General features: G+C 42.0%; 53 protein-coding genes and 1 tRNA gene (1 of these 54 running past the window's edge). 25 read left to right on the top strand and 29 right to left on the bottom strand.

Annotated elements, in window-relative coordinates; genetic code table 11:
- From J4E06_RS16390 to J4E06_RS16355, 8 genes are all read left to right on the top strand, one after another.
- A protein-coding gene (locus tag J4E06_RS16390; protein ID WP_349525076.1) for an FtsW/RodA/SpoVE family cell cycle protein crosses the window boundary here: on the top strand, window positions 1-683 show its 3' portion. The gene continues 523 nt to the left of window position 1, outside the view; only the last 683 of its 1,206 coding nucleotides appear in the window; its start codon lies off the left edge, out of view; its stop codon occupies window positions 681-683.
- On the top strand, window positions 670-1,758 hold the full coding sequence (gene murG, locus J4E06_RS16385) for an undecaprenyldiphospho-muramoylpentapeptide beta-N-acetylglucosaminyltransferase (RefSeq protein WP_349525075.1): 1,089 nt from the start codon (window positions 670-672) through the stop codon (window positions 1,756-1,758). The genes J4E06_RS16390 and murG overlap by 14 nt, the downstream gene beginning before the upstream one ends.
- Entirely contained in the window at window positions 1,755-3,104 is a 1,350-nt protein-coding gene (gene murC / locus J4E06_RS16380; RefSeq protein ID WP_349525074.1) for a UDP-N-acetylmuramate--L-alanine ligase, read from the top strand. The genes murG and murC overlap by 4 nt, the downstream gene beginning before the upstream one ends.
- On the top strand, window positions 3,094-3,813 hold the full coding sequence (locus J4E06_RS16375; protein WP_349525073.1) for a cell division protein FtsQ/DivIB: 720 nt from the start codon (window positions 3,094-3,096) through the stop codon (window positions 3,811-3,813). The genes murC and J4E06_RS16375 overlap by 11 nt, the downstream gene beginning before the upstream one ends.
- A gap of 3 nt (window positions 3,814-3,816) precedes the next feature.
- Window positions 3,817-5,145 carry a cell division protein FtsA gene (gene ftsA, locus J4E06_RS16370; protein WP_349525072.1) on the top strand — a complete coding sequence of 443 codons (1,329 nt, stop codon included), beginning with the start codon at window positions 3,817-3,819 and terminating at the stop codon, window positions 5,143-5,145.
- Window positions 5,146-5,172: 27 nt separating this feature from the next.
- Window positions 5,173-7,173, top strand: a complete 2,001-nt coding sequence (gene ftsZ, locus J4E06_RS16365) for a cell division protein FtsZ (protein ID WP_349525071.1) — start codon at window positions 5,173-5,175, stop codon at window positions 7,171-7,173.
- Between the two features lie 99 nt (window positions 7,174-7,272).
- Entirely contained in the window at window positions 7,273-7,725 is a 453-nt protein-coding gene (locus J4E06_RS16360) for a GatB/YqeY domain-containing protein (RefSeq protein WP_349525070.1), read from the top strand.
- An 11-nt stretch (window positions 7,726-7,736) separates the two neighbouring features.
- A tRNA-Arg gene (locus J4E06_RS16355) sits at window positions 7,737-7,810 on the top strand.
- A gap of 327 nt (window positions 7,811-8,137) precedes the next feature.
- Here the strand turns inward: J4E06_RS16355 and J4E06_RS16350 are convergent.
- Together J4E06_RS16350 and J4E06_RS16345 are read right to left on the bottom strand one after the other, a co-directional pair.
- Complete coding sequence (locus tag J4E06_RS16350; protein WP_349525069.1) at window positions 8,138-8,719, bottom strand: hypothetical protein; 582 nt, start codon at window positions 8,717-8,719, stop codon at window positions 8,138-8,140.
- 858 nt (window positions 8,720-9,577) lie between these two features.
- A complete protein-coding gene (locus tag J4E06_RS16345; protein WP_349525068.1) occupies window positions 9,578-11,971 on the bottom strand; it encodes a hybrid sensor histidine kinase/response regulator in 2,394 nt (797 codons plus the stop codon).
- 238 nt (window positions 11,972-12,209) lie between these two features.
- On the opposite strand from J4E06_RS16345, the gene J4E06_RS16340 reads away from it, so the two are divergent.
- From J4E06_RS16340 to J4E06_RS16325, 4 genes are all read left to right on the top strand, one after another.
- Complete coding sequence (locus J4E06_RS16340; RefSeq protein ID WP_349525067.1) at window positions 12,210-12,653, top strand: YHS domain-containing (seleno)protein; 444 nt, start codon at window positions 12,210-12,212, stop codon at window positions 12,651-12,653.
- Window positions 12,654-12,716: 63 nt separating this feature from the next.
- On the top strand, window positions 12,717-13,202 hold the full coding sequence (locus tag J4E06_RS16335) for a DinB family protein (RefSeq protein ID WP_349525066.1): 486 nt from the start codon (window positions 12,717-12,719) through the stop codon (window positions 13,200-13,202).
- Entirely contained in the window at window positions 13,190-13,906 is a 717-nt protein-coding gene (locus J4E06_RS16330; RefSeq protein ID WP_349525065.1) for an NRDE family protein, read from the top strand. The genes J4E06_RS16335 and J4E06_RS16330 overlap by 13 nt, the downstream gene beginning before the upstream one ends.
- 5 nt (window positions 13,907-13,911) lie before the next feature.
- Window positions 13,912-14,952, top strand: a complete 1,041-nt coding sequence (locus tag J4E06_RS16325; protein WP_349525064.1) for an ATP-grasp domain-containing protein — start codon at window positions 13,912-13,914, stop codon at window positions 14,950-14,952.
- 7 nt (window positions 14,953-14,959) lie between these two features.
- Here the strand turns inward: J4E06_RS16325 and J4E06_RS16320 are convergent, their stop codons facing one another.
- From J4E06_RS16320 to tamL, 10 genes are all read right to left on the bottom strand, one after another.
- The gene (locus J4E06_RS16320) at window positions 14,960-15,433 is read right to left on the bottom strand and encodes a glutathione peroxidase (RefSeq protein WP_349525063.1); all 474 of its coding nucleotides are present in this window, start codon (window positions 15,431-15,433) and stop codon (window positions 14,960-14,962) included.
- Window positions 15,434-15,435: 2 nt separating this feature from the next.
- On the bottom strand, window positions 15,436-15,864 hold the full coding sequence (locus J4E06_RS16315) for a DoxX family protein (protein WP_349525062.1): 429 nt from the start codon (window positions 15,862-15,864) through the stop codon (window positions 15,436-15,438).
- An 81-nt stretch (window positions 15,865-15,945) separates the two neighbouring features.
- The gene (locus tag J4E06_RS16310; protein ID WP_349525061.1) at window positions 15,946-16,932 is read right to left on the bottom strand and encodes a YpdA family putative bacillithiol disulfide reductase; all 987 of its coding nucleotides are present in this window, start codon (window positions 16,930-16,932) and stop codon (window positions 15,946-15,948) included.
- Window positions 16,932-17,591: a ribulose-phosphate 3-epimerase gene (gene rpe / locus J4E06_RS16305; RefSeq protein WP_349525060.1), complete on the bottom strand. Its 660-nt coding sequence runs from the start codon at window positions 17,589-17,591 to the stop codon at window positions 16,932-16,934. Before rpe ends, J4E06_RS16310 begins: the two co-directional genes overlap by 1 nt.
- A 187-nt stretch (window positions 17,592-17,778) precedes the next feature.
- Window positions 17,779-18,642 (bottom strand): sigma-70 family RNA polymerase sigma factor, encoded by an 864-nt coding sequence (locus tag J4E06_RS16300; RefSeq protein ID WP_100817395.1) that lies wholly within the window; start codon window positions 18,640-18,642, stop codon window positions 17,779-17,781.
- 148 nt (window positions 18,643-18,790) lie between these two features.
- Complete coding sequence (locus J4E06_RS16295; protein ID WP_349525059.1) at window positions 18,791-21,022, bottom strand: polyribonucleotide nucleotidyltransferase; 2,232 nt, start codon at window positions 21,020-21,022, stop codon at window positions 18,791-18,793.
- 220 nt (window positions 21,023-21,242) lie between these two features.
- Window positions 21,243-21,512, bottom strand: coding sequence for a 30S ribosomal protein S15 (rpsO, locus tag J4E06_RS16290; RefSeq protein ID WP_349525058.1), 270 nt, complete (start codon window positions 21,510-21,512; stop codon window positions 21,243-21,245).
- A 407-nt stretch (window positions 21,513-21,919) separates the two neighbouring features.
- Window positions 21,920-22,780, bottom strand: coding sequence for an acetyl-CoA carboxylase, carboxyltransferase subunit beta (gene accD / locus J4E06_RS16285; RefSeq protein ID WP_349525057.1), 861 nt, complete (start codon window positions 22,778-22,780; stop codon window positions 21,920-21,922).
- A 28-nt stretch (window positions 22,781-22,808) separates the two neighbouring features.
- A complete protein-coding gene (gene fbaA, locus J4E06_RS16280) occupies window positions 22,809-23,876 on the bottom strand; it encodes a class II fructose-bisphosphate aldolase (RefSeq protein WP_349525056.1) in 1,068 nt (355 codons plus the stop codon).
- A 52-nt stretch (window positions 23,877-23,928) separates the two neighbouring features.
- Window positions 23,929-26,511 (bottom strand): translocation and assembly module lipoprotein TamL, encoded by a 2,583-nt coding sequence (gene tamL, locus J4E06_RS16275; RefSeq protein WP_349525110.1) that lies wholly within the window; start codon window positions 26,509-26,511, stop codon window positions 23,929-23,931.
- A 24-nt stretch (window positions 26,512-26,535) separates the two neighbouring features.
- Here tamL and J4E06_RS16270 point away from each other — a divergent pair, with 24 nt between their 5' ends.
- Window positions 26,536-27,252: a TrmH family RNA methyltransferase gene (locus J4E06_RS16270; RefSeq protein ID WP_349525055.1), complete on the top strand. Its 717-nt coding sequence runs from the start codon at window positions 26,536-26,538 to the stop codon at window positions 27,250-27,252.
- 224 nt (window positions 27,253-27,476) lie between these two features.
- Here the strand turns inward: J4E06_RS16270 and porT are convergent, their stop codons facing one another.
- Together porT and ubiE are read right to left on the bottom strand one after the other, a co-directional pair.
- Entirely contained in the window at window positions 27,477-28,175 is a 699-nt protein-coding gene (gene porT, locus J4E06_RS16265) for a type IX secretion/gliding motility protein PorT/SprT (protein ID WP_349525054.1), read from the bottom strand.
- Window positions 28,176-28,179: 4 nt separating this feature from the next.
- The gene (ubiE, locus tag J4E06_RS16260; RefSeq protein ID WP_349525053.1) at window positions 28,180-28,908 is read right to left on the bottom strand and encodes a bifunctional demethylmenaquinone methyltransferase/2-methoxy-6-polyprenyl-1,4-benzoquinol methylase UbiE; all 729 of its coding nucleotides are present in this window, start codon (window positions 28,906-28,908) and stop codon (window positions 28,180-28,182) included.
- 194 nt (window positions 28,909-29,102) lie between these two features.
- Here ubiE and trkA point away from each other — a divergent pair, with 194 nt between their 5' ends.
- Entirely contained in the window at window positions 29,103-30,452 is a 1,350-nt protein-coding gene (gene trkA / locus J4E06_RS16255) for a Trk system potassium transporter TrkA (protein WP_349525052.1), read from the top strand.
- The gene (locus tag J4E06_RS16250; RefSeq protein WP_349525051.1) at window positions 30,452-31,942 is read left to right on the top strand and encodes a TrkH family potassium uptake protein; all 1,491 of its coding nucleotides are present in this window, start codon (window positions 30,452-30,454) and stop codon (window positions 31,940-31,942) included. Before trkA ends, J4E06_RS16250 begins: the two co-directional genes overlap by 1 nt.
- 95 nt (window positions 31,943-32,037) lie before the next feature.
- On the opposite strand, the gene J4E06_RS16245 is transcribed toward J4E06_RS16250, so the two are convergent.
- Together J4E06_RS16245 and J4E06_RS16240 are read right to left on the bottom strand one after the other, a co-directional pair.
- Complete coding sequence (locus J4E06_RS16245) at window positions 32,038-33,225, bottom strand: pyridoxal phosphate-dependent aminotransferase (RefSeq protein WP_349525050.1); 1,188 nt, start codon at window positions 33,223-33,225, stop codon at window positions 32,038-32,040.
- A gap of 13 nt (window positions 33,226-33,238) precedes the next feature.
- On the bottom strand, window positions 33,239-34,342 hold the full coding sequence (locus J4E06_RS16240) for a fatty acid desaturase family protein (RefSeq protein ID WP_349525049.1): 1,104 nt from the start codon (window positions 34,340-34,342) through the stop codon (window positions 33,239-33,241).
- A gap of 115 nt (window positions 34,343-34,457) precedes the next feature.
- On the opposite strand from J4E06_RS16240, the gene rsmG reads away from it, so the two are divergent.
- Window positions 34,458-35,093: a 16S rRNA (guanine(527)-N(7))-methyltransferase RsmG gene (gene rsmG, locus J4E06_RS16235; protein ID WP_349525048.1), complete on the top strand. Its 636-nt coding sequence runs from the start codon at window positions 34,458-34,460 to the stop codon at window positions 35,091-35,093.
- 260 nt (window positions 35,094-35,353) lie between these two features.
- Here rsmG and J4E06_RS16230 read toward each other — a convergent pair whose 3' ends face one another.
- From J4E06_RS16230 to J4E06_RS16210, 5 genes are all read right to left on the bottom strand, one after another.
- Window positions 35,354-36,118 (bottom strand): creatininase family protein, encoded by a 765-nt coding sequence (locus J4E06_RS16230; protein WP_349525047.1) that lies wholly within the window; start codon window positions 36,116-36,118, stop codon window positions 35,354-35,356.
- Window positions 36,119-36,190: 72 nt separating this feature from the next.
- Window positions 36,191-37,819, bottom strand: coding sequence for an L-glutamate gamma-semialdehyde dehydrogenase (pruA, locus tag J4E06_RS16225; RefSeq protein WP_349525046.1), 1,629 nt, complete (start codon window positions 37,817-37,819; stop codon window positions 36,191-36,193).
- Between the two features lie 73 nt (window positions 37,820-37,892).
- Window positions 37,893-38,279, bottom strand: a complete 387-nt coding sequence (gene apaG / locus J4E06_RS16220) for a Co2+/Mg2+ efflux facilitator ApaG/CorD (RefSeq protein WP_349525045.1) — start codon at window positions 38,277-38,279, stop codon at window positions 37,893-37,895.
- Between the two features lie 5 nt (window positions 38,280-38,284).
- Complete coding sequence (locus J4E06_RS16215; RefSeq protein ID WP_349525044.1) at window positions 38,285-39,538, bottom strand: DUF3667 domain-containing protein; 1,254 nt, start codon at window positions 39,536-39,538, stop codon at window positions 38,285-38,287.
- Between the two features lie 30 nt (window positions 39,539-39,568).
- Window positions 39,569-40,813 (bottom strand): type IX secretion system plug protein, encoded by a 1,245-nt coding sequence (locus tag J4E06_RS16210; protein WP_349525043.1) that lies wholly within the window; start codon window positions 40,811-40,813, stop codon window positions 39,569-39,571.
- Between the two features lie 152 nt (window positions 40,814-40,965).
- On the opposite strand from J4E06_RS16210, the gene J4E06_RS16205 reads away from it, so the two are divergent.
- From J4E06_RS16205 to J4E06_RS16170, 8 genes are all read left to right on the top strand, one after another.
- Window positions 40,966-42,318 (top strand): Na(+)-translocating NADH-quinone reductase subunit A, encoded by a 1,353-nt coding sequence (locus tag J4E06_RS16205; RefSeq protein WP_349525042.1) that lies wholly within the window; start codon window positions 40,966-40,968, stop codon window positions 42,316-42,318.
- A 1-nt stretch (window position 42,319) separates the two neighbouring features.
- Complete coding sequence (locus J4E06_RS16200) at window positions 42,320-43,570, top strand: NADH:ubiquinone reductase (Na(+)-transporting) subunit B (protein ID WP_349525041.1); 1,251 nt, start codon at window positions 42,320-42,322, stop codon at window positions 43,568-43,570.
- A 4-nt stretch (window positions 43,571-43,574) separates the two neighbouring features.
- Window positions 43,575-44,324, top strand: a complete 750-nt coding sequence (locus J4E06_RS16195; protein ID WP_349525040.1) for a Na(+)-translocating NADH-quinone reductase subunit C — start codon at window positions 43,575-43,577, stop codon at window positions 44,322-44,324.
- Window position 44,325: 1 nt separating this feature from the next.
- Window positions 44,326-44,973: an NADH:ubiquinone reductase (Na(+)-transporting) subunit D gene (locus tag J4E06_RS16190; protein ID WP_349525039.1), complete on the top strand. Its 648-nt coding sequence runs from the start codon at window positions 44,326-44,328 to the stop codon at window positions 44,971-44,973.
- An 11-nt stretch (window positions 44,974-44,984) separates the two neighbouring features.
- Window positions 44,985-45,734 (top strand): NADH:ubiquinone reductase (Na(+)-transporting) subunit E, encoded by a 750-nt coding sequence (gene nqrE / locus J4E06_RS16185; protein ID WP_349525038.1) that lies wholly within the window; start codon window positions 44,985-44,987, stop codon window positions 45,732-45,734.
- Window positions 45,735-45,736: 2 nt separating this feature from the next.
- On the top strand, window positions 45,737-47,044 hold the full coding sequence (gene nqrF, locus J4E06_RS16180; protein ID WP_349525037.1) for an NADH:ubiquinone reductase (Na(+)-transporting) subunit F: 1,308 nt from the start codon (window positions 45,737-45,739) through the stop codon (window positions 47,042-47,044).
- A gap of 88 nt (window positions 47,045-47,132) precedes the next feature.
- Complete coding sequence (locus tag J4E06_RS16175; protein ID WP_349525036.1) at window positions 47,133-47,492, top strand: DUF8840 domain-containing protein; 360 nt, start codon at window positions 47,133-47,135, stop codon at window positions 47,490-47,492.
- Window positions 47,493-48,686 carry an FAD:protein FMN transferase gene (locus tag J4E06_RS16170; RefSeq protein ID WP_349525035.1) on the top strand — a complete coding sequence of 398 codons (1,194 nt, stop codon included), beginning with the start codon at window positions 47,493-47,495 and terminating at the stop codon, window positions 48,684-48,686.
- 173 nt (window positions 48,687-48,859) lie between these two features.
- Here J4E06_RS16170 and J4E06_RS16165 read toward each other — a convergent pair whose 3' ends face one another.
- The 3 genes from J4E06_RS16165 to gpmI form a co-directional block, all read right to left on the bottom strand.
- Window positions 48,860-49,624 carry a class I SAM-dependent methyltransferase gene (locus J4E06_RS16165; protein WP_349525034.1) on the bottom strand — a complete coding sequence of 255 codons (765 nt, stop codon included), beginning with the start codon at window positions 49,622-49,624 and terminating at the stop codon, window positions 48,860-48,862.
- 195 nt (window positions 49,625-49,819) lie between these two features.
- Window positions 49,820-50,638 carry a type I methionyl aminopeptidase gene (gene map / locus J4E06_RS16160; protein ID WP_349525033.1) on the bottom strand — a complete coding sequence of 273 codons (819 nt, stop codon included), beginning with the start codon at window positions 50,636-50,638 and terminating at the stop codon, window positions 49,820-49,822.
- 45 nt (window positions 50,639-50,683) lie between these two features.
- Window positions 50,684-52,201 (bottom strand): 2,3-bisphosphoglycerate-independent phosphoglycerate mutase, encoded by a 1,518-nt coding sequence (gene gpmI, locus J4E06_RS16155; protein ID WP_349525032.1) that lies wholly within the window; start codon window positions 52,199-52,201, stop codon window positions 50,684-50,686.
- Window positions 52,202-52,409: 208 nt separating this feature from the next.
- Here gpmI and J4E06_RS16150 point away from each other — a divergent pair, with 208 nt between their 5' ends.
- Complete coding sequence (locus tag J4E06_RS16150; protein WP_349525031.1) at window positions 52,410-52,802, top strand: ankyrin repeat domain-containing protein; 393 nt, start codon at window positions 52,410-52,412, stop codon at window positions 52,800-52,802.
- A gap of 105 nt (window positions 52,803-52,907) precedes the next feature.
- Here the strand turns inward: J4E06_RS16150 and J4E06_RS16145 are convergent, their stop codons facing one another.
- The 5 genes from J4E06_RS16145 to J4E06_RS16125 all read right to left on the bottom strand — a co-directional run.
- Window positions 52,908-53,075 carry a DUF6747 family protein gene (locus tag J4E06_RS16145; RefSeq protein WP_349525030.1) on the bottom strand — a complete coding sequence of 56 codons (168 nt, stop codon included), beginning with the start codon at window positions 53,073-53,075 and terminating at the stop codon, window positions 52,908-52,910.
- A 114-nt stretch (window positions 53,076-53,189) separates the two neighbouring features.
- The gene (locus J4E06_RS16140; RefSeq protein WP_349525029.1) at window positions 53,190-53,960 is read right to left on the bottom strand and encodes a M48 family metalloprotease; all 771 of its coding nucleotides are present in this window, start codon (window positions 53,958-53,960) and stop codon (window positions 53,190-53,192) included.
- A 39-nt stretch (window positions 53,961-53,999) separates the two neighbouring features.
- A complete protein-coding gene (locus tag J4E06_RS16135; RefSeq protein ID WP_349525028.1) occupies window positions 54,000-54,731 on the bottom strand; it encodes a M15 family metallopeptidase in 732 nt (243 codons plus the stop codon).
- A gap of 604 nt (window positions 54,732-55,335) precedes the next feature.
- On the bottom strand, window positions 55,336-56,496 hold the full coding sequence (locus J4E06_RS16130; protein WP_349525027.1) for a T9SS type B sorting domain-containing protein: 1,161 nt from the start codon (window positions 56,494-56,496) through the stop codon (window positions 55,336-55,338).
- Window positions 56,493-57,671 (bottom strand): prefoldin domain-containing protein (locus J4E06_RS16125; RefSeq protein ID WP_349525026.1); only part of this gene is annotated, 1,179 nt, incomplete at its 5' end. The genes J4E06_RS16130 and J4E06_RS16125, both read right to left, overlap by 4 nt.

Below are 57,671 nucleotides of genomic sequence, written 5' to 3'. Positions count from 1 at the left end.
GTTTGATGGTGTTGGTGCTGTGTTTTTTAGGCGGGTACCCTTTGAAATATTTGTTTGCTATGGTGACAACGGGAATCGTGTTCGCTGGAATGTTCCTTTTTGTACTGTTCAAAGCGCCGGAAGTATTGCCGCAACGAGCGGGAACATGGAAATCAAGGATAGAAACTTTTATTCATCCAGAACAAGCCGATAAAGATGACTTGCACCAATTGACCTTGGCTCAAATAGCTGTAGCCGAAGGCGGTGTAGTTGGTAAAGGAGCAGGGAAGAGTGTGATGAAGAATATGTTGTCTCAAAGCACATCTGATTTCATTTTTGCCATAATCATTGAAGAATATGGATTGCTGGGAGGGGGAGCTTTGTTGTTTTTCTATCTGTTGCTTCTATTTCGGATTGTCGTGGTAGCGCACTCGTCAAAAACGGTTTTTTCAAAATTACTGGTAATAGGGGTTGGATTGCCCATTGTTTTCCAGGCCTTTATCAATATGGCGGTTGTGGTGCAGTTGTTTCCGGTTACGGGGCAACCGTTGCCCTTGATCAGTATGGGTGGAACCTCTATTTGGATGACCTGTATGGCTATCGGAATTGTGTTGAGTGCGAGCAACAAAAAGGAAAATTTAGAGGAGCAATCCGATGGAATAGATGAAACAAATCCTTTAGAAGTATTAAGTGGACAGATATAGGTTTATACTTTCTGGAGGAGGAACGGGAGGACACATTTATCCCGCAGTGGCCATAGCGAACGAGTTGAAGAGGAGATATCCTGATGCAGAATTTTTGTTTGTCGGGGCCAAGGATAAAATGGAAATGGAAAAAGTGCCACAAGCGGGATACGAAATAAAAGGTTTGTGGATTAGTGGAATACAACGGAAACTGACATTGAAAAATTTCATGTTTCCATTTAAACTGATAAGTAGTTTGTTAGAAGCGCGCAAAATAGTGAAACAGTTCAAACCCCATGTGGCCATTGGCACGGGTGGTTTTGCGAGCGGACCATTGTTGCGTATGGCCGAAAGTTCTGGTGTTCCCTGTGTGTTGCAAGAGCAGAATTCCTTTGCTGGAATCACAAACAAACTATTGGCGGGAAAAGCAGAAAAGATATGTGTGGCCTATGATGGCATGGAGCGCTTTTTTCCAAAGGAAAAGATCGTAAAAACAGGAAACCCCATCCGTACCGATTTGGTAGATGTGAAAGTAGGAGCGCAAGAGTCGACTACATTTTTTGGTTTAGATGGTGATAAGAAAACCGTACTGGTTTTAGGTGGAAGTCTCGGAGCTCGAAGAATCAATCAATTGATTGAAAAGGAACTTGGGTTTTTTGAAGAAAAAGGATTGCAGGTGCTTTGGCAATGTGGCAAACTGTATCACGAAGAATACAAAAAATACGAATCGGATACGGTAAAGGTTTTGGCTTTTGTCAACCGAATGGATTTGGCCTATGCAGCAGCTGATATCATCATTTCCAGAGCGGGAGCTGGTTCGGTTTCTGAACTCTGTTTGGTGGGTAAACCAGTGATTTTTATTCCATCGCCCAACGTTGCGGAGGACCATCAAACCCAAAATGCAAAAGCTTTGGTCGCTAAAGATGCAGCCATAATGTTGCGGGAGAGTGAGCTAGATGCTGCTTTTGAAAAAAAATTTACGGATGTAATGGATTCGGAAGAGGTTCGAGAAAAATTAGGAAAAAACATCAAAAAAATGGCCATGCCCAAGGCCACGGAACATATTGTGGATGAAATTGAAAAGTTGTTGAAGTGAATTTGAAAGATATACATAGCGTTTATTTTATTGGTATCGGAGGCATAGGTATGTCTGCCTTGGCGCGCTATTTCAAATTTGTGGGCAAGGAGGTTGGAGGATATGACCGAACACCGACCCCCATCACCGATGGCTTGATGGAGAAAGGTATATCGGTACATTTTGAGGATAATGTCGATTTGATTTCCGATACCTTCAAGCATCCAAATACCTTGGTGGTGTACACGCCGGCCGTACCTGCTTCGCATTCTGAATATCAATTTTACAAGAATAACGGATTCAGTCTAAAAAAACGTTCCGAAGTGCTGGGGATCATAACCAAAGATTCATTCTGTTTGGCAGTAGCGGGCACGCATGGAAAAACCACAACCACTTGCATCTTGGCTCACTTACTTAGCGAATGTGAGTTGCCTATGACTGCTTTCTTGGGTGGGGTTTCTGAAGATTTCAACAGCAATTTTGTGTTGGAAGGTACCGAATATTCCGTAGTCGAAGCGGATGAGTTCGATCGCTCGTTCTTGCGTTTAACCCCCACCGTTGCTTGTGTAACATCGATGGATGCCGATCACTTGGATATTTATGGTACCAAAGAGGCATTGGAACATTCATTCCATGAATTTATTGAACGAATCAAGCCTGATGGAAAGTTGTTTGTGCGCAAAGGACTTCCTTTGGAAGGCATCACTTTTGGTATTGAAGACGGAGCCGATTACTGCATACAAAATATTGAAATTGAACATGGAGCCTACATATTTGATCTGGTAACGCCTTTGGAGGTCATTAAGAACGTAAAGTTCAGTAAACCAGGAAGACACAATTTGCTCAATGGATTAGCTGCTTTTGCGATGGCGGTGCAAACGGGATGCCCACCACACCGCCTTGCCAAAGCTTTGGGGACTTTTAAGGGCGTTCAGCGGAGGTTCTCGTACCAGATAAGGGAAAAGGATTTTGTGTTTATCGATGATTACGCCCATCATCCCACAGAGATTGGTGCAGTGCATCAGGCGATTCGGGAAATGCATCCAGGAGAGAAAGTTACCGTAATCTTTCAGCCCCATCTTTTTTCACGAACACAAGATTTTGTGGATGATTTTGCCACAAGTCTTTCAGATTTTGATGAGATCATCCTGCTGGATATTTACCCAGCAAGGGAAGAACCGATTGAGGGAGTCACTTCTCAATGGCTATTGGATAAAATTGAGAACCCTAATAAAAGGCTGATATCAAAATCGGCTTTATTGGAAGAAGTAAAAAACTGCAAAGCAGGGGTATTGGTTGCTCTTGGTGCAGGTGATATTGGACTGGAAGTACCAAAAATCAAAAAAGAATTGAGTTATGCGCATTAATTGGGATTACATAAAGCTGACATTTTTGTTGGTCGCCGTGGTTGCGCTTTACGGTTTTGCCGAGCAAAGAAATCAAAAAAGATTGGTGAGTAATGTCACCGTAAAATTTGTTGGTGACAACAATTTGTATTTAACTGAGGATGCGGTTAATAAATTGTTAATACAAAATTACGGAGCCCTAGAGAATACGCCCAAAGAACAGTTAGTTTTGAATACTATAGAGGAGGTTGTGCTATCCAATGATATGGTCAAAAATGCCCAGGTGTATCTTACTGTAAACGGGGAACTTGTATCCAAGATTGTTCAGCGAAAGCCCATTGGAAGGATTGAGGGTGTCTCCAAATTTTATTTGGATGATCAGGGCGAACGTATGCCTTTGTCAAAATATCATTCGGCAAGGGTTCCCATTATCACAGGAAAAATTACGGGCAAAACCCTAGAGGATGCCTATGTGATTTTGGACTATATCAATAAGGATGATTTTCTGAGGAAAAATGTCATAGGGATACATATTGAAGAAGAAGAGAAGTATCAGCTCAGGTTCCGTATGGAGAATTTTGTAGTGAATTTGGGCGGAGTGGATAACCTGAACAAGAAGTTCAGCAATTTTATGGCCTTTTATGCAAAGGCAGCCAAGGACAATTCCTTGGAGGATTATGCAACAGTTAGTTTGGAATTCAACAATCAAGTGGTTTGCACCAAAATTTAAAGTATGGAACAAGGTAATTATTCAGTTGGGTTGGATATTGGAACTACCAAGATCGTAGCGATCATCGGTAGGGAAAATGAGTATGGAAAAATTGAGGTTTTGGGCACCGGACGATCTAAAAGTTTGGGGGTGCACCGTGGAGTGGTCAACAATATCACCCAGACCATTTCGTCCATTCAACAAGCGGTGGAGCAAGCCGAGTTGAATTCGGGTCTAAAAATAGGTTCCGTGGTGGTGGGTATTGCGGGTCAGCATATCCGAAGCTTGCACCACAGCGATTACATTACCCGACCCAATTCAGAAGAGGTAATAGACAATGAGGATTTGGACAAATTGTGCAACCAAGTGTATAAATTGGTGATGCTTCCCGGTGAAGAAATCATCCATGTGTTGCCACAAGAGTACAAAGTGGATGGTCAATCCGAGATCAAAGAACCCGTTGGAATGTACGGAGGTCGATTGGAAGCCAACTTTCATGTGGTTGTCGGTCAGGTATCGTCCATAAAAAATATTGGTAGATGTATCAAAAGTGCCGGATTGGACCTGGGGAATATCACCTTGGAACCGCTGGCATCTGCAGATGCAGTGTTGAGTCAAGAAGAAAAAGAAGCCGGTGTGGCTTTGATCGATATAGGTGGCGGAACCACGGACCTTGCTATTTTCAAAGACGGAATCATCCGTCACACCTCTGTTATCCCATTTGGAGGTAACGTGATTACAGAAGATATCAAAGAAGGCTGCTCCATTATCGAGAAGCAAGCTGAACTATTGAAGATAAAATTTGGTTCTGCTTGGCCGGGAGAGAACAAGGACAACGAAATCGTGTCCATTCCTGGTTTAAGAGGCCGTGAGCCCAAAGAAATCACATTAAAAAACCTTTCCAAGATCATTCACGCACGTGTTGTGGAGATTGTGGAGCAGGTGTATGTGGAGATCAAGAACTATGGCCACGAGGAACAAAAGAAAAAATTGATCGCAGGAATTGTACTTACTGGTGGAGGAAGCCAATTGAATCATTTAAAGCAATTGGTGGAATACATTACCGGGATGGATACAAGAATCGGTTACCCCAACGAGCATCTTGCAGGCGACTCTGACGAAGAAGTTGCCAGCCCATTGTACGCAACGGCCGTTGGATTATTGATGAATTCCCTGGAGGCCAAAAAGAAAAACCATATCGTGGATGAAGAAGAGATACACGAAGAAGAGGTTTTGGTGGGCCAAGAAAACGATATGGGAGCTAAGGCAAATGTGGCTTCACATACGGAGAGAAAATCCATTTTTGACAAATGGTCAGAAAAGTTGAAGGACTTTTTGGACAACGCAGAATAATAACCCCATAAGAGAAACACAACTGTCATGAGTAAGAACACTGAATTTGACAACATCGCTTTTGATTTGCCCAAGAACAAGAGCAACGTAATTAAAGTTATCGGCGTAGGCGGTGGCGGTAGTAACGCCATCAATCACATGTTTCAAGCCGGAATCAACGGAGTGGATTTTGTAATCTGCAATACCGATGCGCAGGCTTTACAAAACAGTTCCGTACCCAACAAAATCCAATTAGGGGTTTCCCTTACCGAAGGATTGGGTGCTGGAGCCAACCCCGATGTTGGTGAACAGGCAGCTTTGGAGAGCATGGAAGACCTTAAGGCCATGTTGGACAACAATACAAAAATGGCATTCATTACGGCAGGAATGGGTGGTGGAACCGGTACAGGTGCAGCTCCTGTCTTGGCCAAACTCGCTAAGGAAATGGATGTTCTTACGGTAGGTATTGTTACCATGCCGTTCCAGTTCGAAGGCGCCATGCGTAACAAACAGGCTCAGATTGGGATTGAGAAACTTCGTGCCAATGTGGATTCCTTGATTGTAATCAATAACAATAAGCTTAGAGAAGTATACGGTAATCTTGGGTTTAAGGCCGGTTTCTCAAAAGCGGATGAGGTTTTGGCCACTGCGGCAAGGGGTATCGCAGAGGTAATTACCCACCATTACACACAAAACATTGACCTTAGGGATGCCAAGACGGTGCTTTCCAATAGTGGCACGGCCATTATGGGCTCCGCAGCAGCATCTGGTTCTGCAAGGGCTACCGAGGCTATCATGAAAGCTTTGGACTCCCCATTGTTGAACGATAACAAAATCAACGGGGCCAAAAATGTATTGTTGCTCATTGTTTCCGGTTCTCAAGAAATAACCATTGATGAAATCGGTGAGATCAATGATCATATTCAAATCGAAGCAGGTCATGGAGCCAACATTATTATGGGTGTAGGTGAAGATGAAAGCTTGGGTGAAGCCATAGCGGTAACAGTAATTGCCACTGGTTTCAATGTGGATCAGCAAGACAATATTGTGAATACCGAATCCAAAAAGGTGTTTTATACCTTGGAAGATGAACAAACAGCAGAACAAGATTTAACTCCCGAAACTACATCGGTACAAGAAGTGAAGGTTGAAAAAACACCGACTCCTGAACCCGAGCCGGAGCCAACACCAGAACCAACTGTGGTGAAACACACCTTGGAGATGGAAGAGGAACAAGAGGAGGTGGCCCCAAAAATTGAGGCAAAAGACCCAGATTTGATTCCTACCACCAATTATATCAGAAACTTTAATGTGTTTTACGAGGAAGTGGTAGCCGAGAATGTAGATGATGATTTTGTAATTATTGAGGCTAAGAATGTAATCAATAATATAGATGTGGTTGATGCCGAAGAAGTGTCGGCAAAGAACAATGAGGACCAGTTTACACTAAGTTTTGATATGCCATTGAACAGTCAGCCTGAAGAAGAAGATGAAAAAGAGCACACGGTGACCTTTAACTTAGACGATGATGGTTTGGGGGATGTGGAAGTGAACGATTATGTGGAGGTAAAACCTGTTTTGGAGTACAAAAAGGAGGGGGAGACCCGATACGACCTCCAGGAATACATGGAGCTGGAGGAAAAATTGACCGGAGCAAAGTCCAAAGCGGAAACCCATGAACCAAAAATGGTGGAAAATGAACTTGTTTTTGAGAAGAAGACCGTAAAGGTTGAAGAAAAAAGTGAAGGTTCAGGGCAAAACGAAGAAACTACGAATAGTCTTGATCCAATGAACAGCTCCATCAGCGATATTTTAAAGAATCGTGCCGATGAGCGCAGGAGAAAGCTGAAAAACTTCAACTATAAGTTCCAGAACAACCGCAATAGCATAGACGATATTGAAAAAGAGCCCGCGTATAAACGCCAAGGGGTGGATTTAAACGATGTTCCAAAGGAACAGAAAGTATCCAGGACCTCGTTGGGAGAGGATAGCAACGACGATTTACAATTGCGTTCCAATAACTCTTTTTTGCATGATAATGTTGATTAGTAGTGTTTAAATTAACATCCATTTTAGTGGATAGCACAAGCCCGGAGGTAGCGTAACTTTCGGGTTTATTTTTTATCTTCGCGAACTAAATTGGAATATATGGGGTTGCAAGAAAAGGTAATGACAGAGATGAAGGCCGCAATGAAGGCAAAGGATACCGTTGCCTTGGAGTCCTTGCGAGCAGTTAAGTCTTCTATCTTGTTGGCAAAGACCGATAAGGGCGGTGGCAATGAATTGTCTGAGGAAGAAGAGGTTAGATTGGTTCAAAAATTGGTGAAGCAACGTAAGGATAGTGCTGCGATTTACCAAGAACAAGGTCGTGAAGACTTGGCCGAACCGGAATTGGCGCAAGTAGCTGTAATCGAAAAGTTTTTGCCCGAACAGCTTACGCAAGAAGAAATTGAAAAAGTGGTCGCTATGACCATTGATTCTGTAGGAGCTTCGGGAATGCAAGATATGGGCAAGGTAATGGGAATTGTTTCCAAAGAATTGGCCGGACAAGCCGATGGAAAAACCATTTCCGCCATAGTAAAGGCTAAATTGAGTTCGTAAGTAAAATAAATGGCCCAGTAGTTCAACTGGATAGAATATCAGATTTCGGCTCTGAGGGTTGGGGGTTCGAATCCTCCCTGGGTCACGGATAAGCCAAAAAGCTTCGCGTCAAATCAAGTTTAATTGAATTTGAAAGTGAAGCTTTTTGGTTTTCAGAATACAAGGTTTCGGGAAATTCAATTCCCAGGCAATAAAAAAGAGGGTGTCTAAAAGTCTTCATAACTTGATTTGTCAGGTTGAGCCTGTCGAAACCGATATTGATTATCAGTAGTTGAAAATATTTCGACAAGCTCAATATGACATCGCCTTACTTTTTTGACACCCTTTTTTTTACTCATCTCATAGGGTTACCCCCAATAACTTTATCGACTTGTATAAGTGACCAATTTATTGGGTTGTCCACATCTTAAAATTAGTGATCTAGCCCCAGTAAGGCGGCAGCCTCTCCAAAACTTTGAGGCATTTTGTCCGCTATTCCACTGGTCTCGGCCACGTTGGCGGGTATCAATATATATCGTAGCATAAAAGTTTCATCGTTTTGAATATTCAGTACATTTAATCCTGGGTCTGCCATTCGCACGACTATACCGTTTTCGGTAGGAGTATCCTTAATGTAGAAATCAAAAAATGCGGTTTCAAGTGAGAATGGTAACATGTGAATGTAATTATAAGTATCCACCTTGTATTTTAGATAAACCAAAACAACGGACCCGGACTCAACAAAGTCACCGATATTGACTTCTGGGGTTTCAATAAACATTTCTCCAAGGTCAGGTACAGGTTCATCCCACTGAATAAGTTGCCAATCTGAGGCAACAACATTGGCATTTCCGTCCTGGCCATCTATGCCATTTGTACCATTTACCCCGTCTTTTCCGGGAGGGCCTTGTGGTCCCATCTCCCCGTCCTCACCAGAGCAAGAAACCAGTGTAATACTCAGACCCATGAAAAGATAAAGGGCCATTTTTGCAAAATTCAGATTTGTAGTTTTCATAAAAAAAATATTTAAAATTAATATTGGGTTATACTGCTGGTTAGGATGGTTAAAAAAACTGTAATGGATTTATCCTCTCCCGATTTGTTTTACACTTATTATTTATTGTGGTTCAATTCTAAGCGTTTTCGACTCCAAAATTAGAAAGCGATTTTGAGTAATTTTTGCCCAATTGACGGATGCCCGTTTTGGGTCGACGGATGAGGTGTTTCAAAGGATGGGATAGATTTAAAGTAAGATAAAACCTACGAATTTTTATTAAAATGATCGATCAGAACCTTTTTGACCCGTCACAGTTCAATGTAAAAGAGGTTTTAAATAATATGTAAGGTCTTAAAGGTTTGGAGACCTCTATAAACTATTCATTGTTTGGAATGTTCTCAATATACCAAGGTCAGTTTTTATGGATTGCTTATAAATTTGTTGGGAGCATTGCCCTTTGGCATCGTTTTGTTGATGTATATGTCCCTTGATAGTTTTTTGGATGTTTTCCGAGGATTATCATTGCAACCCAAAACAAACTTTTTTCCCTTATTTTATTGAGTCGACTTTTGTGTTGGGCCTGTTGTTGAGTGCTTTGAACCCTTTACAGTTGCCATTTTGGTTCACTTGGAACAAGATGTTGGACAACAAGGGAATTTTGAAGGCCTCCAACGGACATAATAGCTTTAAATGAATATCTTTTATCTGTAATAATTGCCTTTTGTATGTCATCCCGAATGTATTTCGGAATCTCATTGCACTAATAATCAGAAGCCTAATGAGAACCTGAAACCTAGGCAGGCAAGTTTAGGTTGACGAAGGTATTGTTTATGATAAAATCCGGATAATCGAATATTCTGTTGTGTCCGGTCGAAATCAAGCAACTTTACTGATTTTTTTGGTAGATGCGTTCTTGTTTATTTTAGCAAAGAGAAGGGGGCCATTTACTGGTTTGGTTACAAGGTCGTTTGCACCTAACTCAAAAATTTTCTTTCTTGTTTGGCTGGTATTGTCAGCAGTAAGCACAATTATGGGAATCTGGGGGTCACAGTCAGCTTCCCCTTTCCTAATAATTGATGTTGTTTCAAATCCATCCATCTCAGGCATTTGCAAATCCATCAAAATAAAATCAAAATGCTTTTCCTTCATTATTTCCAGCGCTTCTTTCCCGTGGTTGGCTATCGTAAGCTTTGCATTGCTCCAATTCTTTTTGAACAGCAGTTTCACCACGGTCTGATTCATTTTATTGTCCTCTACATAAAGGATATTACCAGTTTCCATCGTAATATCGGATGGGGCTGTTTTTGATTTTTCGCTTGCCAATGCTTGGTCTTCGTCAATCTCAAAACCTAGATTTAATTCACAAATAGTGCCTTGATTTGCATTGTTTTTAAGGTTGACGGTTCCTTTTTGTAAGTCCACGTAAGTTTTTACGATGTACAGGCCTAGTCCCAAACCACTGAATTCCCGTTTATCCCTAAAAGATTTCTTGGTAAAGGATTCATATATGGTACTCATCTTTTCTTTGGAGATGCCAATACCTGTATCTTTTATTGTAAAATTTAAGGTGGCACGGTCATTATCTTTTTTACAATCGATATCAATGGCCACGCTCCCTTGATTGGTGAACTTAATGGCGTTGTCCAAGATATGACTTAGTATCTGGACGAGTTTCCCCTTGTCTCCGACAATTCGGGTTGGTAAAGCACTTGAGATTGACGTATTGAAGTCTAAACCTTTGGCCTTGGCCTTTTTTTCTTGTAGTTCGATCACCTTGGATAAGGTTGATTTTAAATTGAAGGGAACCTCTTTTAAATCTTGGTCGCCTTTTTCAATTTCAGTAAAATCCAGTATATCCTCGATGTATCCCAACAAGTTTTTTGAGGAGCTCAAAAGCATTTTACACTTCTCTTCCAGATTTTCTTTTTCTTTATTTTCTTGCAGTGAAGTGGCGACACCCATAATCAAGTTGAGCGGTGTCCGAAGTTCGTGGCTAATATTGGACAGGAAGGATGATTTTATTTCGTTCATATCTTCCGCTCGTTGAAGTGCCAGCATTTGATTTTGTTCATTTTCCATCCTAAGGTCACGGATCCTGTTGATCATGGAAATGGATAGAAAGACAATCTCCAATCCAATACCGAATTTTGCCCCATTGTCGGTAAAAAATGAATTTGGGATGGTGTTGAAGTTGTTGAGAATAAATACGATAAATCCTAAGACCAAAAAGGAGATACCAACGATAAAATAAGGATCTACCTTGACTTTTTTTAGCTTCATTACTACAATAGATGCTATCATATGTAATAGCACCAAAATTCCAATGGCGTTGGCAAGCGGATAGCAGTATTCGAAAGATGGGCTTAGGGCCAGCGCAGCTACCCCGACCATTATGGCAAAACCAAAAAACTTATTTGTTTTATGCAATAGGGGGCTGTTTTTCTTTAAGTCGAGAAAGGTGTCGCCATACTTTCCAAAAAAGAAAAGAGATACAAAGGCAGTGAGCAATACTGCTCTATTGGACAGCCAACCACCTTGTGGGGTGAAATATTGGTGGAAAAACCCGTCCAAGGAAAATTGCATCAAGGCAATAAAGAGCACATAAAGTGCATAGTAAACAAATGCTTTATCTTTTAAGGCAAAGAAGAAAAATAGATATATGAGACAGGCCAAGATCAAAATACCATAAAAGAAACCGTAAAATACCTGCTCTTTATAGGTTAGGACAAAAAAATTGGTCTCTGGGTATAATCGCATCGGTAACATCACTACCTCTCCATCGCTTTTTAGGTGGATGTATCCCTGTATTTTTTGATTAGGTTCAAGCCCAATGTCAAAAATTGATTTTCTGTGCTGTATGGTTTTTGTTGCAAACGGCATTTTATCGCCACTGTATTGTTGCTTCACCTTGCCGTTGTTATCCACAAGATATAAATTGACAATATCCGTAATGGGCCGTGCGGTTTCCAGATAGTACTGTTTAAATTTAGATGACTGGTTTTCCAAGCTAAATGTCATCCAGTAGTGGTCGTTGGAAAAACCAAGGTTTTCTTCTAAGCCTGATAGCGGAACAAACTCCAGATTAGGATTGTTTCTAATTTCATCAAAACTGTATTCCTTTTGACCTGCCAATAAAACAGCTGTTTCCGAGCGAAGCGAAATAGCTTCGCCATTAAAGTCAGTTTGATCAAATTGTGCGTTGGAAACAAGGGGATACAGTAATAAAACATATACCCATATAAGTAGCCCTTGTGGGATTATCTGGCGCATAAAGTAGGTTTTATGGAAACCGCCCTTTGGGAAGACGGAATCATAATTTTGGTTTAATAAATCAACGTTCAAGGTATATCATTAGTGCCATTAACCTCGGGGAACTAACAATGATTAGATGTAATTCAAAAAAACCTCGATGAATAACAATCTAAATTGAAAGGAATCGCCTTGGTTCTTGACTAAACTAATCCATTTGGGTGCTTTCCACTTTATTTTGGATGACTAATTAGATGATATGAACAAAATTTTAGTAGTTCTTTTTTTAGTTATTGGTGTTTGGAGCCATTCCCAAACCACAGATTACAACACTAAAAAAGGATATGCCGTAAACGGATATGATGTGGTTTCCTATTTTGATGGAAACCCATCGGAAGGTAAAAAGGAGTTCAACACAGTTTACGATGGTACGGAGTTTAAGTTTTATAATCTGGAGAATTTGAACAGGTTCAAGAAAAATCCAACCGCCTATTTGCCAAAATATGGAGGCTATTGTGCCTATGCCGTTGCCGTAAACGGCAAAAAAGTAAATGTGGACCCAGAAACTTATGAAATCAGGGACGGTAAACTGTACCTGTTCTATAATAAAGGAAAGAACAATACCTTACAGTTTTGGCTGAATGAATCCCCAAACAAACTAAAATCTCAAGCGGATAAAAACTGGGAGAAAATAAAAAATTGAATATTCTTTCTATCTTATACTCAATTTCATCAAGAAACGATTAAAAACCAATAACTAAACACCATGTTCAAATCTTCCTTGGAAACCTTGGAGCAGTTCAAAAAAGTACTGTCGGAGTTGCCCAAAGATTGTTATTCCCAGTCTTGTGAAATCCTTTCCAACGCTAGCATAGGTCAACACACAAGACATATTATTGAACTTTATCTTTGTCTGTTAAAGGGATATGATATTGCCAATGTTGACTATGATCGTAGGGAACGCAATTTAAAGATCGAAGAGAATTTGGTGCTTGCCTTGGAACGGTTGACCTTTATCCAAAAGCATTTGGAGAAACCTAATAAGACCATCAAGGTGAACTACGAACTGGATGGAGAGGAGAATCAGCTCGATTCAAATTATTTTAGAGAGGTGATGTACAATTTGGAACATACGATACACCATCAGGCATTGATCAAAGTGGGAATTAGACACTTTTCCACCCAAGAAATTCCAGCATCTTTTGGTGTGGCGCCATCTACCATACAATACAGGAAGGTATGTGCACAGTAAGTTTTATAATTTCAGGGAGCAGGCGTCTCATCACGTCCAATCGAGACGAACATATCTCAAGACCATTGGCCTTGGAGCCTAAGGAGGAAACCATAGGTTCGGCAAAGGTGCTGTTTCCAAAGGATCCCAAAGCGGGGGGCAGTTGGTTTGCCCTCAACGATAACGGCTCGGTCGCTGTGCTTCTCAATGGTGGTTTTGTGAATCATGCCCCAACTGGAAATTACGCCAGAAGTAGGGGCTTGGTGCTTTTGGATGTAATAGCATCCCAGCAGCCGTATGAGCTGCTTCAAGCAATGGAACTGCGGCGAATTGAACCCTTTACCTTGGTTCTGTTCAATGGTAAATTGTTGGAGTTTAGATGGGACGGTCACCAAAAATATTATAGACCATTGGATGCAAGCAAAAACCATATTTGGTCTTCGGCCACACTTTATAAGGATGAGGTGATCAAGCAACGACGCAACTTGTTTCAGAAGTTTATTGATGGAAATTCCAAGATAACCCCTAAAGATGTTGTTGATTTCCATTCCAATAACCACGATGATTTTGAGAACGGATTTATCATTGATCGCGATTCAGGTCTCAAAACCTTTAGTGTAACCCAAGCTGTTTTGGATGACGAGGAAATTGTGATGCGTCATCTGGATTTGTTGAACGATAAATTTTTCGAAGTGCCTTTTTCGCCCACACAACTCACCTTGTAACTGTGATGGATTCATTAAAATTGATATGGCATCGAATCACCCACTGGGAATATTGGCCCTTTTGGATGATTTATTACCCTATGTTTCCCGTTTGGTTGTATTATTCCATTAAAGCACGTTCCATCTTCTTTTTTAATGCAGCCAATCCTGGAATGAAAAATGGCGGTATGGCCATGGTATCCAAAATGGACATCTATAATATGATTCCGGAAGGGTTTATTCCCAAAACACTCTTTGTCCAGAAGGATGAGTCTCCTGAATTGGCCTTGGAACGTATTTTGGCTTCGGATATCAGCTTTCCGTTCATTGCCAAACCAGACATCGGCATGAAGGCCTTTGGCGTGGAAAAAATCCATGACATTGATGAATTCCAGAAGTATATACGTTGGACGCCGTCTGATTTTTTGGTGCAGGAATTAATTCCGTATCAGAACGAAGTGGGCATATTCTATGTACGCAAACCTGGGGAAATCAAAGGTAAAATTACTGGAGTCGTTTCCAAGGAATTTTTGTCCATTACAGGGGATGGAGAAAGTTCTATGGTGCAACTTATTAAAAAGAACCCGCGAAGCCATCTGCAATTAAAAGTTTTAGAACAAAAATTTGGTGACCAGCTTCAACAGATTTTGGATCAAGGAGAGGAATTTGTTTTAGTGCCTTACGGTAGTCATACACGGGGAGCCAAGTTTATTGACATCAGCCATAGTATCAATGATGGTTTGTTAAAGACCATAGATGGGATATGTTCCCAAATAAAAGGTTTCCACTATGGCAGATTGGATGTGCTTTACAAAACCTACGATGAGCTTTGCGAAGGACAAAACTTTAGCATTATCGAGGTGAATGGTGCAGGAGGGGAGGCTACCCATATTTATGATCCAAAACACTCTTTATTATGGGCATGGCGAGAAGTTGCCCGCCATTGGGGAATACTATGTGCCATTAGCATTGCAAACAAAAGGGCAGGTTATTCTTACCTTAGTTTTAAGGATGGAAGGGCCATGTTAAAGCAAACCGGTGCCTTACAGGCTCAGCTAAAGTTTTAGTGTTTGTTTAAAGAATCTTCTCGATATAACTTACCATGGCATTCGGTTCCGTTGTAGGTGCAAACCGCTTTATAGGTTTCCCTGTTTTGTCAATTAAAAACTTGGTAAAGTTCCATTTGATTTTTCCGCCCAGTAAGCCGCTCAATTGAGACTTAAGATATTTGAATATAGGATGGGCGTTGCTACCGTTAACATCAATCTTGGCAAACATAGGAAAGCTTACACCGTAGTTTGCTTGGCAAAACTCTTGTATATCTTCTGCATTGCCAGGTTCTTGGTTTCCAAACTGGTTGCAGGGGAACCCCAAAACAACCAGTCCTTGATCTTTGTAATTTTTATAAAGCGCTTCCAAACCTTCATACTGAGGGGTTAATCCGCATTTACTTGCGGTATTCACCACAATAATGGTTTTGCCCTTGTATTTTTCCATGGACTCTGGGGTGCCATCCAAACGTTCTGCTTCAAACGTGTAAAATTCCATAGCTACTTTTTTTGTTTATTTATAAGGTGTTTCAGTGCTCCTGTGGACCAAAGGGACCAAAGTATCAAAACAGGCTGAAAAAACAGACGAACGAATCTTTTAAGGTCGGTGTCCAGTCCAAAGGCATCAATGCCATTGGTGTATTGGGAAATGTTCCCGGGGAATATCAAAACATAGAAAATGGCCAATATAATGCCGACTTTAACCTTGTATTTTACTAAAAATACCATAACCAGTCCCAAAATAATCTCAACAACGCCAGAGGATACCACTACAAAATCCATAAAAGCATCACTGGTGGGCAACCATCTGGGGACCTGAGCTTGGAACTCTTCCCTTTGAAAGGTTAGGTGGCCTAAACCGGACATCATCATCAATAGGCCTAAAATAACCCTAAATATATTCTGGGTAGAACTTGTGGTCGTGCTCATTCGAAATTTTTTCAGGTTCCTTTAAATATAACCATATATAACCTGAACACTTGAGGGAAAGTCCTAAAATCTTACCAAAAATTAAGAGTTTTCCGCTGTCAGGTCCATTTTGTGTTTGATGGCGTTCATAATAATAGGAGCGTGGACGCGCGAGTTTTCGATAAACCATTTATGGGTTTCCATGCCACCGCAGATGACCCCTGCCAAAAACAAGCCATCAACATTGGTTTCCATCGTATCGGGGTCATAGGAAGGGAGTCTTTTGGGGTCGTCGGATAGTTCTATACCCAACTTTTCCAAAAAAGCAAAATTGGGTCTATATCCGGTTAAGGCGAGTACAAAATCGTTTTCCAAAGTAACTTCGCCTTCTGGCGAATTAATAACGATTTGATGAGGTTTTATTTCCTTTACTGTTGAATTGTAAAAGGCTTTGATGCTGCCTTCCTCAATTCGGTTGATGATATCCGGCCGTACCCAATACTTTACTCGTGGACCCACTTCTGGGCCCCGAATCACCAAGGTTACCTCGGCTCCTTTTCGCCAACATTCCAAAGCAGCATCTATAGCGGAGTTGCTGGCTCCGACTACTACCAATTTTTGACTGGCGTAAAAGTGAGGATCATTGTAATAATGGGAAACTTTGGGCAAATCTTCACCTGGAACATTTATGTTGTTGGGGAGGTCGTAAAATCCTGTGGCCACCACTACATTTTTGGCTCGATACTCGTTTTTATCGGTTTTTACAGAAAAAAAGGCTCCTTGCTTTTCAGTGTCGATAACCTTTTCAAAAAGATGGATATTGAGCTTATTTGATGTTACGATCCTTCTATAATATTCCAGGGCCTCGTTGCGTTTTGGCTTCGCTTCTTTACTGATGAAGGGAATTTCGTCAATTTCCAGCTTTTCCGACGAGGAAAAAAACTGCATGTTCACCGGGTAGTTGAAGAGCGAGTTTACAATGGGTCCCTTTTCTATGATGATATAGGAAATGCCTTGTTTTTTGGCTTCCAAACCGCAAGCAATCCCAATGGGACCACCCCCTATGATGACAACATCAAATTCCTGCATTATGCTATTTCTTCTTTTAATTTTTTAATGGTTTCGGTTGGGTTGGCACTTTTAAAAACAAAACTGCCAGCGACCAAAACGTCTGCTCCGTGATCAATCAACTTTTTGGCATTGTCCGCATTGACACCTCCGTCAATTTCAATCAAGGTATTCGCATTTTTACGGTAGATGAGTTCCTTGAGGTCGGCCACCTTTTGATAGGTATTCTCGATAAAGGATTGCCCGCCAAAACCTGGGTTGACACTCATTACGATTACAATGTCAATATCCTGTATGGTGTCTTCCAATAATTTGATGGAGGTATGTGGATTAATGGCCACCCCAGCCTTCATCCCTTCAGCTTTTATGGCTTGCAGGGTTCTGTGCAAATGGGGACATGCTTCGTAATGTACAGTTAAATGATCAACGCCTAAATCGCTAAAGGTTTTAATGTACTTGTCTGGGTCAACAATCATCAAGTGGGTATCCAACGGCTTTTTGGCATGCTTGGCAATAGCTTGTATTACGGGCATTCCAAAGGAAATATTGGGTACAAAAACACCATCCATAACATCCAAATGGAACCAATCGGCATCACTTTGGTTCACCATTTCGATTTCGTGTTGAAGATTGGCAAAGTCGGATGCCAGGAGCGAAGGGGCAATCATTGATTTGTTCATAGTACAAAGTTAGCCAATTAAGGCCATCCATAAACGAAAAAAACTCCGGTAATCAGCCGGAGTTTATTCATCAATCAAAAAACGAACAGTCATGATAAACTGTTATATCTTACTAAATTACAACTTTCCTGCCAAAAATCAAATTTAAGGATAGTTTAACTGTAATTTATGGCGTATTTTTTACACTTTATCCCAAATATGTCTTTAAAATCTTACTTCTGGAAGTATGTTTTAATCTGCGGATGGCTTTTTCCTTGATTTGACGAACTCTTTCCCTGGTAAGGTCAAAAGTTTCACCAATCTCTTCCAAGGTCATGGAATGTTGTCCTGCCAAACCAAAATAAAGCCTGATTACATCAGCTTCACGAGGGGTAAGGGTTTCCAGAGCACGCTCAATTTCGGTACGGAGGGAATCGTGCAAAAGTTCCTTGTCCGGGTTAGGGGACTCACCACTGCGCAATACATCGTAAAGGTTGGAATCCTCACCATCGATCAAAGGTGCGTCCATGGATACATGGCGACCGGAGTTTTTCAAGGATTGCTTTACATCTTCCACGGTCATGTCCAATTCTTTGGCAATTTCCTCTGCGGATGGTGGGCGTTCGTGCGCCTGCTCCAAGAAAGCAAATGTTTTGTTGATCTTGTTGATGGAACCAATTTTATTCAATGGCAAACGAACAATACGGGATTGTTCTGCCAATGCTTGAAGAATGGATTGGCGAATCCACCAAACAGCGTAAGAAATAAATTTAAATCCACGAGTTTCATCAAAACGTTGTGCCGCTTTGATAAGCCCCAAATTTCCTTCATTGATCAAATCCGGAAGTGTCAATCCTTGGTTTTGGTACTGTTTTGCCACAGAAACCACGAACCTAAGGTTGGCTTTAGTTAATTTTTCCAAGGCTACTTGGTCTCCCGCTTTAATTCGTTGTGCCAACTCCACTTCTTCATCGGCGGTAATCAAATCTACCTTACCAATTTCCTGCAAATACTTGTCCAACGATGCGGTTTCCCTATTGGTAACCTGTTTTGTAATCTTTAACTGTCTCATCTAAAAAATTCCTTCAAATTAAATTTGTGAACCGGAGCTCATTAGGTTATACGTTGAAAAAACTAAAAAGTTACATTTTGGTTACATTTTTTTAAAAAAAGAAAGCCCCAGGCAACTGCCCGGGGCTTTTATTCACTACTAAGAAGTTTTAATCTCTGTCCCTTCTTGGTTTTCTATCGCGATTTCCGCCTCTGCGGTCACCACCACCTCTACGGTCACCACCTCTATCATTTCGAGGTGGACGTTCTTGATATCCTTCAGGTTTTGGCAACAAGGCTTTTCTTGATACCTTTTCCTTTCTGGTTCTTGGGTCTAGACCGAAGTACTTTACATCAAAAACATCTCCCATGTTTACCACATCGGATACATTTTCGGTACGTTCCCATGCCAGTTCGGATACATGAAGCAATACTTCGTTCCCTGGTGCATCGGTATATTCTACCACAGCGCCAAAGTCTAGCATTTTGATCACTTTAACCTCATAAACACTTCCCACTTCTGGTTTGAACATTAATGAATCTATCTTGGCCAATACGGCATCGATCCCATCCTGATCTGTACCAAGGATTTCCACAATACCTTCTTCGGTGTCTGGGTCTTCGTTGATCACAATTGTGGTGTTGGTTGTTTTTTGAAGTTCTTGAATCACTTCTCCACCTTTACCGATAAGTGCACCAATAAATTCACCTGGAATAACTCTGGTAACAATTTTTGGAGCGTAAGATTTAACCTCTTCTCTAGGCTCGGCAATAGTTTCGATAAGTTTGCCCAAAATATGCGTTCTGCCATCTTTGGCTTGCATCAAAGCTTTCACCAAGATTTCGTAAGAAAGTCCTTTTACTTTAATGTCCATTTGGCAAGCCGTGATACCATCTGCGGTACCGGTTACCTTAAAGTCCATATCTCCCAAGTGATCTTCGTCACCCAAGATGTCGGATAGTACAGCATATTTACCAGTTTCGGTATCTGTAATCAATCCCATAGCGATACCGGAAACAGGTTTTTTCAACTGAACACCAGCATCCATCAATGCCATGGTACCGGAACATACGGTTGCCATAGAAGAGGAACCATTGGATTCCAATACTTCGGAAACTACACGAACGGTATAAGGACAATCTTCTGGAATCATTCCTTTTAGGGCACGTTGTGCCAAGTTACCGTGACCTACTTCTCTACGTGATGTACCACGAATTGGACGTGCTTCACCAGTGGAGAATGGAGGGAAGTTGTAATGCAAATAGAAGGTTTCTTCGCCTTCGAAAGATGGCATGTCTATTTGGTTGGCCTCTCTTGACGTACCCAAAGTAACCGTTGCCAGTGCCTGTGTTTCACCACGGGTAAAGATGGCCGAACCGTGAACGGAGGGCAAATAATCGATTTCACACCATATAGGTCGAACATCTGTTGTTTTACGACCGTCCAAACGAAGTCCTTCTTCCAATGTTAGGTTTCTAACTGCTTCTTTTTCGGCTTTGTGGTAGTATTTGGAAATTAAATCACTGATTTCTTCCAATTCTTCTTCGGAAAAGGATGCTTTAATTTCTTCTTTGATGGCTGCAAATGCCTCGCTGCGTTCTTTTTTGGAGGAACCAGCTTTGGCCACTTCATATACCTTATCATAGGCCATGTCGTGGATTTTTTTCTGAAGTTCCTCGTCTTCAGCTTCTGATTCGTACTCACGAACTTCTTTTTTGCCGAAAGCTTCTGCCAATTTTATCTGTGCAGCACATTGTACTTTAATGGCTTCGTGGGCAAATTTGATGGCTTCTACCATTTCCTCTTCGGAAATTTCATCCATTTCACCTTCTACCATCATCACAGAATCCGCAGAGGCACCGATCATCATGTCGATGTCGGACTCTTTTAATTGTGCTCTTGTCGGGTTGATAATGAATTCACCGTTCACCCTACCCACGCGTACCTCCGAAATGGCGCACTCGAACGGGAAATCTGAAAGTTGGATGGCAGCGGAAGCAGCCAATCCAGCCATGGCGTCAGGCATAACGTCTTCGTCATGCGACATCAACTGGATCATCACCTGTGTTTCGGAGTGGTAATCCTTAGGGAACAAAGGTCTCAATACCCTGTCCACCAAACGCATGGTCAATACTTCACCATCACTAGGTCTGGCCTCTCTTTTAAAGAAACCACCTGGGTAACGTCCTGCGGCAGCAAATTTTTCACGATAATCAACGGTAAGTGGCAAAAAGTCCACGTCCGAAGCTTTGTAATTGGAGACAACCGTACACAATAACATACACTTGCCAGATTGGACAACAACAGAGCCGTGGGCCTGTTTTGCCAGTTTTCCGGTTTCAATAGAAATCTCTCTACCGTCACCTAGGTCTATGACCTCTTTAAATGTCTTTGGAATCATAAAATTAATCTTACCTAACCAATATGGCCAGGTTGTTAAACATTGGGTCTACCGCCATCCGGGCGGTCGGGTTGTGTTGTTGTTGTGTGTGCTTGGAAGCACTTGACCAATGAAAAACTATTTGTAGCTTTTTGTGTTTGCCCAGTGTTAAGCCGGGACTTTTTTGTTGAAACGTGTTCAACCAAAAACAAAGGGGAAGCCAATGCCTCCCCTTGTTGTTTTATTTTCTTATACCTAATTCCTTGATTAGAGTACGGTATTTTTCAATATCTTTTTTCTTTAGGTAATCCAAAAGACTACGTCTTTTACCTACCAATGCCACCAAAGAACGCTCGGTGTTATAATCCTTGTGGTTGTTTTTAAGGTGTCCTGTTAAGTGGTTGATACGGTGAGTGAACAAAGCAATTTGTCCTTCCGTAGAACCAGTGTTGCTCTCAGAGCCGCCGTGTTTTTTAAAAATCTCGGCTTTAACTTCTTTTGTTAAATACATTCCAATATTATTTAAATGATTTTTATGTATTGATTGACAGTTCCTCTGACCTTCAAAGGACAAGCAATCAGCGTGCAAAGATATGTTTTTATTTGAAACCTAAAGACTTATTGAATATAAACTTTTGAGGTTGCCATATCGAAGATGCCTTATAAAGGATTGTCTAAAAAGACTTTCGTCTTGTCATTCCGAACTTGTTTCGGAATCTCACTAGATTGATTTTTTATTATAATGAGAACCTGAAACAAGTTCAGGTTGACGGTAAAATAAAAGAGGTTGTTTAAAAAGCAACAAAAGTTTGAATTTGTCAGGTTGAGCGCAGTCGAAACCCATTGATTATCAACATGCTTTAGGTTCTCGACTGCGCTCGAACTGACAGATAACTAGCTTTTTGGACAGCCCCTTTTTTAATCTCTTACAGGTTGATTGGTAATCAAATCAATATAGAGATTGACTTTTTTCTTCAAATCCCTGCGATGGGTAATGAAATCCAAAAAACCATGTTCTTTCAAAAACTCGGATGTTTGGAAACCATCAGGAAGATCTTTCCCCGTGGTGTCCTTCACGACTCTTGGTCCGGCAAAACCGATCAGTGCTCCGGGTTCCGCAATGTTGATGTCTCCCAACATGGCGTAGGATGCAGTTGTACCTCCCGTTGTAGGGTCCGTACATAAAGAAATGTATGGTATTTTGGCCTCTGCCAATTGCGCCAATTTAGCAGATGTTTTTGCCAATTGCATCAACGATAGGGCGGCTTCCATCATACGGGCACCCCCTGATTTCGAAATCATTACAAAGGGTACTTTTTTTCTTTTGGCCACATCAATGGCGCGGGATATTTTTTCACCTACCACACTTCCCATGGAACCTCCGATAAAAGCAAAGTCCATACAGGCCACAACAATATCCTTTCCTTGAGACTTGCCAACTGCAGTCCTCACCGCATCTTTTAAACCTGTTTTTTTCTGGGCAGCCTTTAAACGATCCGAATATTTTTTTGTATCCTCAAACTTCAAAGGGTCTTTGGAGGTCATTTTTGTATCAAGTTCACGGAACTTGTTGTCATCAAAAAGAATTTCAAAATATTCTTTGCTTCCTATACGAACATGATAATCATCTTCCGGGCTTACATAGAAGTTTTTGGCCAAATCCTCGGCCTCAACAATCTTACCGGTAGGGGACTTATACCAAAGCCCCTTGGGAGTGTCTTTCTTCTCCTCGGTAGCGGTCTGTATTCCTTTTTCCTTTCTTTTAAACCAAGACGACATGCAATCAATATTTAGTTAGACAAAAGGCTTACAAGGTGTTTACGTTGTTCAAATCCTCGAAAGCTTTTTTCAAACGAGCCATAAAGGTTTTTTCTCCTTCTCGAAGCCAAACTCGGGGATCATAGAATTTTTTATTGGGTTGGTCGTCACCATCAGGGTTGCCTATCTGTGTTTGTAGATAATCCTTTTTTCCCTGTATGTAATCGCGAACACCTTCCAAGAAAGCGTATTGCAAATCGGTATCAATGTTCATTTTGATAACTCCGTAACCGATGGCTTCCCTGATTTCTTCCAGAGTGGAACCTGAACCTCCGTGGAATACAAAATCGATGTGATTGTGTTCTACTCCATATTTTTCTGTGATAAACTCTTGGGAGTTCTTAAGAATTTTTGGAGTCAATTTTACGTTACCTGGTTTGTATACCCCGTGTACGTTGCCGAATGCCGCGGCAATGGTAAATCTTGGGCTTACTTTCGAAAGTTCTTCGTAAGCAAAGGCCACTTCTTCTGGTTGAGTGTACAATTTAGAATCATCAACATCGGTATTGTCCACACCATCTTCCTCACCTCCTGTAATTCCCAACTCAATCTCCAAAGTCATATCCATTTTGCTCATGCGCTTCAGGTATTCTTTGCAGATTTCAATATTTTCTTCAAGAGGTTCTTCGGAAAGATCGATCATATGCGAACTGAAGAGTGATTTTCCGGTTTCTTTGTAATGCTTTTCACTGGCATCCAAAAGCCCATCAATCCATGGCAGCAATTTTTTGGCGCAGTGGTCGGTATGAAGAATTACGGTTGCTCCGTAGGCCTCTGCCAATTGGTGAACGTGTTTGGCGCCTGCAACGGCTCCAAGGATGGCGGCTTTTTGGTCTTCGTTGGAAAGTCCTTTACCTGCATTGAACTGGGCTCCTCCGTTGGAAAATTGGATAATTACGGGAGCGTTTAACGTTGCCGCAGTTTCCATTACGGCGTTAATACTGTCCGAGCCGATTACGTTTACTGCCGGAAGTGCATATCCGTTCTCTTTTGCGTGGTTGAAAATTGCCTGTACCTGATCACCGGTCGCAACACCGGGCTTGATATTGTGGGACATAGTTATATTGGTTTCGAATTTAATAGGGAACAAAAGTAATAAAATATTTGCTCTAGAAAGGATAATTGATCCCTATGTTGAAGACGGCCCTTTTAAAGTTGTAACCATCAAACCAACGATCCGACCCAACTTTGGCAGGGTTATAGGTCTTGAAGCCTACATCCAGACGGAAAACAAAATAAGTGAAATCGTAGCGTAGGCCGGCTCCTGTGCCCAATGCGATGTCTCCCAGTGAGGCAAACCCGCTAAATATGGCATCCGGATTGGTTTCATTGTCGAATACGTTCCAAATATTGCCTGCGTCTGCAAAAAGAGCGCCCTTTACATTGCCGGCAATAGGGAATCTGTATTCCAGGTTTAGGGCGAGCTTTAAGTTGGCTTCGTTAAAATCGTTTATGTTATCGGTGCTTCCGGGCCCCAGTTCGTAAGCGTTCCAAGCTCGGTTATCATTTGATCCTCCGGCAAAGTAACTTCTTACAAATGGTATATTGTCCGAGTTGCCGTAAGGAATGGCAATTCCGGAGAAGCTTCTGAAAGCGATTACCTGTCCCCCTCCTATGCTCCAATGACGGATATAATCAAACTCCGTTTTTACATATTGTGAATAGGGAACCCCAAAAACAAGGTATTGGCCATTGTCGTTTTCGTTGTAGGGAATTACATTGGTGAGCAGGGAAAGCATACCGCCGGCACTTTCCAGTTTCATTCGATATTGGTAAAAGTCCAAATCGTTTATTCCAGACTTGCTGTTTTTTGTGTGAGCAAAGTTGGTGGCAAAAATAAGGTTGTTCTCCGTTAATCTTTGGCGTCTTTCTTCAATACTGTTTACTTCATCAAACTGATCATTGTCTACCGTCAGTGTTCCGTTCAACACATCATTTGCGAAACTATTGGCACCGTCGGGAATGGAAAGGGTGGGGTCGTCGGTATCTAAATCATCAAAATAGGATGCATTTTGAGGGTCGTCTTGGAAATCATCGGCAATATCGTCCAAGTTTGAAAAGGTGTTTCTATATACATTGTAGAAATTGTCCGGGTTTACATTTCGAACAAACTCTACGTTCAACAATTCAATATTGTTTTTTAAGCGAGTGGAAGGAGACCAATTATAGGATAATACCGAGTTAAGGGATTGTTTGTCCAAACCAATGTTACGCTGAAAATTGGTACCGGCCGATAATCTGCTTTGGGGCAGCATATAGTAAGGAATTATCCTTTCGGTATTGAACGGTAGCCAAATTCTAGGAAATGTGATGTTGATGTCCCCACCGAGCTCCGAGGTGAAATTTTCGTCCGACAAGGATGCATCGCTCAACAAACCAATTGATCCCCTTGCGGAAATGTTAAGGGTTTCTGCACCTCCAAAAACATTTCTTGTAATAACGGATGCACTAAAAGCGGTGCCGATTTGTTGAATGTTGGAGTGGGTCACATCAAAATTCAAATTCAGGGAATACTTGGACTTGGCGGCCAAATAAATGTTTGTCTCCAATCCGGTTTGTGTGGAATCGGGAATAAACTCAATATTAGGGTATTTAAAAGTGTTTAGGTTGGTAATTTGCCGGTAGGTCCTGATTCGGTCCAAATCCCTGTAAATACTATCTTTTTCAAAGAAAATGGCATCGGCAAGAGCTTTGGGTCTATACCTAAGTTTACCACTATAATAAATGTTATAGTTTTCGTAGGTTTCACGTTGTAGGGTGTCGGTATCCCCGTTGATGTCATAATCAGCGTAAATGTTTATTTCTTTGTGTCGGGCAACCTTGTATGGGTTAATAGAGTCGGTACTGGTGCTTGTGCTTCTAAATTTGTTGATGTTCAATTGCACATCCATCAATTTGTCATCGGCAGAAATAGTGGTGTCACGAAGGATATCGTAATTGATTGAGCTTTCCTGAAAATTATAGACTCCCGAATTCCGGAATAAATTGGTCAAGCGTTCCCGTTCTTGGGTAAACTTGCCCAAATCAAATTGATCCCCTTCCTTAACAAAGCTCTTGTTGGCAGCGATGGCATAAATTGAATCCAGTTCCGGAGACGAGATATTTTTCTGAAGCGTATCTATAATGTAAGGTTGGTTCAAGGTGATGCTATACTCAATACTGGCCTTTCGATTTTTATTTCCGTTGATTATCTGATATTCTCCTGTATTGTTAAAGTATCCTTTGCTATTGTAATAGGCTTTTAGCTTGTTGATGGATTTGCTGGTTTCGGCCGTATCGATGATTACGGGTTGCTCCCCGATATTTTTCAGGAATTCGCTAAGTCCTTTTACAAAAAATGATTCCCCAAGCCGGTTCACCTGTTTTTCGGAAAGCAGGTTGTTCAGGCGTTTTTCTCTTTTCTCTTTTCGGTGCAGCCAATCTTGAAATGAAGAATCTGGATTTTCCTTGGCGAGGTTGTAAAGGTTCAATTTTAAGGGGTAGCCTAAAATACTACTGTTCGGTTTTTGCCTGATCAATCCCTTTACCTCACTGCTGTTTACTTTTTCGTCATCGACTAAAATGGTGTTTTTGGTGAGCAATAGCTCATCCTCCTCAACCTTTTTTAAGGTATTGCAACCCAAAATGCTCAGCAAAAGCAACAATAACCCTATTTTTGCCCAGTCGCACGTTACACCAAAAGAACCATTCATAGAAGCCAAAAATACACGATTTAGATGGTTACAAAAAACCAAATTAAACTAGTTGTTAGCCTTAAGCAAAAAAAGTACCGATCTCAACATCGACTCTTTGTGGTCGAAGGTAAAAAGGTAGTGAACGAGCTACTGAAGTCTGGATTGAGACCGTTTCACATTTTTGTGGACGATACCGGATCAACGGAAAAATTCAAAGAGGCAACACTGGTTTCCCAAAAGGAGTTGAAGCAAATGAGCAGCTTAAGCCATCCGAATGGGGTGTTAGGGGTTTTTCATATGACAGAGGCTAACGATATACCTGTTCAGGATTGGGTGGTGGTGCTCGATGCCGTAAGGGATCCAGGCAATTTGGGTACCATAATTAGACTATGCGATTGGTTTGGGGTAACACAATTGGTATGCTCACAAGATACGGTGGATTGTTACAACCCTAAAGTGTTGCAGGCCACCATGGGCTCCATTGCCAGGGTACATATTGCTTATGTTGATATTAAGAAATATTTGAATCAAACAGACCTTCCGGTTTATGGTGCGTTTATGGATGGTGCACCGGTTTATACATCTGATTTGCCCGATAAAGGTATTTTAGTGATGGGTAATGAAGCCAACGGCATTTCTAACGAAGTGAGTGATTTAATCTCAAAAAGAATCTCGATTCCCCAGTTTGGCGCACCCACTGCCGAAAGTTTGAACGTAGCCACAGCAACCGCCATTTTGTTGAATGAAATACGAAGGTAGTTTTTGGAACTTGATTTTGATGCCAGAAGTCAGAAGTCAGAAGTCCGATGCTCGATGTCGGAAGTTTGATACTTGAACTTATTGCATACTGCCACTCCGTTACTGGTTATTGAATTATTCTGTTGTTGAATTTTGAATCGGGAGTCAGAAGTCAGAAGTCAGAAGTCAGAAGTCGAGTGCTGTCTTTTGGAATTTGAGGCTTAATTTTTGGAGTTTGATTCTTACTATTCAAACGTAAAATTGATGAAGATTCCCCGGGTGCGCATTGCAGCGATGTTTCCTGTCCAGGGACTGTTAGGGTCGGCATCGGGAACCAATTCGTCCGTAAGGGCAAAAACACCGCGAATGGATGGCGTGAACTTAAAGTATTCGGTGTAAAAATCAATCCCAAACCCAAGTTCATATCCATACACATTTTGTTTCATCCTAAATTGGCCGCTGCTGTTATCGTCCAGGCTGTCCTCATTGCTCCCTAAATTGATGGAGGCATACACCCCGCCAACAATAAATGGTCTCCAGTTTCCGATTCTGCGGGTACTTGCCTTTAACAACAGCGGGAATCTTATGTAGGTGGAGCGCACTTCGCGTATAGCTTCCGCTTGTGTAGAAAAACCAGGAAAACCTAAGGTTCTGGAGGTGTAGAGCAGTCCAGGTTCAAAACGTGCGTCCAAAAACTCGTTGATTCTAAGTTCGCCTATTAGGCCAACATTAAAGCCAATACTTTTATCTACCAGAATGTCCCTTCCAATATCATCCTTATATTCAAATTGAAAATCGTATTGGTTAAACCCAAGATAATACCCCCAGTTCAAAAGTTTCTTATCCTCATTTTGAAGGTTTACAATGGGGTCACCACCAAATTGGGCCAAGACAGCGGTGTTAGATACTATTAATAGTCCAAAAAGGATAAGAAAATTTTTCATTAATCTATTTTGAAGCCACATAAATGGACGCTACACCCATCGTTTGTGGTTTGTTCTCTACTCCTATAAACCCGATTTTCCTCAAAATATTGTTGAAAGCCTCTCCGTGGGGGAAAACGGATGCCGATTCGCTTAAGTAGGTATAAGCCGACCTGTCCTTGGAAAACAGTTTTCCTATGGACGGCATTATATGTTTGGTGTAAATTTTATAGCCCTGCTTAAAAGGGGTTTTGGTGGGAACCGAGGTTTCTAAAACCAAAAAATGACCTTCAGGCTTTAATACGCGATAGATTTCCTCCAGGCCCTTTTCCAGATTTTCAAAGTTTCTGACCCCGAAGGCCACAGTGATCGCATCAAAGGAATTATCCTCAAAAGGAAGGTTTTCGCTATCGCCAACGACCATCTCAATGGTACTTTGAAGGTTCTTGTTGGATACTTTGTTTTTGCCAACTTCCAACATGCCCGGGGAAAGATCCAGTCCCACTATTTTTTTGGCACCTGTTTTTGCCATGGCAATGGCAAGGTCTCCCGTGCCCGTTGCTATGTCCAAAATGGAGTTTGGCGATTTGTCCTTTAAAAAAGCCACGATGCGCTTGCGCCATTTTACATCTGTTCCAAAGGAAATTACACGATTGAGACCATCGTAATTTTCCGATATATTATCGAACATTTGCCTTATCTGGTCTTTTTTGCCAAGCTCGGATTCTTTGTAGGGCGTTACCTTTTTCGACATCGCTTCATTTTGCTGGCAAATATACAACTTAGCTTAAGGGATGAAGACAAAATTATTTATGTAATTTTGCCCTCCAAAGGGATTTATTTTCCGTATTTGGTTAAAAGTATGGAGTTTACATATAGCATACCATTCTTAGTATCATTTGTAACGTGCAAATGGAGTTTATTTAAGAACACATCCTATTCTAATTAATGAGAATCATTATTGCAGGTGCAGGTGAAGTTGGATTTCATTTGGCCAAATTATTGTCCTACGAGGCACAGGAGATCACTTTGATCGATACCGATAAGGAAAGATTGTCCTATGCCGATAACCATTTGGATATTCGCGTGCTTCGGGGCGATGCTACATCGATCCAAGTATTACAAGATGCCCAAGTCGATGGCTCCGATCTGGTAATCGCGGTAACAGCTTCGGAAACCACCAATTTAACCCTTTGTGTGCTTGCAAAACAATTGGGCTGCAAACGTACCATGGCCAGAATTTCCAATACGGAGTTCATGGACAATCGTGATATTATCAAGTTTGAGGAATTGGGTATTGATGAACTGATTTCCCCGGAGCGCTTGGCCGCCACGGAAATACAGTTGATGCTCAACCAGTCCGCTTTTAACGACACCTATCAATTTGAAGAAGGTCTGCTGACCATGTTCGGGGTAATTCTTCCCAAAACCGCACCATTTGTAGGAAAGATGGTGAAAGAGGCAGCCCGAATTTTTCCAGAACTCAATTTTATGCCCATCGCATTACAGCGAAAAGGAACCCAATTTACTTTGATTCCAAGGGGTGACACCGTTTTTAAAGAAGGTGATCAGGTGTATTTCATCACTTCGGACAAAGGAGTGGAAGAACTGTACAAGCTTTCCGGAATGCAAAAACAGGAAATCAAGAATGTAATGATTCTTGGTGGGAGCAAGGTTGGTTATAAAACAGCACGGGATCTATGCAACAAAAAATTCAACGTAAAACTGATTGAAAAAAACAAGGAAAAGGCATTTGATATTGCCGATGAGCTGCCCCATGCCCTTGTAATAAACGGGGATGGGCGAAATGTGGAGCTTTTGGAGGAAGAAAACCTGGAATCCATGGATGCCTTTATAGCCGTTACCGGGAACTCCGAGACCAATATTATGTCCTGTTTGGTAGCCAAGAGCAAAAAGATCAAGAAAACGATTGCCTTGGTGGAGAACATGGACTATTTTCAGTTGTCCCATTCCATTGGCGTGGATACCCTTATCAATAAAAAACTCCTTGCCGCCAACAGCATCTTTAGATATATCCGAAAAGGAGAAGTTTTGGCGCTAACCCGTTTGAACAATCTGAATGCAGAAATCTTGGAGTTTGAGGTAAAAGCATCCTCATTGGTTAACGGTGAAATTATCCGGGAACTGAATTTTCCCAGGGAAGCGAGTATCGGTGGGGTGATCCGCAACGGGGAAGGAATTATTGCCCTCGGTGACTTTAGAATTGCCGAAGGGGACAAAGTAGTGGTCTGTTGCTTGCCCAAGGCCATTCCAAGGATAGAAAAGCTGTTCCTGTAATGAAGCTCAACACGCGAATCATAATCCATATAATGGGACTTTTGTTGCTTTGCAACGGGTCTTTTATGTTATTGGCCGCTTTGGCCAGTGGAATTTATAAAGATGGTGCCACCATGGATATTATGTTGGCCGCCATTGTGACCATGCTTTTTGGTATTATGGCCATGTTCTATACAAGAGGACATAAAAAAGAGGTCAAAAAGAAAGAAGGGTATATCGTGGTGACCTTCGGTTGGATCATCATGTCCATTTCCGGTATGCTTCCGTATCTTTTTTCGGGAGCAATCCCTTCCATTACCGATGCATTTTTTGAGACCATGTCGGGTTACACCACAACAGGAGCCTCAATTTTGGACGATATTGAAGCATTGCCCGAGGGAATCTTACTTTGGAGGAGCCTGACCCATTGGATCGGGGGAATGGGTATTATTGTGCTGGCAATAGCCATTTTACCACTTTTGGGTATTGGGGGCATGCAATTGTTTGCTGCAGAAGCACCTGGCCCTGGAGGGGATAAGCTTCACCCTAGAATAACGGACACGGCCAAAAGACTGTGGCTCATCTATTTTGGGTACACGGTTCTAGAAGCTTTGTTGTTGAAGTTTGCCGGAATGTCATTTTTCGATGCCATCAATCATGCATTGGCAACCATGTCAACGGGAGGGTTTTCCACCAAAAATGCGAGCTTGGCCTTTTGGAACGATCAACCTTTGATCCAATACATCGTAATTCTGTTCATGTTTTTGGCAGGGAGCAATTTTGTACTCAGCTATTTTGCATTGACCGGAAAGGTGCAGCGCATCCTTAAGGATGAAGAGTTTAAGTATTACCTTGGTTTTGTGGTGATTTTTGCCATTGTAGTTGCCCTGGGTATTTATTTTAGGGCCGATGTGCCAGTATCTGATTTTCACCCAATGGTGTTGGGGGAAGTGGAAAGCGCCTTTAGACATGGTTTGTTCCAAGTGGTTGCAGTAATTACCACAACGGGTTTTGTATCAGCTGATTTTACTTCTTGGACACCCTTTTTAACAGTTTTATTTTTTGGGTTGATGTTTCTTGGGGGGTCGGCAGGTTCAACCGCAGGGGGTATTAAAGTAATGCGCCACCTTTTGATTATCAAAAATGGTATTATGGAATTTAAGCGGACGTTGCACCCAAACGCTATAATTCCTGTTCGATACAACCAAAAAACAGTGACGGAGCATATTGTGTACAATGTAATAGCCTTTTTTGTCCTGTATATGTTGTTATTTATCATCGGCTCGTTGGTACTTGGTTTTTTGGGCTTGGATTTTGTATCTGCAGTTGGTGGCTCTGCATCATCTCTCGGAAATGTAGGCCCGGCTTTGGGTAGTTTAAATCCAGTGAGCAACTACAACAGCCTTCCTGCCGCCGGAAAATGGTGGTGTAGCTTCTTGATGCTTTTGGGACGTTTGGAACTCTTCACCGTTCTTATTGTGCTGACCCCATACTTCTGGAGAAAGACCTAATAAAAAAACCTCCTGAAGTTGTACTCCAAGAGGTTTTTAAAATTGTTGATGAGATACTGAATCAAGTTCAGCATTAGCATTACGTCTCAATATATTTAAAGTACTGCCTTAATTCGGGCAATGGCTTCTTTCAATTCTTTTTCTGATGCTGCGTAGGATATACGAATGCAATTCGGGTTTCCGAAAGCTTCGCCGGTAACTGTTGCCACGTTGGCGTGCTCCAATAAATATAGGGAGAAATCGGAAGCATTGTTGATGGTAACTCCGTTCAAGGTTTTTCCAAAGAAATCGGAAATATCCGGGAATACATAAAATGCACCCTCTGGAACGTTGAGGTTGAATCCATCTATTTCACCCAAAAGCTGAAGAACAAGGTCCCTTCTTTCGTGGAACTTGTCAATCATAAATTGGATTTTGGTCACAGGGGCCTCCAATGCGGTGATTACTGCACGTTGCGCTATGGCGTTGGCACCGCTGGTCACCTGTCCTTGCAGTTTTGTGCAGCCCTTGGCAATCCATTCCGGTGCACCGATGTAACCGATTCGCCATCCTGTCATGGCAAATGCTTTGGATACACCGTTCACGGTAATGGTTTTGTCGTACATACCATCAATGCCTGCTATACTTACGTGTCCACCTTTGGTAAAATTGATATGCTCATATATTTCATCGGAAACCACATAAATGTCAGGGTGTTTTTTAAGTACCTCGGCCAAACCTTCCAACTCTTCTTTGCTGTACACCGAACCACTTGGGTTGCACGGTGAACTGAACCAAATCATCTTTGTTTTTGGTGTGATCGCAGCTTCCAATTGCTTGGGCGTCATCTTAAAATCGGTATCGATTTGTGTGAGGACCTCTACAGGAACCCCTTCGGCCAACTTTACAATATCGCTATAGCTAACCCAATAAGGGGCTGGTAGAATTACTTCATCACCAGGATTAAGAACCACCATGGCCACATTAAAGAGCGATTGCTTCGCACCTGTGGAAACCACAATTTGGTTCAAACCATAATCAAGTTTGTTATCTCTTTTGAATTTGTTGGAAATCGCAGTTTTTAATTCCGCATATCCATCAACCGGCGTATAGCTACTGTAATTCTCATCGATGGCCTGTTTTGCGGCATCCTTGATAAAATCAGGGATGTTGAAGTCGGGTTCACCCAAGCTCAATCCTATAATATCCTTTCCTTCATTTCGTAATTCCCGTGCTTTGGCTGCCATTGCCAAGGTTGCTGACGTGGACATGTTTTGAATCCTGTCAGATAAGTGGTTGCTCATTGATACTTCGTTTTTACTGATATTGGAGCGTTGGTTTTTTACCTAGCTCTTTTAAGTGTTTGAAGTGCGAAATTATAGCTTTTCTGGTAGTTTTATATTCGTGGTAAGGCAAATTGAACTCCTGAGCAGTCTGTTTCACAATTTTGGAAATATTTGTGTAATGTATGTGACTGATATTCGGGAAGATGTGGTGTTCTACCTGATGATTCAACCCGCCTGTAAACCAGTTTACAATTTTGTTTTTGGTACCAAAATTCACCGTGGTGAACAATTGATGGATGGCCCAGGTGTTTTTCATATTTCCCGCTTCATCGGGCAATGGGGTCTCCGCATGGTCCACAATATGCGCCAATTGGAAAACCACACTCAGAATCACGCCTGCAACATAGTGCATAATAAAGAATCCAAGCAATACTTGCCACCAAGCGACATCAACAAAAACCATGGGTAGTACGATCCAAATGGTTATGTAGATTACTTTTGTTATGACCAATGTACTCCAGTTGATTACGGGGTTTGGTAGTTTGCCGTAGCTCAATTTCCTCTTCATGTAACGGTACATTTGCTGGAAATCAGTGGTGATGGCCCAGTTAAAGGTCAATAAACCATAAAGCAAAATGGAGTAGTAGTGTTGAAATTTATGGTGTTTTCGCCACTCGGCGTGTTTTGAGAATCGCAGTACCCTGCCAGCTTCCATATCCTCATCGTGTTCGTGGATGTTGGTATAGGTATGATGAAGCACGTTGTGCTGAACCTGCCAGTTGTAAACGTTGCCCGCCAGAATGTAAATACTGCTTCCCATGAGTTTGTTCACCCATTTTTTATTGGAATAGGCACCATGATTTCCATCGTGCATCACATTCATTCCAACTCCTGCCATTCCTACGCCCATTGTTACGGACAGCAACAAATAGGCCCAAAAAGGCAAGTCAAGTGTTAATATCAAAAAGTAGGGGGTCAAAAAAATGGCAAACATCACTATTGTTTTTAAGTGAAGCTTCCAGTTACCGGTTTTCTTGAGGTTGTTTTCTTTAAAGTAATCGTTTACTCGTTTGTTCAGTGTCCTGAAAAATTTTGCCGAATCTCTTCTTGAAAACCGGACAGTACTCTTATCCATAAAAAAATGTTTTTACAAAGGTAATTAATTTGGCTCTTAACAATGTACTATATGTTGTTAGAACGGTGTTAAGGTCTATAAAAGTATTAATTTTGACAAAAATAATGTCCAGTATATGAAAGCGGAACTTGTATTCAAATATTTTACGACGCTCAACGACGAACAGCGAGAGCAGTTTGCCAGGTTGGATGCGTTGTATAAGGATTGGAACCAAAAGATCAATGTGGTTTCAAGAAAAGATATAGATGAGCTTTACTTGCGACATGTGCTTCATTCCATGGGGATTGCAAAAATCCAAGCTTTCAACGAGGGAGCTCATATTCTGGATGTTGGTACTGGGGGCGGTTTTCCGGGGATTCCATTGGCAATCTTGTTTCCAAATGTGAATTTTACGTTGGTTGATGCTATTGGTAAAAAGATAAAAGTGGTGGACGAGGTTGTTCAGGGGCTTCAATTGGAAAATGTAAAAACCCATCATTCCAGGGTCGAGGATATCCCAGGACAATTTGATTTTATCGTAAGTAGGGCAGTAGCTGCTATGCCCACATTTGTGCATTGGACCAAGGGAAAAATCAAAAAAGACTCGGCGCACCAGCGAAAAAACGGCATACTTTACCTAAAAGGTGGTGACCTTACGGAAGAGTTGAAAGGTTATGAGACCGTTCAAGTCTTTGATTTAAACGAGTATTTTGAAGAGGATTTCTTTGAGACTAAAAAAGTAGTATACTTACCCCAGAAATTCAAAGGTTGATCATATACTGTACATTCGCTTATATACAAGCCTACACTTTCTAGCGTAATCTTTGGCATATTGCCATAATTGCTGATACTTTTTAATCATCAATTTCCCCCATGCATTAATTCTAACTGTCATAACCAATTGATTTAGTGATACTAATTTAAGTTAATTACGTTTAGTTTACAATTAGTTAACGTTAAATTTACATATAAATTATAAAATGATTAAAGAAATCGTTGGTTTTGAAAGGAAGTCAAACTATCAAAATGGCCTTATTGGTACAAGTCATCCGTGTCGGCTTGGGTAACATCAACAAAGAGCTGTCCCATTTTTGCGCAAACCAGATTAAAGAAGACTTCTCCTTTTTCTTTGGATGCTTTATCGGGGTCGCCTACTCCGGTATCCTCGCTTATTTTGGACCAGGGGCGTTCCGTCCAAGCCCATCCTTCGGAAAACGCTTTTATCTTATTTTTGAATTCTTTTCCATCTCCCCATTCCTCCCTTGGCAACACCAATTCTGGTGTTAGATGGAGGATAAGGCTGGTTTCCATTTCATCGGCATGGTCACCTATATTTTCAAATACCCCTGATTCACTGCCAAGTTTAAACCAGTTCGTAACGCAAATGAACATGTCTGGGAAGAGCAGACCCAGCTCTCGGATGATGGCCTTCCAATTGTTCCCGCCATGACTGTTTAAAATCATGAATTTGCGCACACCTTGACGGTTCAAAACGGTAAGGAGATCCTTTAGAATGGCAAATTGAGTGCTAGGGTTCAGGTTCATATCCAAATAAATATCAGATTGTCCTGTGTTTACGCCAAAAGGGATGGTTGGCAGTACAATTACCTTGCTGCCTTGCTCCCAAGCAATTTTGGCAGATTCTTCGGCAATCGAAGTTCCCTCGATCACGTCGGTAGCGTAGGGGAGGTGGTAATTGTGTGCTTCTGTGGCGCCCCAAGGTAAAACAGCCAAATCAAAAGATTCATCTTTAAGGTGTTTCCAGTTCGTTTCGGCCAAAATATAGGGTCTGGGCATGGGTATAGGTTTGGGTTAAACAAAAAAGCCGTCATTTTGTAATGACGGCCTTTAAAATAGGTGTTTTTGATCTTATCCCAAAAATGGGTATCTATAATCTTCGGGAGTTACAAAGGTTTCCTTGATCAATCTAGGTGAAACCCAACGCAATAAGTTTTGCATGGACCCTGCTTTATCGTTGGTTCCGGATGCCCTGGCGCCACCAAAAGGTTGTTGTCCCACTACAGCTCCTGTAGGTTTATCGTTGATGTAGAAATTGCCTGCACTGTTTTGAAGTGCTTTTGTAGCTTCATCAATAGAGTAGCGGTCTCCTGAAAGTACAGCTCCCGTTAATCCATATTCCGATGTACCATCCACCAATTTCAAGGTTTCGCTCCAATCCTTATCCTCATAGAGGTAAACGGTAACCACTGGGCCGAATAGCTCGGTGTACATGGTCTCATACTTTGGGTTTGTGGTCAATATCACGGTAGGTTCCACAAAATACCCTACGGATTTGTCATAATTTCCACCGGCAATGATCTCAGCCTCCTTGTCCTCTTTGGCTTTATCGATGTACTTGGCCAATTTGTCAAAAGACCTCTCGTGGATAACGGCGTTAATAAAATTGCTCATATCCTCTGGAGAACCTGGCTTGTTAAATGATGCGATGTCCTTTTTTACCAATTCCAAAATTTCATTGGCCGTGGATTTGGGCAAATACACCCTGGAAGCGGCACTACATTTTTGTCCTTGGAACTCGAAAGCGCCCCTACTAATGGCGGTGGCCACTTGCTGGGGTTTGGCAGTTGGATGCGCAATGATGAAATCCTTTCCGCCTGTTTCCCCTACGATCCTTGGGTATGTTTTATACTTATGGATGTTGTTTCCTATCTGTTTCCAAAGGTTTTTGAATACTTCGGTAGAGCCTGTAAAATGGATTCCCGAGAAATCCGGACTGTCCAGTACAGTGTCCGAAATCATAACAGGATCTCCGTAGACCACATTGATGACCCCATCAGGCAATCCAGCTTCTTTGAAAACATCAACAATTACCTTTGCGGAATAGATCTGGCTGTCACTGGGTTTCCAAATGGCCACGTTCCCCATCATCGCCGCACTTGTGGGCAGGTTTCCTGCAATGGCCGTAAAGTTGAACGGAGTTATGGCGTAGACAAAGCCCTCCAATGGACGATATTCCACACGGTTCCAGACCCCTTCGGAGGACTCTGGTTGCTCACTGTATATCTGCGACATGTATTCCACGTTAAAACGGAGGAAATCCACGATTTCACAAGCAGAATCGATTTCGGCCTGATAAATATTTTTTGATTGGGCGATCATAGTGGCCGCGTTCATTTTGGCACGGTATGGCCCTGCAATAAGGTCGGCTGCTTTTAAAAAGATGGCGCAACGTTGTTCCCATGTCAAATTCGCCCAAGCTTCCCTTGCCTCCAAACAGTTGGAGATGGCTTTTTCCACATGGGCTTTTTCTGCCAAGTGATATTGCCCCACAATGTGTTTGTGGTCGTGAGGAGGGGACAATGGTTGGGTGTTGCCCGTTTTTATTTCTTCGCTTCCAATGTAAAGTGGAATGTCCACTTGATCGTTGTAAAACGCTTTATATTGCTTTAGTACTTCTTCTCGTTCGGGGGAACCCGGAGCATAGCTCAAAACAGGTTCGTTGTATGCGGTCGGAACTTGAAAAAATCCTTTTCCCATAGAAATGTTTTTTTAATGATTAACAATTCTATCAAAGATAGTGAAACCTATATCGAATATAAAATGATGTGGATTAGTTTATGGCAAAGGGTGCCGCAAACTTAAATGTAGGGATTTCAACCTCGAACTCTTGTGCATTGGTAAAGTTGACCATGTGATAGTGTCCACGCATAGCACCAACGGGCGAAGCCAAGAGGCAGCCAGAGCTGTAGGTATGCGATTTTCCAGGTTTTATAACGGGCTTTCTGCCGATAACCCCTTCCCCGTCTATGGTCTCCGGGTCCTTGAGAGCGTCAAATACATCCCAATGCCTTGCTGTGAGCTGAACGGTATCCTTGCCAAGATTTTCTACGGTAATGGTATAGCCAAAAGCGTAGTGCACCTTGTAATTTTTGAAGAAAGTGCCTTCAAAAGACGTACGAACCGATACTTTAATCCCTTTAGTTACCTGTGTAAACATATCAATTAATAGGTAAAGACACTTCCCGTGAACGTGACTACAATCGTGAAAAAAGCCAAGATCATAAAAATAGTGTTCAGAAAGATGTATTTCACAATGGTTTTAAATCTCCCTTGCCCATAAAATTTTCGCATGGCCTTGTATAGATAAAAGCCAAATATGAGCAAGAATATTCCTGAGCTGCTCGTGTCGAATATCGTATCCACCGTTAGGCTAAGGATGAGCAATATAAATAAGAGCGACTGATTGTGAAAACTAAAAATAAGATGATCGGTGTAGGTATGATTATTTCTGATGTAAACCAAAGAAATGAAGATGGTGAACACCGGAAGAAAGAAAAATATGATAAAAGGGAGCTTGGAAATGGTATCGTTGATCCATGTTCCCGGTTGACTCATTACCTTCCAAATACTGTTTGAAAAATTGAAGGCCATCTTATTGGTAGTGCTTTCCTCTATATTGTATTTAGCTTGTGCTTGTTCGAAGTTGAACAGCGTGTCTTTTTTGATGAAATACCCAAAAAATTCAGCTTTTTTGGAGAATTCACCAAAGCCCGATTCACTTTCAAGACTTTTAAAGTACCCTTGGGGGTCGGCGTTCATAAACGAGTCCTTTTGCATTTTCTTTTCATTGATCGCTTTAGTAAAAACCCCTAGTGAGTCCAGGTACGTCAATTGGGGGGACAGTTCAGGGGTATCGTCCTTGATGGAGTCCAACTTCTGCATGCCGGCCAAAACATCCGGGTTCACTTTTTTTAGGGAGTCTAGCGCTTTCTGGGTCTCTTTTGATTGCTCCTCAAGGGCGACACTGTCAATTTTTATGTTTCCCGCGTCTACATCGAAACTGATCGGGGAACCATTATAAATGGTGCCATCAAAATTTTTGGCGGCTTCGTCCAAATTGGAAAAACGATTATTGTAGGTGAACATTAGAAAGTATAGGAAAGCCAAACTCAGTAAAAACCGGAAAGGATTGGTATAGGTAACTCTTTTGCCGCTAACATAATCCTTGGTAATTCTACCTGGTCTTAACAATAGGGCGTAAAGTGTGGTTAAAAGTTTGGAATCGTAATTGATCAAACCAGAGAAGAACTCATCAAAAAAATCCCTGAGTGTCAATTTTTTGGTACTGTTGGCCTGTGAGCAATTGGGGCAGTACTTGTCGCTAATGTCCAAAGGATGCCCGCAATTAAGGCACTCTACGCCCCTGAACTTTAGCTCATAGCGACCTTTAGTGATCAAACTGTCTTTTTTCACCATACCTTTTTAAGGATTTGAACCTAAAGATAATTAATTACTGATATTTATGGAGTTGACGGATCCAATGCCTATTATACTATCGTACATGTCCCCAAAATCTCTATAATAAACCAAGATGAGGTAATTGTTTTCCGTAAAATGGAAGTTGCCACTCACTAGATTGGGTTCAATAGTGCCATCTTCCCTTTGAACAACATACTTATAATTGTAAAAACCTTGTTTTATCATTAAGGTAGCTTCAAACTTTCCGTTCTCCTCGTTGAAGACCATTTTATTTTCCTCGCTCAAGTCGTAGTTATTGAACTTTCCGATCACAAATACATTATCCAGTCCTATTTCGTTGGAATAGGGCAAGCTAAAGTGGACCTTGGAATATTCAGCTTCCCTTGATACATCCTCACCTTGTAGCGTTCGAACCACAAAATCCCCGTTGATGTCCGGAAAATAAGTGTATTCTTGGTCGTACCTATATTCATTGGTAAATAAATAATGATGGTAAACATCCTTCATTTCTATATTGGAAATGGCAAAGGTCGGGGAGCGAAGGTCCTTGGTGTCAAAGTTTAGGAATTCGTTTCCCCCAAAAAAACCGGTCTCTTCATTATATCTATATACCAGCTCAGTGCCAATGGTAAATTGTGGCTTAATGTTGTAAAGTGCGGTAGGCCAATGATGGTTTTGTAGAATAGCGATCTTCACCTCTCTTTTGGGATTCACAACGTTGAACCCGGCAGTATTTATATTGAACTGAACCACTTGCTTGGTGTTAATAAAGTTGAAGTCCCGCGACCTTTTTACCTCACCGGAAACGTTTACGGCGTTTCGGTAAACAACAAATCTTCTGGAAAACTGTAGGTCTCCGTAGCTGTTGTAGATTTCAAGGACATAATTGCCGCTGACCCTTAGTTTTACATTCATATTTGGGATGGTCAGTCGATAATTGGAATAGGGCTGTAAAGTATTGTAACTGTTTTCGTAATCAATGATGCGCTGGTTGTCCGCGCCGTCCAAATACTGTGATTTTAGCAATTGTGATGGGGTCCAATCATAATCACAATGGATAATTTTATAGTAATAGTCCTGTTCGCTGGCAGTAAGATCATCAAACTCCAAGGTCATTGATTCCCCGAGCTGTATCAAGGGAAATTGATCTTCCGTGGGGCCTTTAAAAACTATCGATTTAATGTTTTCCGGAGGGGGTGCCTCATATATGACTTGAGCAAAAGCCGAGGGGGCCATTACGCCCATTAGAATCAGAATGTAGGTAAAACGCATCAAGAATATGAATTTGAGGTAAAGGTAAACAAAAAGTATGCCCAGTAAATTAAGCTCGGTATAATCCCATATTTTATAGTTAATTATTATGAAAACAATCCTTTTAGTGCTATTTTTGCGTCCGATTTTGATAACCAAAGGTCTACAATAATATGTCTAAAGACATCCGGATTAGAAAGGGGTTGAACATCAACCTTGTCGGGGCTGCAGAGCAGACTATTTCCAAAGCCGTTACAAGTAACGTATACGCCCTGAACTTAGATGATTTCCATGGTATCACTCCAAAAATGTTGATAAAACAAGGAGACGAGATAAAAGCGGGCGAACCCCTCTTTTATAACAAGAACGACGAAGAAATGCACTTCGTCTCCCCAGTAAGTGGTGAGCTTGTGGAAATTGTTAGGGGAGCAAGAAGAAGAATCTTAACACTGAAAATTCTTGCCGACAAAGAACAGGATTATATGATCAATAAGGTGCCGGATTTGGATACGGCCGATGGAGAAACCATTAAATCCTACCTTTTGCAGTGTGGGGGATGGCCATTCATTAAGCAAAGACCTTACGATGTGATAGCCGACCCCAGTGTAACGCCAAAAGCAATTTTTGTTTCGGCATACAGCACGGCCCCCTTGGCAGCTGATCCTGATTTTATCTTAAAAGATAAGGAACAGGAAATCCGAGCTGCGGTAATGGGGCTTAGCAAGCTTACACCGGGAAAAATCCACGTGACCATCGGGAAGTCGAGCAGGTCTCCGTTTAAAGACATCAAAGGAATAGAGCTCCACAAAATTTCGGGCCCTCACCCAGCGGGCTTGGTGGGTACTCAAATCAATAAAATAGATCCCGTGAACAAAGGGGAAATGGTCTGGACCTTGTCCCCTCAGGATATGGTTATGCTCGGCGAGCTGTTGTTGACAGGTAAGTTCAATGCGGAGCGTATCGTTGCTCTGGCGGGTTCGGTAATCAAGGAGCCAAAATATTACAAGACCAAAATTGGAGCTGAAATCTCTACCTTTTTGTACGCCAGCGGTGTAAAAGAGGATAGGTTCAGATTGATAAACGGTGATGTGCTTACAGGAGTCAAAACCAACACCGAAGGACATCTTGGGTTTTACAACAATACCGTTACCGCTATTCCAGAAGGTGATGATTACGAATTTTTTGGATGGAACAAACCGGTATTCAATAAAATATCGTCCACAAGGGCCTTGACCTTTTCGTGGTTGCAGCCCAAGAAGAAATACGACTTGGACACCAATACCAACGGAGAGCACAGGGCTTTCGTGGTGACAGGAAGATACGAAGAGGTGTTCCCTCTTGATATTTATCCGCTTCAATTACTGAAGGCCTGTATGGTGAAAGATTTGGACGAAATGGAGCAGCTCGGACTTTACGAAGTGGCTCCCGAGGATTTCTCTTTAACGGAATTCATATGCATATCAAAACAACCGCACCAACAAATAATCAGGGAAGGATTGGATTTGTTGCAAAAAGAACTTGGATAATATGGGAATGAAAGAAAAATTACATCAGTTAAAACTTAAGTATCAGGGCAAAAAAATGGCCCCTGCCTTTAATGCACTGCATACTTTTCTTTATATGCCGAACGAAACTACCCATTCAGGGTCTCACGTTCGAGCTGCGGATGATTTAAAACGTACCATGAACACGGTGATCATGGCTTTGGTGCCCTGTTTGCTGTTCGGTATCTTCAACGCGGGCTACCAACATTACTCGGCGATCAATGGCTTTCCAGAAAGTTTTTCTTTGTTTGATCATTTTTTGACATGGGATAACTTCTGGGTGGGAATTACCACTGTTTTACCTTTGGTAATCGTATCCTACGGAGTTGGTTTGGCGATTGAATTTTTATTTGCCGTAATCAAAGGACACGAAGTGGAAGAAGGATATTTGGTGACCGGTATGTTGGTTCCACTGATCATTCCTGTGGATACCCCACTTTGGATGTTGGCCATTGCCGTAGCTTTTGGAGTTGTTATCGGAAAAGAAATTTTCGGTGGTACCGGAATGAATATATTGAACCCTGCATTGACGATTCGTGCTTTCTTGTTCTTTGCTTACCCCACTTGGATGAGTGGTGATAAGGTATGGGTGCATGAAGGTGTGGAAAGAGCTGGAACGGCAGATGCCATTTCTGGTGAGACCATTCTTGGTTCTTTGGCACAAGGTTCCGATTACTCATATTCACTGGCAGATATGTTCTATGGATTTATCCCAGGTTCCGTTGGTGAAACATCGACACTGTTGATTCTTTTGGGAGCACTTTTCTTGATTTTTTCAAAGATAGCTTCTTGGAGAATAATGGTGAGTGCCGTATTGGGCTCCTTGGCTATGGGGTTGATTTTTAATGGGGTTGTTGAATATCAATTGATTCCAGAGTACAGTAAGTTTTACGCTTTGATGAGCTTTCCTTACTGGCAACATTTGGTTGTGGGAGGTCTCGCCTTCGGTATAGTGTTTATGGCCACAGACCCCGTAACAGGTTCCCAGACCAACAAAGGAAAATGGTACTACGGATTCTTTATCGGTTTCCTATCGGTAATGATCAGGGTGTTCAACCCAGGATATCCAGAAGGTGTGTTCTTAGCGATCTTGTTGATGAACGTTTTCGCACCCACCATTGATCACTACGTGGTAAAAGGTAATATTAAAAAGAGATTAAAACGATTTAAGACAGCAACCATCTATCCAAAACCTTCGGATGAGGTTGATACACTAAAAACGGAAACAGCTTAATTATATGGCAGTCAATACAGAAAAAAATAGCTACACTGTACTCTTTGCAGTCTTAATGGTTATTGTTGTAGGATCTCTACTGGCATTCCTTGCATCGGGCCTCAAGCCCATGATCGATGAGAACGAACGCTTTGAAAAGCAACAGAACATCCTTTACGCGATGGGAGTCAATCAAAATGAGGGAGATGGTGACGTTGCCTTTGTTCCCACCACGGAAGTCGAGGATGCTTTTTCCAAATATATCACCAAGCAATTGGTATTGGAAGGTACAACAGCAGTAGAGAAGGAGAATGCTTATTTGATCAACGTGGAGAAAGCTTTGGCCAAAGCCAAGAGTGGTGAAAAAGCAGAACTTCCTTTGTTGATCGGCGAAAAGGACGGTGAAGAATATTATATCATCCCTATGTACGGTAAAGGTCTTTGGGATGCCATTTGGGGATATATTTCTTTGGATAGGAATATGGAAGTCAAAGGCGTCTTTTTTGATCATAAGGGAGAAACGCCTGGATTGGGTTCCAATATCAACCAACGCTTTTTTATGGACGACTTTAAAGGCGAATCCATAATGGATGACGATACTTATAAAGGTGTTGAAGTGGCAAAAGGGAACAATGATCCTTTGAACAACGATAAAGATGATAACGCTGTGGATGCTTTGGCCGGCGCTACCATTACCGGAAACGGGGTAAGCGCTATGATCAAAGAAAGCCTTAAGCTTTACAAACCTTATTTACAAACTATTAGAACCAATTAATATGGCGCTACTATCAAAAAAAGATGCAAATCTGATTAAGGACCCGTTGGCTGACAATAACCCAATTACCATTCAGGTATTGGGGATATGTTCCGCCTTGGCAATTACCGCAGAGCTCAAAGCTTCGGTGGTAATGGCAATATCCGTATTGTTTGTAATGGGGGTCGGTAACGTGGTCATTTCGCTGATACGGAATATAATTCCATCCAAAATTAGAATTATTGTTCAATTGGTCGTGGTTGCCGCATTGGTGATCATTGTAGACCAAGTTTTAAAGGCTTTTGCCTATGATCTTAGTAAAACCTTATCGGTGTTCATTGGCCTTATTATTACCAACTGTATCATTATGGGACGTTTTGAGGCATTCGCTTTAGGAAATGGTCCGCGAAGAGCATTTTTGGATGGAATAGGAAACGCCCTGGGATATGGGGTAATCCTCGTAATCGTTGGTTTCTTTCGCGAACTCTTGGGTTCGGGAACCCTATTCGGTATAAAAGTATTGGGAGATCCTATTGCCAAAACCGGATTGTATTCCATCGGCTATGAAAATAACGGATTTATGATCATTCCCCCGGCAGCATTGATCGTTGTGGGAATCATTATCTGGGTACAACGCTCTAAGAACAGGGCATTAATTGAAGAAGCATAAACTGAGGAAGCATGTTAGAGCATTTAGAACTATTTTTTAGATCAATCTTCGTAGACAATATGGTGTTTGCGGTCTTTTTGGGAATGTGTTCCTATTTGGCCGTATCCAAAAAAGTAACCACTGCCGTAGGTTTGGGAGCAGCCGTAATATTCGTTTTGGGCGTTACCGTGCCCTTGAACTGGTTGTTGGATCAATATTTATTGCAAGATGGCGCCTTGGCGTGGTTGGGTCCGGAGTATGCAGAGTACGACCTTAGCTTCTTATCCTTCATTCTATTTATTGCGACGATTGCAACAATGGTACAATTGGTAGAGATTGTGGTTGAGAAGTTTTCTCCATCCTTGTACAACTCACTGGGTATTTTCTTGCCCTTGATCGCCGTAAACTGTGCCATCTTGGGTGGTTCATTGTTTATGCAGACTAGGGAAATTGCAAACATTGGATTGGCATTGAACTACGGGATAAGTTCAGGTATAGGATGGTTTCTTGCTATTTTGGCCATAGCCGCCATTCGTGAAAAAATTAGATATTCCAACGTGCCCGCACCATTACGAGGTTTAGGGATCACGTTTATAATAACAGGTTTAATGGGAATAGGGTTCCAAAGTTTTGGAGGTATGCTCACAGGAGACAACGAGCCACCAGAGGACGCTCAAACTACTACCGTTGAAACCAAAAAGGAGGAAAAAGAAATTAAAAAGGAGATTGTTGAGGACAAGGAAGAAGCAGCAGTCTCTTATAACGAAGCCTTAAACAAATAAAAATGATATTAGCCGCAAGTACCGGAGGTACCATTATAATTACCGTAGTAGCATTTCTTGTTTTGTTATTAGTGTTGGTGGCACTTTTGTTGTTCACTAAAGAAAAATTGTCCCCATCAGGTCCAGTGACCATCACTATAAATGGTGAAAAAGAGCTAGAAGTTAGCTCTGGGGGGTCTTTACTATCAACCTTGGGTAATCAAAAAATATTTTTGCCATCGGCATGCGGTGGAGGAGGAACCTGTATACAATGTGAATGTCACGTACTTTCTGGTGGTGGTGAAGCTTTGCCTACGGAAACGCCTCACTTTTCCAAAAAAGAATTGAGCGAAGGTGCGCGTTTGGCCTGTCAGGTCAAAGTAAAACAGGATATGGACATTACCATTCCCGAAGAGGTGTTCGGTATTAAAAAGTGGGATGCCAAAGTTGTGCGTAACTACAATGTTGCTTCCTTTATCAAGGAATTTGTGGTGGAGATTCCAGAAGATATGAACTATAAGGCAGGAGGGTATATCCAAATCGAGATTCCACCCTGTGAGATAAAGTACGAGGATATTGACATTACTGCCCACCCTGAAGAACATGATACTCCCGACAAATTCCAAGCGGAGTGGGATAAGTTCAACTTGTGGCCACTGGTCATGAAGAATCCAGAAACAGTGGAAAGAGCCTATTCCATGGCCTCTTATCCAGCAGAGGGGAGAGAGATTATGTTGAACGTTCGTATTGCGACCCCACCATGGGATCGTAGCAAAAACGGATGGATGGACGTGAACCCAGGTATCGCCTCATCTTATATTTTTAGTTTGAAGGAAGGTGACCCTGTAACCATTTCAGGTCCATTTGGAGAATTCTTCATCAACGAATCCGAGGCAGAAATGCTATATGTGGGCGGTGGTGCAGGAATGGCTCCAATGCGTTCGCACCTCTATCACTTGTTCAGAACTTTGAAGACCGATAGAAAGGTGACCTACTGGTACGGTGGACGTTCCAAAAGGGAGTTGTTCTACATTGACCATTTTAAACAATTGGAAAAGGAATTTCCTAACTTTAAGTTCTATATGGCCCTTTCGGAGCCATTGGAGGAAGACAATTGGAAGGTGAAGGAAAGTATTGATGATGAAGGAGATGGTTTTGTCGGCTTTATTCATAACTGCGTTATCGACAACTATCTGAATCATCACGAAACTCCTGAAGATATAGAACTCTATTTCTGTGGTCCACCACTGATGAACAAAGCTGTTCAGAAAATGGGAGAGGATTTTGGTATTCCGGATGAGAATATCAGGTTCGATGACTTTGGAGGATAGAGCCAAGATTTGATCATCACCTCGAGCATTGCCGAGAGATATGAATAAAACCAACCGATGCTCCTTTGGCATCGGTTTTTTTTTGATTATGAGAAGAGAATTAACAGCACAGGAACTGCATAACTTGGCGATGAACATTGTGGGGCGCGAACTGGAAGCTGATGGTTTTGAGTTTATGGCCATAAACAGTAAGCTTAAAAAGAATCCACAGTATGTATGTCTCAAGGAAAAAATCCTGCATTTTATCGTGGTTCGGAATATCGAGTTTCCGCTTAACCCTAGGGAATATGATGAGGGTTTGATGCAGACTGTCAAGAACCATGCAGAAAAGTTCGAGGCAAGAACCTATTTTGCCGGAGTGGGGCTTTCCAATGCAGCGGATAGAACGGAGCCTCTGTATTTGGATGAGGAGTATATCGTGGATTATCAAGGTTTAATCGAAATATAAATGAAGCGTAAAATACCCGTAAGGCATTTAGATACCATTATGGCTAAAAGCCGTAAGTTCGAGTTTTTTCTGAAGGAAAAAGTATGGAGAACAAGGGTTGTGTTTAAGAAAATTCTTTTCTCGATACAATTTTTTGCCCTTCGGTTCAAAAAACCACTCGAAATGACGAATTTTTCATCAAAATACACAACGAATTATAAAGTATTGTTTTTGGGATTGGTCGCGTTGTTTTTGAGCTGTACACCCAAGGAGAACGTCAAGAATCAAACTTGGGGCAATGCCTTGGGTACAACTTACTCTATTATTTATATTTCTGATGAATCACTGGACTATCAGCAGGAAATCGACTCTGTTTTTCAGGTGCTCAATCAATCCATGTCCACCTATATCCCTACTTCCGATATATCAAAAATAAACGATGGGGATTCCACTATTGTTGTTGATGATATGTTCCGAGAAGTTTTCGATGTTTCCAGTGAGGTGCACAAGGCCTCTAATGGCTATTTTGACCCTACCATCGGCGTTTTAGCCAATGCATGGGGATTTGGCCCAGGGGAGCAACTAGAGCTTGACAGCCTTCGTGTGGATAGCTTATTGCGTTATGTGGGATGGGAAAAGGTGCAATTGAACCCCGATAATACCATCACAAAGACCCATCCGTCCATTCGATTTGACTTTAATGCTGTGGCCAAAGGCTATGCTATAGATCGATTGGGGGCGATGTTGGATGAAAAAGGCATCAAAAATTATTTGGTGGAAGTTGGTGGCGAAGTTTTGGCCAAAGGCAAAAACCTGGACTCCGGAAAACAATGGACAGTGGGAATAGATGACCCTCAAGTGGAAACTGGCCGTCAATTAAAACAGATTGTTTCTTTGGAGGATGTCGCAATGGCCTCATCGGGCAATTATCGAAAATTTCGGGTGGATCCGGAAACAGGGGAGAAGTATGTGCACACCATCGACCCAAAAACAGGCTACACCAAAAATTCCAATGTGCTGGCCACAAGTGTAGTGGCAAAAACCTGCGCGGTTGCCGATGCTTATGCCACATCTTTTATGGCGATGGATTTAAATGATTCCAAGCAAGTACTTGAAAATCACGATGAGTTGGAAGCCTATATCATTTATTTGGATGAAAAGGGGGAGACTCAAGAGTTTTTTACTTCTGGTTTTGAAGCTTTGATAAGCCAGTAGTAGCAGTTGATTGGGCAAAAGCCGTCAATTCGAGTAATTCAGCCTTGACTGAATTGTATCGAGAATGAGGTTTTTGCATAAAAAGGTTCTCGATACTTTTTTTCTCTAAAAATAATTCGAAAAAAACTCGAACTTACATTTTGAGTCACCACATGGATAGGGGATGATGCTATTTATTTGGAAACAAAAGGAATAATCTCCCCTTTTGCCAAGCGATATTTTTCGACTTCTTCCTTTGGAAGTGTGTAGGTATAATCCACTTCTTCTACTGTAAAGCCTATGCCGCGAAGTTTATCAAAATAATCTCTTCCGTAAATGCGAACATGATCGTACTGACCAAAAATACGAGCTCGCTCTTTTTTATCCGTAATAGTGTCGTCTTCAAATGTTTTTTCCCGCTTCAAATCTTGTGGAATCTGAAAGATGCCCCATCCACCCGGTTTCATAACACGGTAGAGTTCTTGCATGGCTTTGGTGTCGTTGGGAATATGTTCCAAAACATGATTGCATAAAATCACATCAAAGGAATTATCCTGAAAAGGTAGATTGCAGATATCTGCTTTTACATCCGCCAAGGGAGAATTCAGGTCGGTGGTCGTATATTCCAAATGGTCCAGTTTTTTAAAGCGATTGTAAAATGCTTGTTCTGGGGCAAAATGAAGCAACTTTAGCGATTTGCTGAAGAAATCTGTTTCGTTTTTTAAGTAGAGCCAAAGTAAACGGTGTCTTTCCAAGGATAGGGTGGAGGGAGAGAGTACATTCTCTCTGGGATTTTCATAACCGTATGGTAAAAAACTCCTGAAACTTTTTCCATCAATGGGGTCGGTGAACCTGTTTCCCTTTAGGAAAAAGGCCACCAACGGACGGACCCAATAGCTCAATCGGATAAGTAAAGGCCTTGGAATTAGGTTGAGAAAGTATTTAAATATTTTTGACACGAATTTATACTAAATTATCACCGGTTGTGAATTTTGAATGATAGTAGCAAAAGAAATGTCAGTTCGAGTTTTTTCCCTTGGGAAAAAGTATCGAGAACAAGGGATTTAATGTTCCCACTCCAATTCTCGATACAATCTTTCTCCGTTTCACTCCAAAAAATCACTCGAATTGACAAATTTTCATCAGAAACTCACTTAAAGCACCAACTTTTCGCTACGGAACTCATCCTCTTCATCACTGGTGATTCCCAAAGCATCGTAAATGTATTGGAAGGTGGATAGCAATTCTGGTTTTCCATCAATCAGGGCAACATCGTGTTCAAAATGTGCGCTTGGCTTACCATCAGCGGTGAGTATTGTCCAACCATCCTTAAGTTGTTTTATTCTTTTGGTTCCCATGTTGATCATGGGTTCAATGGCTACCACCATGCCATTCACAAACTTTTTACCTCGCCCTCTTTTTCCATAGTTTGGCATTTGGGGATCTTCGTGCAGTTCTCTTCCCAAACCATGGCCTACAAGTTCGCGAACTACTCCGTAGCCGTGGTCTTCCGTGTATTTTTGAATGGCGTAAGCCACATCGCCAACACGATTGCCCAGTTTAAACTCTCGGATTCCTAAGTAAAGCGATTCTTTGGTGACCTTGAGCAGTTTTTTGGTTTCTTCGGCTACTTCGCCAACCTCAAAGGTGTAGGCGTGGTCGCCATAAAAGCCATTTTTGACGGCTCCACAATCCACAGAAATAATATCTCCATCCTTTAGTGGCTCCTTACCGGGTATTCCATGCACTACTTGGGCGTTTGGACTCCAATTTAAGGTGTTCGGAAAGTCATACATACCCAAAAACCCAGGTTCGGCTCCCTGTTCCCGAATAAATTCCTCCGCCATTTTATCCAATTTTAGTGGATTGGCCCCGGGCTTTATTTCCTTGGCCAACATGCCCAAAGTTTTGGATACTACCAAAGCGCTCTCACGCATCAACTCAATTTCTTCATCTGTTTTTACTTGAATCATAGCCGCAAAGATAATTTGATTCTATGGATTTTAAAGAATCTTTGTCTAGACCAATGGTTTTTGGGTCATTAATTCGGGTTGCGGAACGCCCAGTAATTTAAGAATTGTAGGGGCTATATCGCCCAAAACGCCACTTTTTATCGCTTTCACATCGTTGTCCACCAAAATAAGTGGAACCGGATTCGTGGTGTGTGCCGTGTTGGGGCTGCCATCTGGGTTGATCATGGTGTCGCAGTTTCCATGGTCCGCGATTACGATGGTTGAATAGCCATTTTCCAGTCCAGCAGTAATTACATCCTTGGCACATTGGTCCACTGTTTCACAAGCTTTAATGGCGGCTTCCATGACACCGGTGTGGCCAACCATATCCGGATTGGCAAAGTTGAGGCACACAAAGTCGGCTTCGCCCTTTTTTAATTCTGGAATGATGGCATCGCGAATATCGTATGCGCTCATTTCGGGCTGAAGGTCGTAGGTGGCCACTTTTGGGGAAGGACAAAGAATACGTTCTTCGCCATCAAAAGGCTCTTCACGGCCTCCGTTGAAGAAAAAGGTTACGTGAGGATACTTTTCGGTTTCGGCAATTCGGATTTGTTTTTTACCGTGCTTGGCAAGGGTCTCGCCCAAGGTGTCCTTGATGTTTTCTTTGTTGAATATGATTTTGGTTCCCTTAAAAGAATCATCATAATTCGTCATGGTGACATAATATAGGTCCAGTTTGTGCATATTCTGCTCGTGGAAATCCTGTTGGCTCAACGCTTGGGTCAGTTCTCTACCACGGTCTGTCCTAAAGTTGAAGAAAACGATAACATCGCCATCTTTGATTTTGGCGACTGGCTCATTATCAGTACCCGTTAAAACCAAAGGTTTGATAAATTCGTCTGTAACGCCATCGTCATAACTTTTTTGCATGGCTTTACCGATATCCTGTGTTTTTTCCCCTTTGGCATTCACAAGAACATCGTAGGCCATTTTTACGCGTTCCCATCGTTTGTCACGGTCCATGGCGTAATATCTTCCAATAACCGTGGCCAATTTGGTCTTTTTGTCCGAGCAATAGTTATTTAAATCCACCAAGAATCCTTTCCCGCTTTTAGGGTCTACATCGCGACCATCGGTAAAGGCGTGTACAAAAGAATCTTGCACTCCGCTTTCATCCGCGGATTTGATCAGTGCTTTAAGATGATCGATGTGACTGTGCACTCCACCATCGCTGACCAGGCCTAAAAAGTGAACAGGTTTGTTGTTGGCCTTGGCGTATTCAAAAGCATCTTGGAGTACTTTTTCGTTTTTCAAGGTGTCTTCTTTTACGGCCTTGTTGATTTTCGCCAAATCTTGGTAAACAATTCTTCCGGCACCAAGGTTCATGTGTCCCACCTCACTGTTTCCCATCTGTCCTTCGGGCAGACCAACGTTCATTCCGTCGGTAAGCAAATCTGCATCGGGGTATTTGGTGTAAAGTGAATCGATAAATGGAGTATTGGCTTTTTCAATTGCCGAAACTTTTGGATCTGGCGATTTTCCCCAGCCATCCAAAATCATAAGAATAACCTTTTTGTTCATAATGTAAAATTGTACCACAAAAATAGAATGATCTTGCTGGATGCCCTAGTTTTTTGTTAAAATTCTAATTATGAACCTGTTAATTATTTTACGTTAAAATTGAAAGATTGTTAAAATTTAGTTATTTAACTGTTAATCGTGTAACATCTTCTGTTTTGATAAGTCTATTTTTATAACAAACAAATTCATTAATCAAAATCAATTCATCATGAAAAAAACAATCTTCACAGTGGCCGCAGTATGTATGTTGGCCCTAAGCGGTATTTCTGCCAATGAGCTGAAAGCCATCGAAACAGCAACAACAATCGAAATGGTTTCTCCGGATAACCTTAGCGCTTTCTGCAAAGCGGTAATGCAAGGTGATGTGGATACCGTGAAAAAGTTTATCGAGCTTGGAGAGGATGTCAACCAAAAATCTTTGGGAATGGCACCTATACATTATGCGGCCCGTTATAACAAGGCGGAGGTACTGCAAGTACTCATTGATAATGGCGCCGACCTTAAAAAACGGTGCGATGGGGGTATGACCGCCATGAAATATGCCAAACTATCCAATGCTACCGATGCACAGGCCGTGTTGGAAACTGCTATGAAAAAATAGAAAAGGAGTTTATTCGTCCAAGAACGAAAAGGCCCCATCCAATTGGATAGGGCCTTTGCTCATTTTACATATTTAGTGTTCTTGCAAAAGAGTGTGTCTCGCGGCTTAGAATTCAAAACCGGTGAAAGCTCTGTACAAAAATGCGTAAAGTGCCATGAAGAACATGACCGCGCAAAATATCGAGTACCCTTTTAAAAAGTACACGACAAAGCTAGGTTTGCAATCGTCAAATGCCTCTAAATAGAGATTTTTAAAGTGTAATAGTGTTCCCATATGTTCTCTTTTTTTACACCATAGTGAGGTCAAGAGAACGTAGGTAGGATTCGGGGTTATTCAAAGATACAGAAATTAAGTCAGAACACCTTTTTTATCGATAAACCGCCAATTCTATCGACCTGAATATTTTTCAATGGCTTCCTGTATTTTCGCTATGCGATTCTCGGGGTCGGGATGGGTGCTTTGGAACTCTGGAACCCGGTTGGGACCTGCGGCCGCTTTCAACACCTTCATTACTTCGATCATTTCATTGGGGTCGTATCCGGACTCGATCATAAATAGGACTCCCAGTTCGTCGCTCTCCAATTCGTCGCCCCGTCCATTTTTAAGCAAGGTGTTCTGGCCAATGCCCGCCACTACACTGCCCATATCGCCACCAACGGACGCACCGGTGGCCAAGGTCTGCCAAAAACTGCTCTCTGCAATTCGTTCTGCCGAATGTCTTCCGATCACATGGCCTATCTCGTGGCCCAATACCCCTGCTAATTGTGCTTCGTTAAGTTGGGAGAACAAGGCGTAGGTAATAAAAATTTGTCCGCCCGGCAAGGCGAAAGCATTTATGGTTTGGTCGTCGGCCAGCAAGTGAAACTCATATCGGTACGGGGTTTCCTGGGCAACGCTGTTTTGCACGAGTTTGTTGCCCACATTGTCCACCAAAGTTTGCAAGCGTTCGTCCGGGTATAGACCACCGTGCTGTTGTGCTATTTCCGGGGCACTTTGCAGCCCAATGGCAATTTCCTGTTCCGTGGTCATGTCGATGTTCTGGGTCCTACCGGTATACGGATTTTCCTCTTGGTTGCTGCACCTGCGAATAAACGCAAAGGCCACAATGGCCAAACCAACAAGGATGCGTATCCTCCAACTTCCTCTTCCGATTCTCATGGGTTAGTGTTCTTGTTAGTTGAAGATACAAAAAAACCGTTATAGCAGTACAGGGTTTATATCGAGGATACTGTCCTGCACATAGGTCTTTATAAACCCTGTGGTAAAGTGTTCGCTGCCCAAGAAAGTTTCTTTTTGCATCAACCTTAAAACATTGAGTTTTCGGTATTCCGTAAGCATGGGTATGGATATGGGCGCGTAGCTGTAATGCCAGGGCTCGTATTTAAATCCTCGTCTTCTGGGGTTGTCGGTATAGACCAGATAGAACCCATATTTTGTGGAATTTTCGTCCAACCAAAGTTTGAGTCCCTCGTAAGGCCCGCCCGCTTCAAATTTTTCGGTCAGCAATACATCGCCCGATGCTTCCGGATAGCCATCAATAATATCGATATCGGTGCCCCAATGGTGCCGGCTGGTACCGGGTATGGTGGAATACTCTATAATTTTGTCGATTGCCTCCAAGGGAGACATTCCTTCTTCCGTATAGTTGATGTATTTGCGTTCCCAAATACGCTCTTGCTGGTAAAAATCGCGATAGCTGGACACTATTTTAATGTCAAAACCATCAGCATATGCGGCTTTCTTCATTTCCAAAAAGGATTCGTATGCTTCTTTTCTCAGGTTGATGCCCTCCCCAAAAAGCGCAATCTCCACTTTGCCCATAAGCTCGGCCGTAGTGTAATCGGGATCATAAAAATGGGGAAAAATGGGAGGTAAGGCGCAGGCTAGGCTAGATGCGGAAGCATTTTTGATAAAAGTCCTTCTTTTCATTGATGTAATTTTTATTGATGCTACCCAGGCTCCAATTATTTTGAAAACCAGTCACTCCGAACTGTCAGATTGAGCGCAGTCGAAATCAAAGTGAGGAATTTCATGGCAATCAAAAAGATTCTTCATTTCTCTGTGATACCTTCAGAATGACAAGCTCGGAATGGAAACCCTTGGTCGCACCACTTTTTCAGATTTTGCCCCAAGTTAAGAAGTATTTTTAATTGAAAAAGAGTGAGTGTGTCTAAAAAGTATGGCGATGTCATATTGAGCTTGTCGAAATATTTTCAACTACTGATAATCAATATCGGTTTCGACAGGCTCAACCTGACAAATCAAGTTATGAAGACTTTTTAGACCCTCTTCTGTTAAAACTGTCATTCCCGTGAAAACGGGAATCCAAATAATTGAGTTTTCTGATTGTCCGTTTAATGTCATAATGGGTGTTTTGGCGGCATGTTGAACTTGTTTCAACATCTCATTCTGCTGAATATAAGCATCTTCATGTGACCCTGAATCAAATTCAGGGTGACGTTAGTGATATTATGACACATTACGGGCATCCAATTGATTTTTTGGTTTTAGGGATCAAAATAAAATCAAGTAATTAATTGTCCAAAAACAGAAAGCCGGTGTACTCCAGTTCCAAATCGTCCAAGGTCACCAGATAGTAGTAGACACCTTCGGGAAGTCCTGCAGCTTGATTGGGAATTAAGGTTCCCGTGTTCGCGACTCCCCTGAACTCGTTGGTGTAGTTGATTTGTTCAAACACCTTTTGTCCAAATCGGTTAAAGATGCGCAAACTGTTGTTCGGGGACTCTTCCATACCATCGATCACCAAGAAATCGTTGATGCCGTCGCCGTTGGGACTCAAAAAGTAATTGCCCAAAGTGGGGTTTTCTACGGCAAAGGTGTCGGTGGGCAGGGGAATGGTACCAAAGGTAATGGCGGCATAATCGCTGGGCACAAAGCTTTCGGAAGTAATAAATCCTTGCGTTAGGTCGCCACTGATGGCCGCGTTGCCGATGATCACCCATTCGTTGGCGGATTTGCTCCATCCCACCACAATTATCGATTCCAAAGTGGCATTGGGAATGGCGCCGAGGGCACTTCGGCTGTTCCACGAAATGGTAGCCTGTGCCGGAACATCGCTTTGGATGATCCAAAACTCACGGTCGCTTACTTTTCCGATCTCCTGAACTTTTTCTTCGGTGTCAAAACTATCCAAAACGGAGGATGGTTCGGAAGGGTCTTCAAAAAAATAGGCGCAAATGGCCAATGGGGTGGTGCTTTCCGAATTTAACGTTAAAGGGCGTAGCTGATCTTGGTCGCCTACAGGGAACGAAAACACAGTTCGGTTGTTCACCGCGGCAAAGCCGGTTACTTTGGAGGTGTTAAAGGCATCGTTGTAAAACCCTTGCTCCATAAAGTTGAGGTACACCGTTTGGGTATTGGTGGGTGTCGCAAAATTACCGTCCACAAAGTTGACATTGTTCCTCACATTTACGGTGTTCTGCAAAAACATATCGCTGGTAACCATAATCTCCGTATCCCACAAAGTGGGAGGGATGCTTCCTGATACATTGATCACACTATTGCCATAAAAGCCAACAAGCCCTTGGGTCTGATCAAAATTGGCATCGTTGATAAAATTGGTGTGCAGCCCTAAATTGCCATGTACCTGAAAATTACCGGCATTGTATAGCCCGCTCTGGGCCACGGCAAAGCTGACCGATAGGAGAAACGTTATGTGGAGGAAGGGTTTCAATTGTTAGTTTTGAGATTTTTCAGCAACAATGCTTTGACTTCCTTCATTTCAGCTTTCAATGAATCCAACTCCTTGGTTAAATTTTCGTTGTTAGATTGAAGTTTCTCGATTTTTTTCTCCTGTTCAATGGTGTGAAGGAATAACTCTTCGATTTTTTCCAGTTGAGCCATTGAGGATTCTGTTAAATAATATTTACCTGCAGCTTTAATTTCATTAGCTGACTTTATGCCTGGTAAATGGTTATTCTGCCTGATGAATGCTTCTATTTCATCTAACCTTATAAATCTGTATTCATTGTTTAAGCTAGAATACCCGTTGAAATATTTTTGGAATACGAAGTCAGGGACATCTAATATGGTTCCATTTGAAATAAAATCACCAGTTGTGGATACATCATTTGTAAAAACAGGATTTATTTTACTACCATCTATGTCCGCTCCTGCCGCTATATCGGCATTTACAATTGTTCCATCGGCAATCTTAGAAGAATTAACCGCTCCGGGTGCAATTACTGTTGCATCGATTGGTCCCGTTACATCGCCGGCTAGGTCTGTTGTTGATATTTCATTGGTCCCACTGATGTTTATTCCTAAGCCTGCAGTATAGGTCGTGTCGCCGTCACCATCAAGCAAATCGGCTGGAACCCCGACAAGACTCCCCCAATTTCCGTCAAAGTCATCCGTACTGTCCGTATCAAGGTTGGCAGGCACGTTGGCCAAGTCTCCGAAATCGCCTGAGAAATCGTCAGTGGCATCTGTGTCGAGGTTCGGGAACTCGTTGTTCACTGCCGTGGCGACTTGTGCGTCGGTCAACTGTGTGTCGTTATCGATATTATCGGCAAAGTCAACGGGAACCCCGACAAGACTCCCCCAATTTCCGTCAAAGTCATCCGTACTGTCCGTATCAAGGTTGGCAGGCACGTTGGCCAAGTCTCCGAAATCGCCTGAGAAATCGTCAGTGGCATCTGTGTCGAGGTTCGGGAACTCGTTGTTCACTGCCGTGGCGACTTGTGCGTCGGTCAACTGTGTGTCGTTATCGATATTATCGGCAAAGTCAACGGGAACGCCGGTAAGGCTGCTCCATTGTCCGTCAAAGTCATCCGTACTGTCCGTATCAAGGTTGGCAGGCACGTTGGCCAAGTCTCCGAAATCGCCTGAGAAATCGTCAGTGGCATC

The organism is Allomuricauda sp. NFXS6 (assembly GCF_040148835.1).
In the GTDB taxonomy this organism is placed as follows: domain Bacteria; phylum Bacteroidota; class Bacteroidia; order Flavobacteriales; family Flavobacteriaceae; genus Flagellimonas.
Note: the sequence above shows the minus strand (reverse complement) of the source record. Positions and strands in the feature narration are given on the sequence as shown.

What these genes read in the sequence shown, in the direction of transcription:
- J4E06_RS16205 (WP_349525042.1), top strand. Translation starts at nt 40,966, where the DNA reads ATGTCTAAAGACATCCGGATTAGAAAGGGGTTGAACATCAACCTTGTC.
- fbaA (WP_349525056.1), bottom strand. Translation starts at nt 23,876, where the DNA reads ATGTCCCACAATATCAAGCCCGGTGTTGCGACCGGTGATCAGGTACAG.
- J4E06_RS16320 (WP_349525063.1), bottom strand. Translation starts at nt 15,433, where the DNA reads ATGGAATTTTACACGTTTGAAGCAGAACGTTTGGATGGCACCCCAGAG.
- J4E06_RS16360 (WP_349525070.1), top strand. Translation starts at nt 7,273, where the DNA reads ATGGGGTTGCAAGAAAAGGTAATGACAGAGATGAAGGCCGCAATGAAG.
- J4E06_RS16200 (WP_349525041.1), top strand. Translation starts at nt 42,320, where the DNA reads ATGGGAATGAAAGAAAAATTACATCAGTTAAAACTTAAGTATCAGGGC.
- J4E06_RS16215 (WP_349525044.1), bottom strand. Translation starts at nt 39,538, where the DNA reads ATGGTGAAAAAAGACAGTTTGATCACTAAAGGTCGCTATGAGCTAAAG.
- J4E06_RS16300 (WP_100817395.1), bottom strand. Translation starts at nt 18,642, where the DNA reads ATGAGACAGTTAAAGATTACAAAACAGGTTACCAATAGGGAAACCGCA.
- ftsZ (WP_349525071.1), top strand. Translation starts at nt 5,173, where the DNA reads ATGAGTAAGAACACTGAATTTGACAACATCGCTTTTGATTTGCCCAAG.
- J4E06_RS16135 (WP_349525028.1), bottom strand. Translation starts at nt 54,731, where the DNA reads ATGAAAAGAAGGACTTTTATCAAAAATGCTTCCGCATCTAGCCTAGCC.
- nqrE (WP_349525038.1), top strand. Translation starts at nt 44,985, where the DNA reads ATGTTAGAGCATTTAGAACTATTTTTTAGATCAATCTTCGTAGACAAT.
- rpe (WP_349525060.1), bottom strand. Translation starts at nt 17,591, where the DNA reads ATGAACAAATCAATGATTGCCCCTTCGCTCCTGGCATCCGACTTTGCC.
- accD (WP_349525057.1), bottom strand. Translation starts at nt 22,780, where the DNA reads ATGTCGTCTTGGTTTAAAAGAAAGGAAAAAGGAATACAGACCGCTACC.
- J4E06_RS16170 (WP_349525035.1), top strand. Translation starts at nt 47,493, where the DNA reads ATGAAGCGTAAAATACCCGTAAGGCATTTAGATACCATTATGGCTAAA.
- J4E06_RS16375 (WP_349525073.1), top strand. Translation starts at nt 3,094, where the DNA reads ATGCGCATTAATTGGGATTACATAAAGCTGACATTTTTGTTGGTCGCC.
- map (WP_349525033.1), bottom strand. Translation starts at nt 50,638, where the DNA reads ATGATTCAAGTAAAAACAGATGAAGAAATTGAGTTGATGCGTGAGAGC.
- J4E06_RS16295 (WP_349525059.1), bottom strand. Translation starts at nt 21,022, where the DNA reads ATGATTCCAAAGACATTTAAAGAGGTCATAGACCTAGGTGACGGTAGA.
- rsmG (WP_349525048.1), top strand. Translation starts at nt 34,458, where the DNA reads ATGAAAGCGGAACTTGTATTCAAATATTTTACGACGCTCAACGACGAA.
- ftsA (WP_349525072.1), top strand. Translation starts at nt 3,817, where the DNA reads ATGGAACAAGGTAATTATTCAGTTGGGTTGGATATTGGAACTACCAAG.
- J4E06_RS16250 (WP_349525051.1), top strand. Translation starts at nt 30,452, where the DNA reads ATGAAGCTCAACACGCGAATCATAATCCATATAATGGGACTTTTGTTG.
- J4E06_RS16330 (WP_349525065.1), top strand. Translation starts at nt 13,190, where the DNA reads ATGTGCACAGTAAGTTTTATAATTTCAGGGAGCAGGCGTCTCATCACG.
- J4E06_RS16210 (WP_349525043.1), bottom strand. Translation starts at nt 40,813, where the DNA reads ATGCGTTTTACCTACATTCTGATTCTAATGGGCGTAATGGCCCCCTCG.
- nqrF (WP_349525037.1), top strand. Translation starts at nt 45,737, where the DNA reads ATGATATTAGCCGCAAGTACCGGAGGTACCATTATAATTACCGTAGTA.
- J4E06_RS16340 (WP_349525067.1), top strand. Translation starts at nt 12,210, where the DNA reads ATGAACAAAATTTTAGTAGTTCTTTTTTTAGTTATTGGTGTTTGGAGC.
- apaG (WP_349525045.1), bottom strand. Translation starts at nt 38,279, where the DNA reads ATGTTTACACAGGTAACTAAAGGGATTAAAGTATCGGTTCGTACGTCT.
- J4E06_RS16315 (WP_349525062.1), bottom strand. Translation starts at nt 15,864, where the DNA reads ATGAGCACGACCACAAGTTCTACCCAGAATATATTTAGGGTTATTTTA.
- tamL (WP_349525110.1), bottom strand. Translation starts at nt 26,511, where the DNA reads ATGAATGGTTCTTTTGGTGTAACGTGCGACTGGGCAAAAATAGGGTTA.
- J4E06_RS16270 (WP_349525055.1), top strand. Translation starts at nt 26,536, where the DNA reads ATGGTTACAAAAAACCAAATTAAACTAGTTGTTAGCCTTAAGCAAAAA.
- J4E06_RS16345 (WP_349525068.1), bottom strand. Translation starts at nt 11,971, where the DNA reads ATGCGCCAGATAATCCCACAAGGGCTACTTATATGGGTATATGTTTTA.
- J4E06_RS16350 (WP_349525069.1), bottom strand. Translation starts at nt 8,719, where the DNA reads ATGAAAACTACAAATCTGAATTTTGCAAAAATGGCCCTTTATCTTTTC.
- J4E06_RS16310 (WP_349525061.1), bottom strand. Translation starts at nt 16,932, where the DNA reads ATGCAGGAATTTGATGTTGTCATCATAGGGGGTGGTCCCATTGGGATT.
- ubiE (WP_349525053.1), bottom strand. Translation starts at nt 28,908, where the DNA reads ATGTCGAAAAAGGTAACGCCCTACAAAGAATCCGAGCTTGGCAAAAAA.
- J4E06_RS16175 (WP_349525036.1), top strand. Translation starts at nt 47,133, where the DNA reads ATGAGAAGAGAATTAACAGCACAGGAACTGCATAACTTGGCGATGAAC.
- J4E06_RS16145 (WP_349525030.1), bottom strand. Translation starts at nt 53,075, where the DNA reads ATGGGAACACTATTACACTTTAAAAATCTCTATTTAGAGGCATTTGAC.
- J4E06_RS16240 (WP_349525049.1), bottom strand. Translation starts at nt 34,342, where the DNA reads ATGGATAAGAGTACTGTCCGGTTTTCAAGAAGAGATTCGGCAAAATTT.
- J4E06_RS16150 (WP_349525031.1), top strand. Translation starts at nt 52,410, where the DNA reads ATGAAAAAAACAATCTTCACAGTGGCCGCAGTATGTATGTTGGCCCTA.
- J4E06_RS16325 (WP_349525064.1), top strand. Translation starts at nt 13,912, where the DNA reads ATGGATTCATTAAAATTGATATGGCATCGAATCACCCACTGGGAATAT.
- J4E06_RS16245 (WP_349525050.1), bottom strand. Translation starts at nt 33,225, where the DNA reads ATGAGCAACCACTTATCTGACAGGATTCAAAACATGTCCACGTCAGCA.
- J4E06_RS16230 (WP_349525047.1), bottom strand. Translation starts at nt 36,118, where the DNA reads ATGCCCAGACCCTATATTTTGGCCGAAACGAACTGGAAACACCTTAAA.
- trkA (WP_349525052.1), top strand. Translation starts at nt 29,103, where the DNA reads ATGAGAATCATTATTGCAGGTGCAGGTGAAGTTGGATTTCATTTGGCC.
- J4E06_RS16195 (WP_349525040.1), top strand. Translation starts at nt 43,575, where the DNA reads ATGGCAGTCAATACAGAAAAAAATAGCTACACTGTACTCTTTGCAGTC.
- rpsO (WP_349525058.1), bottom strand. Translation starts at nt 21,512, where the DNA reads ATGTATTTAACAAAAGAAGTTAAAGCCGAGATTTTTAAAAAACACGGC.
- porT (WP_349525054.1), bottom strand. Translation starts at nt 28,175, where the DNA reads ATGAAAAATTTTCTTATCCTTTTTGGACTATTAATAGTATCTAACACC.
- J4E06_RS16190 (WP_349525039.1), top strand. Translation starts at nt 44,326, where the DNA reads ATGGCGCTACTATCAAAAAAAGATGCAAATCTGATTAAGGACCCGTTG.
- J4E06_RS16140 (WP_349525029.1), bottom strand. Translation starts at nt 53,960, where the DNA reads ATGAGAATCGGAAGAGGAAGTTGGAGGATACGCATCCTTGTTGGTTTG.
- J4E06_RS16335 (WP_349525066.1), top strand. Translation starts at nt 12,717, where the DNA reads ATGTTCAAATCTTCCTTGGAAACCTTGGAGCAGTTCAAAAAAGTACTG.
- pruA (WP_349525046.1), bottom strand. Translation starts at nt 37,819, where the DNA reads ATGGGAAAAGGATTTTTTCAAGTTCCGACCGCATACAACGAACCTGTT.
- gpmI (WP_349525032.1), bottom strand. Translation starts at nt 52,201, where the DNA reads ATGAACAAAAAGGTTATTCTTATGATTTTGGATGGCTGGGGAAAATCG.